Origin of the sequence: Pantoea sp. Seng (assembly GCF_009829935.1) — a bacterium.
Taxonomy (GTDB): Bacteria; Pseudomonadota; Gammaproteobacteria; order Enterobacterales; family Enterobacteriaceae; genus Pantoea; species Pantoea communis.
In genome coordinates, this window is sequence record NZ_SZZV01000011.1 from 57,672 (window position 1) to 114,591 (window position 56,920).

At 54.6% G+C, this 56,920-nt stretch carries 55 protein-coding genes, 1 tRNA gene, 1 pseudogene and 1 riboswitch (1 of these 58 running past the window's edge); of the genes and pseudogenes, 29 read left to right on the top strand and 28 right to left on the bottom strand.

From position 1 onward, the window contains the following. Positions 1–272, bottom strand: the 5' portion of a protein-coding gene (gene exbD, locus FD737_RS13055) for a TonB system transport protein ExbD (protein WP_034828432.1). The gene continues 151 nt to the left of window position 1, outside the view; only the first 272 of its 423 coding nucleotides appear in the window; its start codon is at positions 270–272; its stop codon lies beyond the left edge, outside the window. A gap of 5 nt (positions 273–277) precedes the next feature. Continuing rightward, positions 278–1,006, bottom strand: coding sequence for a tol-pal system-associated acyl-CoA thioesterase (gene exbB, locus FD737_RS13060; RefSeq protein ID WP_072017041.1), 729 nt, complete (start codon positions 1,004–1,006; stop codon positions 278–280). 353 nt (positions 1,007–1,359) lie between these two features. On the opposite strand from exbB, the gene FD737_RS13065 reads away from it, so the two are divergent. From FD737_RS13065 to FD737_RS13085, 5 genes are all read left to right on the top strand, one after another. Next, positions 1,360–2,334: a TRAP transporter substrate-binding protein gene (locus FD737_RS13065; RefSeq protein ID WP_097118131.1), complete on the top strand. Its 975-nt coding sequence runs from the start codon at positions 1,360–1,362 to the stop codon at positions 2,332–2,334. Positions 2,335–2,383: 49 nt separating this feature from the next. Beyond that, a complete protein-coding gene (locus FD737_RS13070) occupies positions 2,384–2,890 on the top strand; it encodes a TRAP transporter small permease (protein WP_097118132.1) in 507 nt (168 codons plus the stop codon). Between the two features lie 15 nt (positions 2,891–2,905). Continuing rightward, positions 2,906–4,192, top strand: coding sequence for a TRAP transporter large permease (locus tag FD737_RS13075; RefSeq protein WP_034828425.1), 1,287 nt, complete (start codon positions 2,906–2,908; stop codon positions 4,190–4,192). A gap of 133 nt (positions 4,193–4,325) precedes the next feature. Continuing rightward, a complete protein-coding gene (metC, locus tag FD737_RS13080; protein ID WP_034828423.1) occupies positions 4,326–5,516 on the top strand; it encodes a cystathionine beta-lyase in 1,191 nt (396 codons plus the stop codon). 105 nt (positions 5,517–5,621) lie between these two features. Then, entirely contained in the window at positions 5,622–6,284 is a 663-nt protein-coding gene (locus tag FD737_RS13085) for a DedA family protein (protein WP_038644709.1), read from the top strand. Between the two features lie 152 nt (positions 6,285–6,436). On the opposite strand, the gene FD737_RS13090 is transcribed toward FD737_RS13085, so the two are convergent. Next, positions 6,437–7,345 carry an AraC family transcriptional regulator gene (locus FD737_RS13090; protein ID WP_058961925.1) on the bottom strand — a complete coding sequence of 303 codons (909 nt, stop codon included), beginning with the start codon at positions 7,343–7,345 and terminating at the stop codon, positions 6,437–6,439. A 205-nt stretch (positions 7,346–7,550) separates the two neighbouring features. Here FD737_RS13090 and dkgA point away from each other — a divergent pair, with 205 nt between their 5' ends. Then, positions 7,551–8,378: a 2,5-didehydrogluconate reductase DkgA gene (gene dkgA / locus FD737_RS13095; RefSeq protein WP_034828419.1), complete on the top strand. Its 828-nt coding sequence runs from the start codon at positions 7,551–7,553 to the stop codon at positions 8,376–8,378. A 156-nt stretch (positions 8,379–8,534) separates the two neighbouring features. Here dkgA and ftsP read toward each other — a convergent pair whose 3' ends face one another. The 3 genes from ftsP to parC all read right to left on the bottom strand — a co-directional run bounded on the left by ftsP (position 8,535) and on the right by parC (position 13,121). Then, positions 8,535–9,962, bottom strand: a complete 1,428-nt coding sequence (gene ftsP / locus FD737_RS13100) for a cell division protein FtsP (RefSeq protein ID WP_034828418.1) — start codon at positions 9,960–9,962, stop codon at positions 8,535–8,537. Positions 9,963–10,071: 109 nt separating this feature from the next. After that, positions 10,072–10,809 (bottom strand): 1-acylglycerol-3-phosphate O-acyltransferase, encoded by a 738-nt coding sequence (locus tag FD737_RS13105; RefSeq protein ID WP_160833682.1) that lies wholly within the window; start codon positions 10,807–10,809, stop codon positions 10,072–10,074. Positions 10,810–10,847: 38 nt separating this feature from the next. Continuing rightward, entirely contained in the window at positions 10,848–13,121 is a 2,274-nt protein-coding gene (gene parC, locus FD737_RS13110) for a DNA topoisomerase IV subunit A (protein WP_160833683.1), read from the bottom strand. A gap of 411 nt (positions 13,122–13,532) precedes the next feature. On the opposite strand from parC, the gene FD737_RS13115 reads away from it, so the two are divergent. From FD737_RS13115 to FD737_RS13140, 6 genes are all read left to right on the top strand, one after another. Next, the gene (locus FD737_RS13115) at positions 13,533–15,095 is read left to right on the top strand and encodes a transcription antiterminator (protein WP_097118136.1); all 1,563 of its coding nucleotides are present in this window, start codon (positions 13,533–13,535) and stop codon (positions 15,093–15,095) included. 18 nt (positions 15,096–15,113) lie between these two features. Next, positions 15,114–15,584, top strand: a complete 471-nt coding sequence (locus FD737_RS13120; protein ID WP_034828413.1) for a PTS sugar transporter subunit IIA — start codon at positions 15,114–15,116, stop codon at positions 15,582–15,584. Positions 15,585–15,608: 24 nt separating this feature from the next. Continuing rightward, positions 15,609–15,923 (top strand): PTS fructose transporter subunit IIB, encoded by a 315-nt coding sequence (locus FD737_RS13125; RefSeq protein WP_034828411.1) that lies wholly within the window; start codon positions 15,609–15,611, stop codon positions 15,921–15,923. Positions 15,924–15,934: 11 nt separating this feature from the next. Further along, on the top strand, positions 15,935–17,026 hold the full coding sequence (locus FD737_RS13130; protein WP_034828408.1) for a PTS fructose transporter subunit IIC: 1,092 nt from the start codon (positions 15,935–15,937) through the stop codon (positions 17,024–17,026). A gap of 9 nt (positions 17,027–17,035) precedes the next feature. Then, entirely contained in the window at positions 17,036–17,887 is an 852-nt protein-coding gene (locus tag FD737_RS13135) for a class II fructose-bisphosphate aldolase (RefSeq protein WP_160833684.1), read from the top strand. A gap of 228 nt (positions 17,888–18,115) precedes the next feature. Continuing rightward, entirely contained in the window at positions 18,116–18,979 is an 864-nt protein-coding gene (locus FD737_RS13140; RefSeq protein ID WP_034828403.1) for a ketose-bisphosphate aldolase, read from the top strand. An 85-nt stretch (positions 18,980–19,064) separates the two neighbouring features. Here FD737_RS13140 and FD737_RS13145 read toward each other — a convergent pair whose 3' ends face one another. Further along, entirely contained in the window at positions 19,065–19,829 is a 765-nt protein-coding gene (locus tag FD737_RS13145; protein ID WP_045831819.1) for a transporter substrate-binding domain-containing protein, read from the bottom strand. Between the two features lie 163 nt (positions 19,830–19,992). On the opposite strand from FD737_RS13145, the gene FD737_RS13150 reads away from it, so the two are divergent. Further along, positions 19,993–20,574 carry an NAD(P)H-dependent oxidoreductase gene (locus FD737_RS13150; protein WP_034828398.1) on the top strand — a complete coding sequence of 194 codons (582 nt, stop codon included), beginning with the start codon at positions 19,993–19,995 and terminating at the stop codon, positions 20,572–20,574. Positions 20,575–20,605: 31 nt separating this feature from the next. Further along, positions 20,606–20,914 carry a putative quinol monooxygenase gene (locus tag FD737_RS13155; RefSeq protein ID WP_058961933.1) on the top strand — a complete coding sequence of 103 codons (309 nt, stop codon included), beginning with the start codon at positions 20,606–20,608 and terminating at the stop codon, positions 20,912–20,914. Between the two features lie 32 nt (positions 20,915–20,946). On the opposite strand, the gene FD737_RS13160 is transcribed toward FD737_RS13155, so the two are convergent. The 6 genes from FD737_RS13160 to nudF form a co-directional block, all read right to left on the bottom strand. Beyond that, on the bottom strand, positions 20,947–21,846 hold the full coding sequence (locus FD737_RS13160) for a LysR substrate-binding domain-containing protein (RefSeq protein WP_160833685.1): 900 nt from the start codon (positions 21,844–21,846) through the stop codon (positions 20,947–20,949). Between the two features lie 67 nt (positions 21,847–21,913). Beyond that, positions 21,914–23,809 (bottom strand): DNA topoisomerase IV subunit B, encoded by a 1,896-nt coding sequence (gene parE, locus FD737_RS13165; RefSeq protein WP_160833686.1) that lies wholly within the window; start codon positions 23,807–23,809, stop codon positions 21,914–21,916. Positions 23,810–23,856: 47 nt separating this feature from the next. Then, complete coding sequence (gene yqiA / locus FD737_RS13170; RefSeq protein ID WP_160833687.1) at positions 23,857–24,438, bottom strand: esterase YqiA; 582 nt, start codon at positions 24,436–24,438, stop codon at positions 23,857–23,859. A 3-nt stretch (positions 24,439–24,441) separates the two neighbouring features. Further along, positions 24,442–25,269 (bottom strand): 3',5'-cyclic-AMP phosphodiesterase, encoded by an 828-nt coding sequence (gene cpdA, locus FD737_RS13175; RefSeq protein ID WP_160833688.1) that lies wholly within the window; start codon positions 25,267–25,269, stop codon positions 24,442–24,444. 37 nt (positions 25,270–25,306) lie between these two features. After that, a complete protein-coding gene (locus FD737_RS13180; protein WP_034828381.1) occupies positions 25,307–25,732 on the bottom strand; it encodes a DUF1249 family protein in 426 nt (141 codons plus the stop codon). After that, positions 25,729–26,364 (bottom strand): ADP-ribose diphosphatase, encoded by a 636-nt coding sequence (gene nudF, locus FD737_RS13185; RefSeq protein WP_097118141.1) that lies wholly within the window; start codon positions 26,362–26,364, stop codon positions 25,729–25,731. Before nudF ends, FD737_RS13180 begins: the two co-directional genes overlap by 4 nt. 212 nt (positions 26,365–26,576) lie before the next feature. On the opposite strand from nudF, the gene tolC reads away from it, so the two are divergent. The 3 genes from tolC (at position 26,577) to FD737_RS13205 (ending at position 30,052) form a co-directional block, all read left to right on the top strand. Then, the gene (tolC, locus tag FD737_RS13195; protein WP_097118142.1) at positions 26,577–28,049 is read left to right on the top strand and encodes an outer membrane channel protein TolC; all 1,473 of its coding nucleotides are present in this window, start codon (positions 26,577–26,579) and stop codon (positions 28,047–28,049) included. Positions 28,050–28,190: 141 nt separating this feature from the next. Next, the gene (locus FD737_RS13200) at positions 28,191–28,880 is read left to right on the top strand and encodes a DUF1190 family protein (protein WP_097118143.1); all 690 of its coding nucleotides are present in this window, start codon (positions 28,191–28,193) and stop codon (positions 28,878–28,880) included. Between the two features lie 8 nt (positions 28,881–28,888). Continuing rightward, positions 28,889–30,052, top strand: coding sequence for a glutathionylspermidine synthase family protein (locus tag FD737_RS13205; protein WP_160833689.1), 1,164 nt, complete (start codon positions 28,889–28,891; stop codon positions 30,050–30,052). Positions 30,053–30,089: 37 nt separating this feature from the next. On the opposite strand, the gene ygiD is transcribed toward FD737_RS13205, so the two are convergent. Next, positions 30,090–30,875 (bottom strand): 4,5-DOPA dioxygenase extradiol, encoded by a 786-nt coding sequence (ygiD, locus tag FD737_RS13210; RefSeq protein ID WP_097118145.1) that lies wholly within the window; start codon positions 30,873–30,875, stop codon positions 30,090–30,092. Between the two features lie 220 nt (positions 30,876–31,095). After that, positions 31,096–31,752 carry a 3,4-dihydroxy-2-butanone-4-phosphate synthase gene (gene ribB / locus FD737_RS13215; RefSeq protein WP_034828370.1) on the bottom strand — a complete coding sequence of 219 codons (657 nt, stop codon included), beginning with the start codon at positions 31,750–31,752 and terminating at the stop codon, positions 31,096–31,098. 111 nt (positions 31,753–31,863) lie between these two features. After that, positions 31,864–32,013: riboswitch (FMN riboswitch) on the bottom strand. 171 nt (positions 32,014–32,184) lie between these two features. Here ribB and FD737_RS13220 point away from each other — a divergent pair. Beyond that, entirely contained in the window at positions 32,185–32,490 is a 306-nt protein-coding gene (locus FD737_RS13220; RefSeq protein ID WP_034828368.1) for an accessory factor UbiK family protein, read from the top strand. 236 nt (positions 32,491–32,726) lie between these two features. On the opposite strand, the gene hldE is transcribed toward FD737_RS13220, so the two are convergent. From hldE to FD737_RS13235, 3 genes are all read right to left on the bottom strand, one after another. Further along, positions 32,727–34,154 (bottom strand): bifunctional D-glycero-beta-D-manno-heptose-7-phosphate kinase/D-glycero-beta-D-manno-heptose 1-phosphate adenylyltransferase HldE, encoded by a 1,428-nt coding sequence (hldE, locus tag FD737_RS13225; RefSeq protein WP_097118146.1) that lies wholly within the window; start codon positions 34,152–34,154, stop codon positions 32,727–32,729. Between the two features lie 127 nt (positions 34,155–34,281). After that, entirely contained in the window at positions 34,282–37,140 is a 2,859-nt protein-coding gene (gene glnE / locus FD737_RS13230; RefSeq protein ID WP_160833690.1) for a bifunctional [glutamate--ammonia ligase]-adenylyl-L-tyrosine phosphorylase/[glutamate--ammonia-ligase] adenylyltransferase, read from the bottom strand. Between the two features lie 31 nt (positions 37,141–37,171). After that, the gene (locus FD737_RS13235; RefSeq protein WP_097118148.1) at positions 37,172–38,482 is read right to left on the bottom strand and encodes an inorganic triphosphatase; all 1,311 of its coding nucleotides are present in this window, start codon (positions 38,480–38,482) and stop codon (positions 37,172–37,174) included. A gap of 204 nt (positions 38,483–38,686) precedes the next feature. On the opposite strand from FD737_RS13235, the gene FD737_RS13240 reads away from it, so the two are divergent. Both FD737_RS13240 and FD737_RS13245 read left to right on the top strand, forming a co-directional pair. Continuing rightward, on the top strand, positions 38,687–39,310 hold the full coding sequence (locus FD737_RS13240; RefSeq protein WP_034828360.1) for a TIGR04211 family SH3 domain-containing protein: 624 nt from the start codon (positions 38,687–38,689) through the stop codon (positions 39,308–39,310). A gap of 141 nt (positions 39,311–39,451) precedes the next feature. Beyond that, positions 39,452–40,684 carry a multifunctional CCA addition/repair protein gene (locus tag FD737_RS13245; RefSeq protein WP_034828358.1) on the top strand — a complete coding sequence of 411 codons (1,233 nt, stop codon included), beginning with the start codon at positions 39,452–39,454 and terminating at the stop codon, positions 40,682–40,684. Between the two features lie 17 nt (positions 40,685–40,701). Here the strand turns inward: FD737_RS13245 and bacA are convergent, their stop codons facing one another. Continuing rightward, positions 40,702–41,520, bottom strand: coding sequence for an undecaprenyl-diphosphate phosphatase (gene bacA / locus FD737_RS13250; protein WP_058959467.1), 819 nt, complete (start codon positions 41,518–41,520; stop codon positions 40,702–40,704). Between the two features lie 191 nt (positions 41,521–41,711). After that, entirely contained in the window at positions 41,712–42,071 is a 360-nt protein-coding gene (gene folB / locus FD737_RS13255; protein ID WP_034828354.1) for a bifunctional dihydroneopterin aldolase/7,8-dihydroneopterin epimerase, read from the bottom strand. A gap of 107 nt (positions 42,072–42,178) precedes the next feature. Here folB and plsY point away from each other — a divergent pair, with 107 nt between their 5' ends. Continuing rightward, positions 42,179–42,778, top strand: a complete 600-nt coding sequence (gene plsY, locus FD737_RS13260; protein ID WP_160833691.1) for a glycerol-3-phosphate 1-O-acyltransferase PlsY — start codon at positions 42,179–42,181, stop codon at positions 42,776–42,778. A gap of 30 nt (positions 42,779–42,808) precedes the next feature. On the opposite strand, the gene tsaD is transcribed toward plsY, so the two are convergent. Beyond that, positions 42,809–43,822: a tRNA (adenosine(37)-N6)-threonylcarbamoyltransferase complex transferase subunit TsaD gene (gene tsaD / locus FD737_RS13265; protein ID WP_097118151.1), complete on the bottom strand. Its 1,014-nt coding sequence runs from the start codon at positions 43,820–43,822 to the stop codon at positions 42,809–42,811. A gap of 278 nt (positions 43,823–44,100) precedes the next feature. On the opposite strand from tsaD, the gene rpsU reads away from it, so the two are divergent. The 3 genes from rpsU (at position 44,101) to rpoD (ending at position 48,389) form a co-directional block, all read left to right on the top strand. After that, on the top strand, positions 44,101–44,316 hold the full coding sequence (rpsU, locus tag FD737_RS13270; RefSeq protein WP_001144069.1) for a 30S ribosomal protein S21: 216 nt from the start codon (positions 44,101–44,103) through the stop codon (positions 44,314–44,316). 118 nt (positions 44,317–44,434) lie between these two features. Then, a complete protein-coding gene (gene dnaG / locus FD737_RS13275; protein ID WP_160833692.1) occupies positions 44,435–46,180 on the top strand; it encodes a DNA primase in 1,746 nt (581 codons plus the stop codon). 364 nt (positions 46,181–46,544) lie between these two features. Then, on the top strand, positions 46,545–48,389 hold the full coding sequence (gene rpoD / locus FD737_RS13280; protein WP_160833693.1) for an RNA polymerase sigma factor RpoD: 1,845 nt from the start codon (positions 46,545–46,547) through the stop codon (positions 48,387–48,389). Between the two features lie 48 nt (positions 48,390–48,437). Here rpoD and FD737_RS13285 read toward each other — a convergent pair whose 3' ends face one another. The 3 genes from FD737_RS13285 to FD737_RS13295 form a co-directional block, all read right to left on the bottom strand. Further along, positions 48,438–49,196 carry a substrate-binding domain-containing protein gene (locus tag FD737_RS13285; protein WP_160833694.1) on the bottom strand — a complete coding sequence of 253 codons (759 nt, stop codon included), beginning with the start codon at positions 49,194–49,196 and terminating at the stop codon, positions 48,438–48,440. Positions 49,197–49,284: 88 nt separating this feature from the next. Further along, on the bottom strand, positions 49,285–49,800 hold the full coding sequence (gene mug / locus FD737_RS13290) for a G/U mismatch-specific DNA glycosylase (protein ID WP_160833695.1): 516 nt from the start codon (positions 49,798–49,800) through the stop codon (positions 49,285–49,287). Continuing rightward, positions 49,797–50,384 (bottom strand): TetR/AcrR family transcriptional regulator, encoded by a 588-nt coding sequence (locus tag FD737_RS13295; protein ID WP_160833696.1) that lies wholly within the window; start codon positions 50,382–50,384, stop codon positions 49,797–49,799. The genes mug and FD737_RS13295 overlap by 4 nt, the downstream gene beginning before the upstream one ends. A gap of 136 nt (positions 50,385–50,520) precedes the next feature. On the opposite strand from FD737_RS13295, the gene FD737_RS13300 reads away from it, so the two are divergent. The 3 genes from FD737_RS13300 (at position 50,521) to FD737_RS13310 (ending at position 52,386) form a co-directional block, all read left to right on the top strand. Further along, on the top strand, positions 50,521–51,303 hold the full coding sequence (locus tag FD737_RS13300; RefSeq protein WP_160833697.1) for an SDR family oxidoreductase: 783 nt from the start codon (positions 50,521–50,523) through the stop codon (positions 51,301–51,303). A gap of 203 nt (positions 51,304–51,506) precedes the next feature. Then, a tRNA-Ile gene (locus FD737_RS13305) sits at positions 51,507–51,582 on the top strand. Positions 51,583–51,912: 330 nt separating this feature from the next. After that, positions 51,913–52,386 carry a GNAT family N-acetyltransferase gene (locus FD737_RS13310; RefSeq protein WP_097118155.1) on the top strand — a complete coding sequence of 158 codons (474 nt, stop codon included), beginning with the start codon at positions 51,913–51,915 and terminating at the stop codon, positions 52,384–52,386. 141 nt (positions 52,387–52,527) lie between these two features. Here FD737_RS13310 and FD737_RS13315 read toward each other — a convergent pair whose 3' ends face one another. From FD737_RS13315 to FD737_RS13325, 3 genes are all read right to left on the bottom strand, one after another. Next, on the bottom strand, positions 52,528–53,463 hold the full coding sequence (locus FD737_RS13315) for a transposase (protein ID WP_160833698.1): 936 nt from the start codon (positions 53,461–53,463) through the stop codon (positions 52,528–52,530). A 424-nt stretch (positions 53,464–53,887) separates the two neighbouring features. Further along, complete coding sequence (locus tag FD737_RS13320; protein WP_160833699.1) at positions 53,888–54,121, bottom strand: hypothetical protein; 234 nt, start codon at positions 54,119–54,121, stop codon at positions 53,888–53,890. A 17-nt stretch (positions 54,122–54,138) separates the two neighbouring features. Beyond that, positions 54,139–54,783, bottom strand: a complete 645-nt coding sequence (locus tag FD737_RS13325) for a DNA methyltransferase (RefSeq protein ID WP_097098556.1) — start codon at positions 54,781–54,783, stop codon at positions 54,139–54,141. A 345-nt stretch (positions 54,784–55,128) separates the two neighbouring features. Here FD737_RS13325 and FD737_RS23915 point away from each other — a divergent pair. Further along, positions 55,129–55,317 (top strand): annotated as a pseudogene (locus tag FD737_RS23915) (IS110 family transposase); the annotation flags it as partial. Positions 55,318–55,690: 373 nt separating this feature from the next. On the opposite strand, the gene FD737_RS13335 reads toward FD737_RS23915, so the two are convergent. Beyond that, entirely contained in the window at positions 55,691–55,945 is a 255-nt protein-coding gene (locus tag FD737_RS13335) for a hypothetical protein (RefSeq protein WP_283216522.1), read from the bottom strand. 300 nt (positions 55,946–56,245) lie between these two features. On the opposite strand from FD737_RS13335, the gene FD737_RS13340 reads away from it, so the two are divergent. After that, positions 56,246–56,470: a hypothetical protein gene (locus FD737_RS13340; protein ID WP_237448795.1), complete on the top strand. Its 225-nt coding sequence runs from the start codon at positions 56,246–56,248 to the stop codon at positions 56,468–56,470. Positions 56,471–56,920 lie beyond the last annotated feature (450 nt).

Here is a 56,920-nt window from a genome sequence, read left to right on the forward strand (position 1 = left end):
GTCAGCGCATTCACCAGCGTCTCTTTGGTGACCGCATCGTTGCCGATATAGATCTGCTTATCTTCCTTAATAGATAGATAAACCGGTTTTTCCGGACGCGGTTGCGGTGCGCTGGTGGAGGCAGGCAGGTTAACACGCACATCCACCGTGGCTAATGGCGCGGCGACCATAAAGATGATCAGCAGAACCAGCATAACGTCGATAAACGGCGTCACGTTGATTTCATGCATTTCGCCATCGCCTACCGAGTCATCGTTTAAACGCATCGCCATAATACTTATCCTACGCGCAGTTTCTGTGCCGCCGTCGGACGGGTCGCTTCTTTCGCGGTGTCCACATTGCCGAGATCCAGATCGCGGCTCTGCAGCAGCATCACCTGCGCCGCAACATCACCCAATGAGGCTTTGTAGCTGGCAATCATGCGCGCGAAGACGTTGTAGATAACAACAGCAGGAATAGCAGCAACCAGACCAATCGCGGTCGCCAGCAACGCTTCTGCGATGCCCGGCGCCACAACAGCGAGGTTGGTGGTCTGGGTTTTAGCGATACCGATAAAGCTGTTCATGATGCCCCAAACGGTACCAAACAGACCGATGAAGGGTGCAACAGAACCGATGGTAGCGAGGAAGCCGTTACCGCGACCGGCATGACGGCTGAATGCCGCAACGCGACGATCAAGGCGGAAGCTGGTACGTTCCTTAATGCCATCAAGGTCTTCGGTACCTGCAGAGAGTTCCAGCTCATTCTGCGCATCGTTCAGCAACACCGCACTATGGCTGTTACTTTTGAAGCTTTCAGCGGCGCGGTAAGCATCATTAAGCGAACGCGCTTCGCCCAGCGCCTGCTGTTCGCGTTTCAGGCGACGTTTCGCCCCGCTCAGCTCAGCAAACTTGCCGAAGAAAATCGCCCAGGTGACAACCGAGGCCAGTAACAGGCCAATCATCACCACTTTTACCACGATATCGGCATGCTGATACATGCCCCAAACGGAGAGGTCCGTTTGCATCAAATCACTGGCTACCACGCTGCGTCTCCAACTTCTGTTGCACAGTTCACGATTGAAGCGCGGATCATAGCAAAAAAATTGACCGAAGTGATAGTAGTTCTCATTACTATTTACAAACGATTAATGCTTCAATTTCTAACAATCTATGTGGTTTTAATGGATGCGCTGGCTGATGTTTTACAAATGTGACCTAAATTGAAAATTTATTAAAACATCGTTTCAAAATGTGATGTATTTCATCCAATCAACATTTGACCACTTTTTCGCCAGCGCAATTTCACTATTCTGAGCCAGCCCTTCCCGATTGTGGTGTGCCTGACACCGCTAATGATCACTAAGCTGGAGCAATAATAATGACATCTAAAAAACGACTCACGATTGCAATCTCTTCTCTGGTTATGCTGCTGGCGAGTGGTGCTCACGCCAAAGTGTTAAAAGTCGCGGAAGTACAGCCCGCCGGTTATCCCACTGTGGTCGCGCTGCAGCATATGGGCGATAAGTTAAAAGAAGCGACGCAAGGACGATTAGAGTTGAAGGTTTACGCTGGCGGCGTGCTGGGCGATGAGGATCAAACGCTGCAGCAGGTTCAGCTCGGCGCGATTGACATGATTCGCGTCTCGCTGGCTCCTGTCACCACTATCGCCCCTGAAACCAGTGTGCTAACCCTGCCCTATGTGTTCCGCGATGAAGACCACATGCACAAGGTGCTGGATGGCGATGTCGGCAAACAGATTGTCGAAAAATTCGATAACGATCCCCGCACGCGCATGGTGTTCCTCGGCTGGACCGACGCGGGCACACGCAACATGATCACCAAAAAACCCATCACCAAACCCGAAGATTTACAGGGGATGAAAATTCGCGTGCAGAACAGTGCCATTTCACTGGCCACGCTGAAAGCGATGGGTGCCAATCCTGTGGCAATGGGCGTCAGCGAAGTGTTTAGCGCCATGCAAACCGGCGTGGTCGATGGCACAGAGAACAATCCACCGACGTTTGTCGCCCACAACTATCTTCCCGTGGCGAAGTACTACACCCTGAGCGGCCACTTTATTCAGCCGGAGATGATCCTGTTCTCTAAAGCCTCGTGGGGACGGCTTTCCGCAGAAGATCAGGCGCTGCTGAAGAAACTCGGCAAGGAAGCGCAGGATGAAGAGCGCCAGCTGTGGGCCACTTACACCGCCCAGTCAGTGGAGAAAATGAAAGCCGGCGGCGTGACATTCCAGGACACCAACCGCGATTACTTTATGAAAGCCACGCAACCGGTGCGCGACCAGTTTGGCGGCAATTATCAGGATCTGATGAAACAGATTGCGGATGTGAAATAACCCTCTCAGCGCCGCGCGACCGCGTGGCGCCTTGCTCAGGTAACGAAGCATGAATGCATATTCCCGTTTGATGGATGGGCTCTATCTGTTGTGCATGGGCATCGCGGCGGTAGCCCTGTTGATCATGGTCACGGTGATACCCATCGGTATTTTCGCGCGCTATGTGCTAAATGGTGCCCTCTCATGGCCGGAGCCGGTCGCTATCGTCTGCATGATCATCTTTACCTTTATTGGTGCGCCCGTCGGATTGCGGGCAGGCACACACATTTGTGTGTCGATGGTGACCGATCGCCTCTCTGAGGCTGGGCAAAAATGGGCACAACGGCTGTGCAACCTGCTGCTGATCGTGGTCTGTCTCATCCTGCTGCAGGCCAGCTACAGCTTGTGCGAGGCCATGTGGATTCAACCGCTGGCGGCAATGCCTGCTGTGACGTATGGCGAAATGTATCTGCCCATTCCAATCGGCGCGCTGTTTACGCTGCTGTTTGTGATCGAGCGAATACTGAATGGCGATCAAAGTCAGCGTCCGCTGGTGACGCTGGGCGGCACACACTAAATTCGGAGCACTAAAATGGATGCTTTCATTCTGGTTGGTAGTTTGGTGTTGCTGCTGTTGGTCGGCTTTCCGGTGGCGTTTGCCGTGGGGTTTGCCGCTTTTATTGGCGCCTGGTGGATTGATTTGCCACTGGAAGCCGTGGTGATTCAGATCACCAACGGGGTCAACAAATTTTCACTCCTCACCATTCCGTTCTTCATTTTGGCCGGGGCGATCATGGCCGAGGGAGGGATTGCCCGCCGCCTGGTGAACTTTGCCTATATCTTCGTCGGTTTTATCCGCGGGGGCTTGTCGTTGGTGAATATCGTGGCATCGACATTTTTTGGCGCCATTTCAGGATCGTCAGTGGCCGATACCGCCTCGATCGGGTCGGTGATGATCCCGCAAATGGAGCAAAAAGGTTATCCGCGAGATTTCGCCGCCGCCGTGACCGCCAGCGGTTCAGTGCAGGCGGTATTAACGCCGCCCAGCCATAACTCCGTGATCTACTCGCTGGCCACCGGTGGCGTCGTTACCATATCCTCGTTGTTTGTTGCGGGTATTATCCCCGGGCTGATGCTGGGATTCTGTTTGATGGTGATGTGCCTGGCGTTCGCACGCAAGCGCGGTTATCCCAAAGGCGAAGCCATTCCGTTGCGTCAGGCGGTGAAAATCTTCTTCGATGCGTTCTGGGGACTGTTTACCATCGTCATTATTTTGGGCGGTATTCTTTCCGGCATTTTTACCGCTTCGGAATCCGCTGCGATCGCCTGCCTTTGGGCGTTTTTTGTCACGATGTTTATTTATCGCGATTTCAAATGGAATCAGCTGCATATTCTGGTGTTTCGTACCATCAAAACCGTCACCATTGTGATGGTATTGATTGCCTTTGCGGCGGGCTTTGGCGCAGTGATGACCTTTATGCAACTGCCGACCATGATCACCGATGCCTTCACCAGCATCTCTGATAATAAATACGTGATTCTGATGTGCATCAACGTGTTACTGCTGGTGATCGGCACCTTGATGGACATGGCCCCTATTATTCTGATTTTAACCCCAGTCTTGCTGCCCGTTGCCACCAGTCTGGGCATCGATCCTGTGCATTTTGGCATGATTATGATGACCAACCTGGGTATCGGTCTGATCACCCCGCCGGTCGGTACCGTGTTGTTCGTTGCCAGCGCCGTCAGTAAACAGAAAATTGAGCAAGTGGTGACGGCCATGCTGCCCTTCTACGTCACGCTGTTTTTCATCCTGATGCTGATCACTTACGTGCCCGCGCTATCGCTGTGGCTGCCGCATGTCATGGGTGTGATGTAACGCGAAATCGCAGGGACGCGCTTTTGCCCGGCCAATTCATCGACTGACTCCGATAATCCGCAATCAGGGTCAACCCACTGCGGTGTTTCGTGGTAACGTGGATGTTTTGTGGTAAGTGTCAGGAAAGGCAGTGATGGCAACGAATAAAATTGATACCACGCTGGTTAGCGCGGGACGAAGCAAACGTTACACTCAGGGCTCAGTTAACAGCGTCATTCAGCGCGCATCTTCACTGGTTTTTGACACGGTTGCTGACAAAAAACGGGCGACGGCAGGTCGTGCATCGGGCGAGCTTTTTTATGGTCGCCGTGGCACCCTCACCCACTTCTCGCTGCAAGACGCCATGACCGAACTGGAAGGCGGCGCGGGTTGCGCGCTATATCCGTGCGGTGCAGCGGCAGTATCCAATGCGATTATCTCTTTTGTCGAAGCGGGCGATCACATTCTGGTGAGCGGCGCCGTGTATGAACCGACGCAAGATTTCTGCACCAAAATTCTCAGTAAGCTGAATGTCACCACCACGTTCTTTGATCACTGCATTGGCAGCGAAATCAGTGAACTGATTCAGCCGAACACGCGCGTGGTATTCCTCGAATCTCCCGCCTCCATCACCATGGAAGTTCAGGACATTCCCGCCATCGTCGCCGCCGTACGTGCGAAAGCGCCCGACGCGATCATCATGATTGATAATACCTGGGCGGCGGGCGTGTTGTTTAACGCGCTGGAGCATGGCATCGATATTTCGATTCAGGCTGGCACCAAATACATTATTGGTCACAGCGATGCGATGATTGGTACTGCCGTCGCCAATGAACGTTGCTGGCCTCAGCTGCGTGAAAATTCGTACCTGATGGGCCAGATGGTGGATGCCGATACGGCATACATGGCCAGTCGCGGCTTGCGCACGCTCGGTACGCGTTTGCGCCAGCATGAAGAGAGCGGTTTGCAGGTTGCCGAATGGCTGGCCGCTCAACCGGAAGTGGCGCGCGTTAACCATCCGGCGCTGGCGCAGAGTAAAGGTCATGAATTCTGGCAGCGCGATTTCAACGGCAGCAGCGGACTGTTTTCCTTCATCCTGCATGAAAAATTGAGCCGTGAGCAGCTGGCGAATTACCTCGATCACTTCCACCATTTCAGCATGGCTTATTCCTGGGGTGGCTATGAATCCCTGATTCTGGCCAACCAACCGGAAGAGCTGGCGGAGATTCGCCCGGCAGGCGGCGTCGATTTCGACGGTACGCTGGTGCGTTTGCATATTGGTCTTGAGCACGTTGATGACCTGCTGAACGACCTGAAAGCGGGCTTTGCGCGCTTAAAACAGTAGATATCTAAACAAAACCTAAACCATTTCGTGCCGCATCGGTGAGATCAACGTCTGCGATGCCACAGATGGTTAAAATAGAATCCTTGTGACTCGATGGGATAGCAGATGGGTGTTTTACATGAGATTGTCCACGCGCTCTGGCATCAGGATTTTGCCGCGCTGGCCAATCCGGATGTCGTGTGGATTGTCTACGGCGTGATGTTTTTAACGCTGTTTCTGGAAAACGGTTTGTTGCCTGCCTCTTTTCTGCCGGGTGACAGCCTGTTGCTGCTCGCAGGCGCCATGATTGCCAAAGGCGTGATGGATTTCGTGCCCACCATGGTGATTCTGACCACTGCCGCCAGCCTGGGTTGCTGGTTGAGTTATTTACAGGGACGATGGCTGGGCAATACGCGGATGGTCAAAAGCTGGTTGATGCATTTGCCGGCGCAATATCATCAGCGCGCCTGGAATCTGTTTAACCGCCACGGTTTGATGGCGCTGCTGGTCGGGCGTTTCCTGGCGTTTGTTCGTACCTTGCTGCCGACCATGGCGGGCATTTCCGGTTTACAGAATGGGCGCTTCCAGCTGTTTAACTGGCTGAGCGGCGCGCTGTGGGTCGGGATTGTGGTCGCCATGGGCTATGGCATCAGTCAGGTGCCGTTTATCAAGCGTCACGAAGATCAGGTGATGGCGGTGCTGATGGTGCTGCCGATGGTGTTGCTGTTTGTCGGTCTGACCGGCAGCATCGTGGTGATCTGGAAAAAACGCCGCCAGAAAACGAGCTAATCCGATACGGGTTGCCATAAATGGTAACCCTTCAATGGTTCAGTGCAGTTTCGTCGCGCGCGCATTTATGCACATTTGGCCATTCAGATGGCGTCTGACAGCAACCATTCGCTCAGGGCCATTTCGTTAAATGCACATTTATCTGCATTTTTTCAGGCGGCGTCAAACGGTAACGTTTGGCGCACGCGGCTGGCTTCCTCTCCCGGCGTCACGCCGAAATAGCGTTTAAACTCCCGCGAAAACTGCGAAGGGCTTTCATAGCCCACGCGCACCGCTGCCGCACTGGCTTTCATCCCATCCTGCAACATCATTAATCGTGCCTGATGCAGACGATAGCGCTTAAGGTATTGCAGCGGCGAGGTTTGGGTGACGGCTTTAAAGTTGTGATGAAACGCCGAAACGCTCATGTTCACTTCGGCTGCCAGCATATCGACGCTGAGGCTTTCGGCGAAATGGCTTTCGATGCGTCGCAAGGCGCGCGCAATCTGGCTGAACTGGGTCTGACGATTCACCAGCGACAGCAGCGCACCGCCAATTGGGCCGGTGAGCACATAGTAGATAATTTCCCGCACCAGCTGTGGGCCCAGCACGCGCGCATCACGCGGATGGCTCATCGCATCCAGCAAACGCTCGGCAGCGCACAGCATCTCTTCACTCATAAACGCCGAATGGATACCAGAAGTTTGCAACTGCGGCTGAAATTGTTCGTCGTCGCCAATATCCATCAACAGATCCTGCAAGCTGGCGATATCCACGCTCAGGCACATGCCGGCCAACGGCTCTTCCGGAGTGGCTTCGGTTTCGCACTCCACCGGCAGCGGTACGGTCAGCATCAAATACTTCGTGGCGTCGTAATGAAACACCGTGCTGCCGAGATAACCGGTTTTACGTCCCTGAAAAAGAATCACAATGCCGGGTTGATACATCATCGGCGTGCGCGGAAGCGTTTCGCAGGCGTAGATGAGCTTGACGTTTTCCACAGCGCACAGCGGCTTACGCGCATCATTCATTAGCGCGGTTACGCGCTGCGCCAGCTGGCGGCAAAGGGCATCGTTCGGCATGGATCACTCTCAGGCAGCAAAAAAATCAGTGTGCCGCAATGCTGCTCAAAGCTCCACCCTTCAGCAGAATCAGGCAAGATTCTGGCAGAAATGACCAGGGTAAAAGGGCGAGGTGATTGCCACAATGATCCTGCGGTTGAGTTTGTTGACTAGACTTAACCACAGCGCTTTTACGGTAAGTCACTGCGACAGATAAGGAGCAACTATGGCAGAGCAACCCATTATCAAACTGCACGACGGCAATATGATGCCGCAACTCGGACTCGGTGTCTGGCAAGCGAGTATCGAGGATGCCCGGGCGGCGATTGTCGAGGCCCTAAAAGTAGGCTATCGCTCGATTGATACCGCCGCCATCTACAAAAATGAGGAAGCCGTCGGTCAGGCACTGCAGGACACCGATGTCGCACGCGAAGACATTTTCATTACCACCAAACTGTGGAATGACGACCAGCAGAACGGTCAGCAGGCGATTGAGACCAGCCTGAAGAAGCTGCAACTGGAGAGCGTCGATCTCTATCTGATGCACTGGCCGTGCCCGGAAAAAGATCACTACGTTGAAGCCTGGAAAAAGATGATTGAGCTGCAACAGCAGGGCTTAACCAAAAGCATTGGCGTCTGTAACTTCCATGAAGCCCATCTCAAACGCCTGATCGATGAAACAGGCGTCTCGCCGGTGGTGAACCAGATTGAGCTGCACCCGATGCTGCAACAGCGCACCCTGCATGCCTGGAACGCACTGCATCAAATCCAAACCGAATCCTGGAGCCCGCTGGCGCAAGGCGGTAAAGGAGTATTCGATCAGGAGATCATCCGCGAACTGGCGAAGAAATACGGTAAGACGCCAGCGCAGATTGTGATTCGCTGGCATCTGGATAGCGGATTAGTGGTGATTCCAAAATCGGTGACGCCTGAACGTATTCGTGAAAACTTCCAGGTATTCGACTTCAGACTGGAAAAACCCGAGATCAGCGAGATCACTAAGCTGGATAAAGGAAATCGTTTGGGGCCGGATCCGGAGAGCTTTAACGGCTAAGTCGGCACCGTTTAATCGTCAGGCGGATACGGCCAATGCGTACTCGCCTGCATTGGCTTCACAACAGCCGTGCGGTCATGTGCGGGTTGCTATGAATCGTGACCCTGTCGATTTGATAATCTGTTGTAAGGTGCGCATCACTGCGCACCTTTTTTCTTATGGCACCGGATTGACCTGCAACTGCCCCGCCGTGCCGCGGTCGGCTAATTCCAGCGTCTGGCTGTAGTAGACAAACGGGAAGTGATCCGACGAACTCTGCGGGAAGCTCACCAGCAACTCCACATCACCATCCACCCACACCGTATCTTTCCAGCCGCGATCTTCGCCCATCGGCTGTGCGCCATTGACGCTTTTGATCAGGAACATCACGCCCTGAATATGCAGCGATTGCGGGCGATCGGCATGGATAATCCAGCGTTCAAAGGTGCCCTGCTGCACCGTGGTGTCGATGCGGCTCATGTCCCACAGTGCGCCATTGATGCCCGGCACACTGTCGCCAATGCGGAATTCGCGCGTGCGCACCGCCACGCCATCCAGAATCTGATCCGCTAATAAACGCATCGGCAGATTGTCGGTAACCAGCGGCAGTAAGCCGGTGGGCCGCAGGCTCAGAACCAGCGTGTTGGCGAGGATGGAGGAAGGTTCAAACAGACCACGCAGGCGATCCATCAGGCCCGCCGCAGTCCCTGCCGTAATCGAGACTTCATCGCCCTGCGACATATCCACCAGCACTTCACGGCGTTCACCGGGTGCCAGCGACAGCGTTTGCACCGCAACGGGCGCAGGCAGGAAGCCTTGATCGCTGGCAATCACGGTAAACGGACGATTATCCGAGAAGCTCAAATCAAAGCGACGCGCGTTCGAAGCATTCAACAGGCGCAGACGCACCCAACCACGCGACACCTCGACATACGGATTCTGCACGCCGTTGACCAGCAACGTATCCCCGAGGAAACCGCCGTCTGATGGTGGGTTATAAACCGGCGTGGCAAAGTTATCGAGACGCTTGTCCTGGATAATCAGCGGGAAGTCATCAACGCCATAGTGTTTGGGCAGCGGCAGCGCTTTGCTGACGTCATCTTCAATCAGCCACATGCCCGCCAGACCGTTGTAGACGTGTGGCGCCATACGATTTGGCGTATTGGCGTGATACCACAAGGTCGATGCGCCCTGACGTACCGGCAATACCGGCGCCCAGTCAACGCCGGCTGACATCATGCGCGGTGCACCGCCCATTAAGGCACCCGGCACCTGCAATCCACTTACCGTCATCGCCACCGGTTCGTTGAGACGGTTGCTGTAAATCAACTTCACGTCATCGCCGCTGTAGACGCGCACCGTGGGACCGAGGTACATGCCATTAATACCCCAGACCGGCACTTTATTGTTATTACCGCTAAATGACCAATGGCTGCGTTGCAGCGTCAAAAAGAGCGGTTGGCCACGGCGAGACTCAAGCAGTGGCGGAACAGGAAGCGGCACATCGCCCATCGGAGCCGCAGCGTAGGCGGCATAAGGCATGCTACTGGTCGCCAGCGCAACACCGGCGGAAAGCTGAATAAACTGACGTCTGCTGCAAGACATAAAACTTCAGACCTTTTGAGCGGGGCGTGAAGACGCCGTGTCCATGTTGTTCTTGTTAGTGAGTTTTTGCTGTGATGAGCACGGGGCAGCGTTTCTACCCCGTGGATGGCTAGAGTTTACCGTTTTTTTCGCGTTCGGCGACTTCGGCGTTCAATTCTTCCAGCTTAGCAGACATTAATTCGCGGCAGTGGGTGGCTAATTTGCGCACCGAGGTGGCTTCAAACTGTTTGGTATCCACTGGCGGCAGCATTTCAACAATCACCAGGCCGTTGTTCCAGCGATTAAGTTTCACTTTGCCGTGGGTATTCGACACCACCACAGGAATGATCGGCACACCTGCTGCCACTGCAGCATGAAACGCACCGGTTTTAAACGGCAGTAAACCACGGCCACGGCTGCGGGTACCTTCCGGGAACATCCAGAATGAAATCTTCTTTTTATTAAACTGCTCGACCAGTTCACCGATGGTGCCATGCGCTTTTGCGCGGTTATCACGGTCAATCAGCAAATTACCGGTCAGCCAGTAGAGTTGACCAAAGAATGGGATCCACAGCAGGCTCTTTTTGCCGACGGTGACCGTGGTCGGCTGCACGATCTTCGCCGCCGTGATCATGTCGTAATTGTTCTGATGGTTGGCAATGTAAATCGCATTGCCATAGCTCTCCGCGTCGGCGGGTTTGCGCAACTCGACTTTGACGCCAAACACCGTCGACAGGCGACCAAACATATGGCCGAACGTCGCCACATGGCGAGGATTACGCGGTGAGAACAAACACCAGATACTGCCGAAGATGCACACCAAAATCGAATAAACGATAACAATAATCGTGCGTAAAATTAGTAACATAGCTTCCTCAAGTTGGGCAATCCATTGCCTGGTCAGTCTTATTCTTCGCTACTGGCGTCACTTTTCGGGCGCGCTGGCGCGTTCACTTCCACGCTATCAATGCGCTGCAGGCCACGCGACACGCTGCCACGACGACCGCGATCGGCACGCACTTTTTGCAGATCTTCATCGCGCATAATCAGCTTACGTTTGCCGACATACAGGGTAATCGAACTGCCCGGCGGCAGAATCAGCAACCACTGCAGCTTATCCACGCCCGCAGCGGCATCCGCTGATGGAATAGAGATGATTTTATTACCTTTGCCTTTCGACATCTGTGGCAGATCGCCCACCGGGAACATCAACATACGTCCGGCCTGGGTAATCGCCAGCAGCATATCATCGCCCGAATGCACCGCCATTGGCGTCATCACTTTGGCATTGTCTGGCAACGTTAGCAGCGCTTTACCGGCGCGGTTGCGCGAAATCAAATCGGCAAAGGTACAGATAAAGCCGTAACCCGCATCGGAGGCCATCAACAGTTTTTGGTCGTCCGCTTCCATTAGCACCTGTTCAAACGCAGCACCTGGCGGTGGCGTCAGTTTGCCGGTTAGCGGCTCGCCCTGCCCGCGCGCCGACGGCAACGAGGTTGGATCCAGCGTATAACTACGGCCGGTGGAGTCGATAAAGGCCACTGGCTGGTTACTCTTACCGCGTGCGGCGGCGAGGTAACTGTCACCTGCTTTGTAACTGAGACCGGTTGGATCGATATCGTGGCCTTTGGCGCTGCGCACCCAGCCCATCTGCGACAGCACAATCGTCACCGGCTCGGCACTCACCAGCTCGGTTTCGCTCAGCGCTTTAGCTTCTTCACGCTCATGCAGCGGTGAACGGCGATCGTCACCGTAGGTCTGGCTATCTGCCAGCAATTCTTTCTTCAGCAGATTGCTCATCTTGCGTTCGGACGCCAGAATCGCCTGCAGTTGATCGCGCTCTTTCTCCAGCTCCGCCTGCTCACCACGAATCTTCATCTCTTCCAGTTTGGCGAGATGGCGCAGTTTCAGTTCCAGAATGGATTCGGCTTGCGTATCGCTGAGTTCAAAGCGTGACATCAGCACTTGCTTAGGCTCGTCCTCGGTACGGATGATGTGAATCACTTCATCAATGTTGAGGAACGCCACCAGCAAACCTTCGAGGATATGCAGGCGGCGCAGCACGCGCTCTAAACGATAGTTCAGGCGGCGCGTCACGGTATCGCGACGGTACACCAGCCATTCAGACAGGATCTCCAGCAGGTTTTTCACCGCCGGACGGTTATCCAGCCCAATCATATTCAGGTTAACGCGATAGCTCTTTTCCAGATCGGTGGTGGCAAACAGATGATTCATCACCTGCTCCACATCCACACGATTCGAGCGTGGCACAATCACCAGACGCGTTGGGTTCTCGTGGTTGGATTCATCACGCAGATCTTCCACCATCGGCAGCTTTTTATTGCGCATCTGGTTAGCGATCTGCTCCAGCACGCGCGCACCGGAAACCTGGTGCGGCAGTGCAGTGATCACCACATCGCCATCTTCTTTCTTCCACACCGCGCGCTGACGGATCGAACCGCGCCCGCTTTGGTAGATTTTACGGATCTCGCTGCGCGGCGTGATGATCTCGGCTTCGGTCGGATAATCCGGGCCCTGCACAATATCCAGCAACTCATCCAGCGTGGTGTTGGGTTTGTCGATCAGCTTCACCGCCGCTTCCGCCAATTCACGCAGGTTGTGCGGTGGGATATCGGTGGCCATGCCCACGGCGATACCGGTGGTGCCGTTCAGCAGGATATTCGGCAGACGTGCCGGCAACATCTTCGGCTCCTGCATGGTGCCGTCAAAGTTCGGGATGTAATCGACCGTGCCTTGTCCTAACTCACCCAGCAAAATCTCGGCATATTTGGAGAGGCGTGACTCGGTGTAACGCATCGCGGCGAAGGATTTGGGATCGTCCGGCGCACCCCAGTTGCCCTGACCATCCACCAGCGGGTAGCGATAGGAGAACGGCTGTGCCATCAACACCATCGCTTCATAACAGGCGCTGTCGCCATGCGGATGGTATTTACCTAATACGTCACCGACGGTACGGGCAGATTTTTTGAATTTGGCGCTGGCATTGAGGCCCAGTTCCGACATCGCGTATACAATTCGGCGCTGCACCGGCTTGAGGCCATCGCCGATATACGGCAGTGCGCGGTCCATGATCACGTACATGGAGTAGTTCAGGTACGCGTTTTCCGTAAATTTGTGCAGGGCAAGACGCTCTGCACCATCCTGCGTCAATTCGCTCATTAAGCTCGCATCCTCACTTCGTGGCCCGCAACGGCGGGGCATCCGGCGCTCATTTGGCGAGGATAGTACCTTATTCGTGCGAGTTAGTCACAGGGAAGCCAATGACCGCAGGCAGAATCGTATGGCATTAAATAACGTGATATCGGTTGGAAAATGAAAAAGGAATGAGATCAATATCACAATCAATATTCCCATTAATATGTGAGCAGGATCGCAATTAATTATTAACAATTTCAGGTGTATTAAAGCTGTCCGTAATCATGGACAACATTTAGTATTGTTGCTTACACCGTCCTTTCCTAAATTTATACTCCATAAGACATCAATATTGCGCTCCTGATTTCTGGCATGAAGAAATAGATAACGAGGAAATAATCTTAAAAACGCTTTGCCAAAATAAAGGGTGACCGAATGCAAATACTGACTTCGCGACAACACCGTTTAGTCAAACTGCTGTTGCAACATGCTGCACCTCAGCCGATCAGAGAATTAGCCCTACAGTTGGGCGTGTCAGAAAAGACGATTCAGCGCGACTTGCAGTGGCTGGAAAGCTGGCTTGGTAGCTGGTCACTGACGCTGGAGAAAACCCCAGGCCGCGGCGTGCGTTTGCGGGTTGATGATATCCAGCAGCGCCTGCAACTGGAGCAGCAACTCAACGGCGATGAAAGCAGTGCCGATGCGCTGGGGCAAAACAGCCGCCGAGTAAAAATTGCCTCGCAGTTGCTGAGTGACGCCCCGCGTGCGACCTCTATCAGTAAGCTGTCGGAACGCTATTTTATCAGCCACGCCTCGATTGTGAATGACCTGAAAGTGATTGAAGAGTGGCTACAGCCGTTGGGTTTGACGCTGCAACGTGGGCCAGGTGGCACCCATATCGAAGGTAACGAACAGGCGCTGCGTCAGGCAATGGTCTCCCTGATCAATGATGTGATGCAGCAAAACGTTGCCGGTACGCCGCTGTTGCCGCGTCTCGATCCCGGCAGCCAGCAGGCACTGGTGCATTATTTTGGCGATGAGGATGTGGCTTTTGTGCAGACGCTGCTGCAACAGATGGAGCAGCAACTCAGTTACCCGCTGGGCGATGCCTGGTATCTGAATCTCTGCACCCATATTCTGATCATGATGCACCGGATGGCGCAGGGGAATGCGCTGGCACTGGCAACTCTGGCCACAATGCAGGATCTCGATCAGCGCATTTTACTGATTGCCCAGCAAATGGTGACGCAGATTGAACAGCGGATGTGCTGTGCCCTGCCCGCCGATGAAGTGGGTTTTATTTATCAATATATCGTGTCATCCGGCATTGTGGTGGAAGAGCGCGGCGATAATGCGCCGATGCATAATCAATTCTGCACCGCAGAGTCCGTAAAAATAACCTGTGAATTAATTGATCGTTTCGCAGCCTTTATTCAGCAAGATTTAGCGCAGGACCGATTATTATTTGACGGCTTACTGGTGCATATAAAGCCACTATTAAATCGACTCAAATATCATATTCATATTCGCAATCCGCTGCTGGAGGATATTCAGCAGGAAATGAAAGGCATATTTTCGTTAACGCACCAGGCGATGCAATTAACCGCTCGCACTTATGGGCTTTCGCCAGTGGCTGACGACGAAATCGGTTATCTCTGCGTGCATTTCCAGGCCGCGCTGGAGCGGCAAATTGCCCATAAACGCATCCTGGTGGTGTGTTCCAGCGGCGTGGGGACGTCGCATCTGCTTAAGAGCCGCATCCTGCGGGCGTTCCCTGACTGGGAAATTGCGGGTGTGGTCTCTGCCAGCAATCACGCCGCGTTTTGTCAGAACCAGACAGTGGATTTAGTGATCACCACTATCCATCTCAACGCCGGGCCAATCCCAGCAGTGTATGTGAGTGCATTTTTTAACGATGACGATATCCGGCGGGTCACTGACGCCATGATTGGCAGCCAGCTGCCGGACGGCGCGCACTGCGCGTTGGCTGAACATTAATTGAATGAGGTAAAACCCATGGACATTTCCCGCATTCTGACGCCACGCCGCGTTAACCTGGCGCTCACCGCCACCACCAAAGAAGAAGTGATTAACGAACTAACCGATCTGCTGTATCAGGACGGCGCCATCACCGATCGTGCAGCCTTTATTGAAGATGTCTGGCTGCGTGAAGCTGAGGGCTCAACCGGGTTCGAAAACCACGTTGCCATTCCGCACGGCAAGTCTTCCGCCGTCCAACACACCACATTAGCCATTGGTCGTACCCAACAGGATATCCCCTGGGAAACGCTCGATGGCAGCCAGGTGCGCTGCATCATCCTGTTCGCGGTGCGACTGGAAGATCAGAACACCACCCATATTCGCCTGTTGTCGCAGGTGGCCAGCGCGCTGGCCGATGATGAGGTGATAGCCCAACTGCTGGTGGAAAACGACCCCAGCAATATCATCCGGCTGTTTAGCCAGTACGCCGAAACCGATCTCTGTTAATCCCCTAACTTTTTGAGGTGACACATGAATATCGTCTGTGTAGCGGCCTGCACGGCAGGCATCGCGCATACCTATATTGCGCGTGAAAAACTGATCAAAGGCGCTCATGCACTGGGCCACACCATCCACGTTGAAACCCAGGGCACCATCGGCACTGAAACCGCGTTGACGCGTGAAGACATCGCTGCCGCTGACGTGGTGATCCTCGCCATTGATGTGAAGATCAACGGTGAAGAACGCTTTCAGGGCAAACCCATCGTACGAGTGAAAACCGAAGTGGTGATCAAGTCACCGGTGAAATTCCTCGAAAAAGTGGCGGATTCACTGGCGCGTGCCTGAGGAGATCCATCATGAACGACAACAAACGTCAGTACGGACAAGAGATCAAAGGCCATCTGCTCACCGGGATATCCTGGATGATCCCGCTGATCGTCGCCGCCGGGATCTGTATCGCGCTCGGCCAGGTGATTGGCGGGCCGGATGTCGGCAAGCAAACCGGCACTATCGCCTGGATGTTGAATCAGATCGGCGGTTGGGGCATGGGCTTGATCGTGCCGCTGATCAGCGCGGCCATCGCCTACTCCATCGCCGATCGTCCCGGCTTTGCGCCCGGTTTGATCGTCGGTTTTATCTGCGGGCAGATCGGCACCGGTTTTATCGGCGGTATGCTCGGCGGCTTCCTGGTGGGTTACACGGTATTGCTGTTGCGCCGCACCATTAAGCTGCCGCAGTCAATGCAGGGGTTGATGCCGATTATGGTGCTGCCGGTGTTGAGCACCATCATCGCCGGTCTGTTGATGATGACCTTTATTGGCCAGCCGATTGTCTGGCTGCAGAAGGCGCTGATTCATCTGCTGGAATCGATGCAGGGCGGATCGAAGTTTGTGCTGGGTGCGGTGCTGGGTGCGATGGCGACTTTTGACTTCGGCGGCCCCATCAACAAAACCATGTCGCTGTTCGCCGACGGCATGCTGGTCGACGGGATTTATGGCCCGGAAGCAGTGAAGTTTGTCGGCTCAATGATTCCGCCGTTTGGCATCACGCTGTCGTATCTGCTGACGCGCCATAAGTACACCAAAGCGGAGAAAGAGGCGCTGAAAGCCGCCTTCCCGATGGGTATCTGCATGATCACCGAAGGGGTGATTCCGATTGCGGCGCGTGACCTGCTGCGTGTGGTCGGCAGCTGCGTGGTGGCCTCTGCCATCGCCGGTGGGCTGATTATGGTATGGGGCGTGGAAGCACCGGTGCCGCACGGCGGCATGTTTGTGGTGCCGCTGTTCACCAAACCGCTGATGTTCTGTCTGGCGCTGGGCATCGGCACCGTGGTGTGTGGCGTGATGCTGTCGCTGATGAAGAAGCCAGTGACGCAGGCAGATGAAGAGTTCGATGACGTGGAAGCCCCTGGCGTCCGCGACGAAGAGATCAAATTCACACTGGAATAAGGAGCCACCATGTTTGCCATGATGAATGACCTGATTCAGGCCGCCGCTAAGCAGCAGTATGCCGTGCTGGCGATAAACTGCTTCAACCTTGAGACCGCGCGGGCGGCGATTCAGGCCGCCGAACAGCAGCGTGCACCGCTGATATTGAATGTCTATCAGGGTCACAGCACGCACTTCCCACCCGCCGTGGCCGTGCCGCTGGTGCAGGCGCTGGCGAAAGACGCCACGGTACCGGTTGCCCTTGCGCTGGACCACGGCAAGGCCTTTCCGCTGATTGGTCAGGCGTTTCGCGCCGGCTTTACCGGCCTGATGATCGATGCCTCTGCCGATCCGCTGGCCGAAAATATTCGCCAGACCGCAGCGGTAGTGAAGATGGCGCACACCGCTGGCGTTTGCGTCGAAGGCGAGCTGGGGCATATCGCCGATGCGCCGACCTACGAGTTAGCCGATGCCTCCGTAAAGATGACGCAGGTTGATGACGTGCTGCCGTTTATTGAGCAAACCGATATCGATTTGCTGGCGATTTCGGTGGGCACTGCGCACGGGCTCTATCCAGCGGGCATGAAGCCGAAGATTGATTTCCAGCGCTTGCAGGAGCTGCATGCGGTCTCAACACGCCCATTGGCACTGCATGGTGGTTCGGGCACACCCGCCGAGGATATTCGCCGCGTTAGTCAGCATGGTGTGGCGAAGATTAACGTCGGTGCCGCAGTGTTTGATGCCGGTAAAAACGCGGTTGAGCAGGCGCTGAAACAGCATCCGCACGCGGAACTGGCCGATCTGCTTGGGCTGATGGAATCCGCCTGCCGTGAAGTGGTGATTGAGTATCTGAGCTGGTCGGGATCGGCTGGCAAAGCGTAGTGCTCGGGCGCGCTCACCCTAAATGCATAGCGCTGAAACGAACGCACGTGATTTGACGCATTTATACGCACCTGAAAAGCCGCTTCGTTCATCGTGATTTAAAGCAGCGGCAAGATACCGCGCGATAAGTCGTGCAGCAACAGGATGCAGAAGCATTTCCCTTTTTATCCATCATCGGGTCGGCGCACGCGTCGGCTCTGGTAAAACTCACGTTGAGGAAATATTAACATGTTGATTTCAATGAAAGAGATGTTGGCACCGACTCGTGAACACCGCTACGCCATCGGCGCATTTAACGTAGCAGACAGCTGCTTTATCCGTGCCGTGGTGGAGGAAGCCGAAGCCACTAACACCCCGGCGATCATCTCGATTCACCCGAGTGAGCTGGAGTTTGTGACCGATGAATTCTTTGGCTATGTGCGGGAACGCACGCTGAAGAGCAAAGTGCCCTTCACCATTCACCTCGACCACGGTGCATCGATTGCGCAGGTGCTGCGCGCCATCCAATGTGGATTTACGTCAGTGATGATTGATGGATCACTGCTGCCGTACGAAGAGAACGTGGCGCTGACCAAAGAGGTGGTGAAGCTGGCGCATTCGGTGGGCGTGTCGGTAGAAGGTGAACTCGGCACCATTGGCGATACCGGCACCACCGTGGAAGGTGGCGTTAGCAAAGTGATCTATACCGAACCGGCGCAGGCAGAAGATTTTATCCAGCGCACCGGCGTCGATACTCTGGCAGTGGCAATTGGCACCGCGCACGGTATCTATCCAAAAGATATGAAGCCGGAACTGCAGATGCATATTCTGAAGGATATTGCCCAACGCACCGATATTCCGCTGGTGCTGCACGGGGGGTCTGCTAACCCAGATGCGGAGATTGCTGAGGCGGTGACCCTCGGCGTGGGCAAAATCAATATTTCCAGCGATATGAAGTACGCCTACTTCGCTAAACTGCGCGAAATTCTGGCGCGTGAAACCTGGTGGGATCCCAATGTGATTTATCCGGAAGCGATTACCGCCGCCAAAGCAGTGATTCGCTACAAGATGAATCTGTTTGGTGGATTGGGTAAAGCGAGTTTATATCGCTGAGTACCCGAATGGGGCCACGTTGCCCCTTTTAAGCCACGCAATAATCGCGCCGCTCCAGTAGCGGCGCGATGCATCAGGCATGAGTTTACTTAATCACACCCAGCCACTGCGAGGCGATCTGCGCATATTCGCCGGTGGCGGTGCTAAGATGCAGCCACTGATCGACATACAGTTTCCAGCTCATATCATCACGCGGAATCATGTAGGCTTTTTCACCATACTGCATCGGCTTATCCGGATTGATGGCGCACAGCGTCGGGTAGTGCTTCATCTGGAACAATGCTTCGGACGCATCCGTAATCATCACATCGGCTTTCTTATCCACCAGCTGCTGGAAAATACCTACGTTATCGGCCAGTTGCAGCGTCGACTGCGGTAAGTGGCTGTGCACAAAGGCTTCATTGGTGCCGCCAGCGGGTTCAATCACCCGCACGCTCGGCTTGTTGATCTGCGCGACGGTTTGGTATTTGTCTTTATCATCACAGCGCACCAGCGGGATTTTGCCATCCACACCCAGCGGCTCGGCAAACCAGGCAATCTGCTGGCGTTTTAAGGTAACGGACACGCCACCCAGCGCGATATCACACTGCTTCGCCACGAAATCGTCACTCATGGTTTTCCAGGTGGTTGGCACCCACTGCACTTTGGCACCCAGACTTGCCGCCAGTGACTGCGCCATGCTGATATCCAGGCCTTCATATTGCCCATCGCTGCGCAGATAGCTGTAAGGCTTGTAGTCGCCCGTGGTACAGACTTTTAGGGTTTTACTGCTACGAATCTCGTCGAGGTGGGATTGCGCCGACGCAGCGCCACTCACCAGAAGTAATGCACTCAGTATCGCGGTTTTCATGGTTTCTTCTTTTTTATGTTGATGTTGGTTTGCGCGCGGATTGTTGCATAGCCCTGCGCATTGTTGCTTTATTAGCAAAAGTCTTGTGATCAATCACGCATTTTTTCGCTTCGCCTGCGCGCGTACAGTGTGCGTCATCAACGGGAAACGGAGCGAATCATCCATGAGCAATATTTTAATCATCGACGGCGGTAAAACTTTTGCCCACTCGAAAGGCGAACTGAATCACACCCTCACTGACGTGGCAGCCAGCCAGCTGCGCGATCTGGGCCATAACGTGGTGGTCACCCTTGCAGACAGCGATTACAACGTGGCAGAAGAAGTGCAGAAATATCTCGACAGCGATGTGGTGATTTATCAGATGCCTGGCTGGTGGATGGGCGAGCCGTGGACGGTGAAAAAATACATTGATGACGTGTTCACCGAAGGCCACGGTTCACTGTATGCCAGTGATGGTCGTACGCGCAGCGATGCGGGCAAAAAGTACGGTTCAGGCGGTCTGATTCAGGGCAAAAAATACATGCTATCGCTGACGTGGAACGCACCGCTGGAAGCGTTTAATGATCCTGAGCAGTTCTTCGAAGGCGTGGGCGTGGATGGTCTCTATCTGCACTTCCACAAAGCCAACCAGTTCCTTGGCATGGAAGGTTTACCGACCTTTATCTGTAACGATGTGATCAAGATGCCGGACGTGCCGCGCGATATCGAACGTTATCGGACTCATCTCAGCCAGATCTTTGCTTAACTGTAAGCACACCGGGAAAAGAGGAAGCGCTATGTTAACCGTCGTTGCAGAAATTTGCGTCAAGCCAGGCCGCCGTCATGTGGTGCTGGATGCCATCAATAAATTGATCCCCACCGTGCTGGAAGAAGAGGGTTGCCATCAGTATGACGCGCTGGTTGACCATCAGGCGCAGGTGCCGTGGAAGCAGAATTCCCCAGATTCCATTTTCATGCTGGAGCAGTGGGAATCGCTGCGCCATCTTGAGCAGCATCAGCAAATGCCGCATATGGATGCGCATCGCGCCACGATTAAAGACGATGTGGTGGATGTGAAGATCCTGGTATTAGAGCCGGTTCGTTAATCGTCTAAGCCTCTGCCTGTGCAGGGGCTTTTTTATAGCAGGCGATCTTGTTCTATCTTCTCGCGCAGAAAATCGAGAAAACAGGTAATGCGCGAGGTCAGAGATTGATTACGGTAATACACGGCGTGAATCGGCAGGCGCCATTCGCGCGTTTCCTGCTCCAGCACCTGCACTAAATCGCCCCGCTCGCGATCTTTACGGCTGACAAAATCAGACAGGCGCGCAATGCCCTGTCCTGCTAACGCCAGCTGACGCAACGTCTCGCCACTGGAAGCCGACAGCGTGGGCTTAATCTGCAAAAACTCACCCTCACTTTGCCAAACAGGCCAGACATTGTGTGCATCCAACTGACTGAAGCCGAGCAGCTGATGAGCTGCTAACGCCTCAACTGATTCCGGGCTGCCATACTGCTGCAGGTAAGCCGGGCTCGCCACTAAACGCGTGGCGCTGCTGCCCAGCACGCGGGCACGCAGCGTAGAATCACGCAACTCCCCGACGCGAATCGCGATATCGGTCTGCTGCTCCAGCAAATCGATCATGATGTCGTCGGTATTCAACTCCAGCTGAATCAGCGGGTAACGCTGTCGAAATTCCGCCACCAGCGGCACGATCACGTGCAGCATAAAGGGGGCGTTGGCATTGATGCGCAATCTGCCTGAAGGAATGTCTCGGCGCTGGGCGATCTGCTCTTCTGCCAGTTCTACCGACGAAAGGATCTGGCGCGCATGATCGAGGAAGATCAAGCCTTCCTCGGTAAGCGCGAGACGCCGCGTGGTGCGGTGCATTAGCGTGGTTTGTAATTTGCTTTCCAGCCGACTCAACGCCCGGCTGATACCAGAACTGGTTTGATCGAGCTGCTCGGCCGCCGCTGTGATTGAGCCGGTATCCACCACCGCCACCCAAGCGCGTAGCTCTTCCAGTGTGATTTTCACGTTCCTTTCCCCGGTAAAAATGTTTGGCTTGCCCAAATAACAAGGGACGCCACAGCGTCCCTTGTTATCAAGCTTCCAGGTCGGCGAGGTCGCCTTTTTCCTGTAGCCAGTTACGGCGATCTTCAGAACGCTTTTTCGCCAGCAGCATGTCCATCACGCGCAGCGTCTGCTCGACATCATCATCGCTGACTGTCAGCTGCACCAGTCGACGGGTGTTCGGGTCGAGCGTGGTTTCACGCAGCTGCAGCGGGTTCATCTCACCCAGACCTTTGAAGCGCTGTACGTTCGGTTTGCCTTTCTTGCGCTTCAGCTGCTCCAGCACGCCCTCTTTCTCGTCTTCATCCAACGCGTAAAAGACTTCTTTGCCGAGATCGATGCGATACAGCGGTGGCATGGCGACATAAACATGGCCATGTTGCACCAGCGAGCGGAAGTGCTTCACAAACAGCGCACACAACAAGGTGGCGATGTGTAAGCCATCGGAGTCCGCATCCGCAAGGATACAGATCTTGCCGTAACGCAGCTGGCTCAGATCTTCACTGTCGGGATCGATACCGATCGCCACAGAAATATCATGAACTTCCTGCGAGGCCAGCACTTCGTCCGATGAGACTTCCCAGGTGTTCAGGATCTTACCTTTAAGCGGCATGATCGCCTGATAATCACGATCGCGCGCCTGCTTGGCCGATCCACCTGCGGAGTCCCCTTCCACCAGGAAGAGTTCGGTGCGATTCAGATCCTGTGCACTACAGTCTGCCAGTTTGCCCGGCAGTGCGGGTCCGCTGGTGAGCTTTTTACGCACCACTTTCTTGGCCGCGCGCATACGACGCTGAGCACTGGAGATCGCCAGTTCGGCCAGCATTTCGGCGGCTTGCACGTTCTGGTTCAACCACAAGCTGAAAGCATCTTTCACGATAGCCGAGACAAATGCCGCGCACTGACGCGAAGAGAGACGCTCTTTGGTTTGACCGGCGAACTGTGGATCCTGCATTTTGACCGACAGCACGTAGGCGCAGCGATCCCAAATATCTTCCGCAGACAGTTTTACGCCGCGTGGCAGGATATTGCGGAACTCGCAGAACTCACGCATCGCATCCAGCAAGCCCTGACGCAGACCGTTGACGTGCGTCCCGCCTTGCATAGTGGGAATCAGGTTGACGTAGCTTTCGGTCAGCAGTTCGCCGCCTTCTGGCAGCCATAGTAACGCCCAATCCACCGCTTCCACATCACCCGCGAAGCTGCCGACAAAGGGTTTTTCCGGCAAGGTAGGGAGGCCGTTGACTGCTTCTGATAAGTAATCAGAGAGGCCGCCATGATAGAGCCATGTCTGCTCGGTATCATTGACCTTGTCTTTGAACACGATCTCCACGCCCGGACAGAGCACCGCTTTGGCTTTCAACACATGCGTCAGGCGCGACACCGAGAAGCGTGGACTGTCGAAGAAACTCTCATCCGGCCAGAAATGCACGCGCGTGCCAGTGTTACGTTTGCCGACCGTGCCGGTCACCGTCAGATCCTGCACTTTATCGCCATTTTCGAAGGCAATATCGTAGATCTCGCCATTGCGGCGCACGGTGACTTCTACGCGTTTTGACAGGGCGTTGACCACCGAAATCCCCACGCCGTGCAAGCCGCCGGAGAACTGGTAGTTTTTGTTGGAGAATTTACCGCCCGCATGCAGACGGCAAAGAATCAGCTCAACCGCTGGCACACCCTCTTCCGGATGGATATCTACCGGCATGCCGCGACCGTCATCGATCACTTCCAGCGACTGATCCGCATGCAGGATCACTTCCACGCGTTTGGCGTGACCCGCCAGCGCCTCATCGACACTGTTATCGATCACTTCCTGGCCCAGATGGTTTGGGCGCGTGGTATCGGTGTACATCCCCGGACGACGACGCACCGGTTCAAGGCCGGTTAAGACCTCAATGGCATCGGCATTATAACTTGATTGGCTCATCGTAACTGTCTGATTAGCAATAGGAATAGGGGTCCATCTCGCAGCAATCAGGGAGCATTTAATCCCAGAAAATCAATGATCTGCGCAAAATGGCGTTCGAATCCGATATAAGCATGATTGCCACCCTCTTCGACCGTTTGGCGGCACGCGCTGTAGTATTCCAGCGCCTGGCGGTAATCGAGTACTTCATCGCCGGTCTGTTGCAGCAGCCAGAGTAAATCGGGCGCTTCGAGAGGGTCAATCTGCATGACTTTCAGATCGTAAATGTGGCGTGACTCTAACACATATTGCTGGCCGGTGTAGGGATTACGGTTCTCACCGAGATAATCCACCAGCAGCTCAAATGGGCGCACCGCTGGATTGACCACCACTGCAGGCAGCATAAAGCATTGCGAGAGCCAAGTCGCGAAGTAGCCCCCGAGCGACGATCCCACCAGGCCGAGCGGTTCACCGGCATACTGCATCACCAGTTCTTCCAGCATGCTGGCGGCTTCGGCGGGGAACGTGGGCAGCTGCGGCACCAGAACATTAATCTGCGGATGATGTTGCGCTACCCACTGCTGCAGTTGTGTGGCTTTGGCCGATTGCGGAGAGCTGTTGAATCCGTGCAGATAGATCAGCACCGCCATCGCTTAGTAGCCCTCGGAATCGAGATCGGGACGGAACAGATCGCTTTGCAGACGATTCACTTCGGTTTCCAGTACGCCATCTGCCTTCAGGGTTAACCAGCGCCAACCTGGCGCGACGTTATCGATGGTGAAGTTGGTGCAATGCGGTTTGAACTGCACGCAGGTCGAAGGAGAAGCCAGCACGCGACGACCATGCCAGTCGAGATCTAATTCCTGATGAATGTGGCCACACACCAGATTACGCGCACGCGGGAAGTGTTGCAGCACCGCTTCTAATTGATGGGGATTGCGCAAGCTATGCTGATCCAGCCAGGTACAGCCGGAAGCGAGCGGATGATGGTGCAGCAGCACCAGCGTATGGCGCTCAGGATGCTGGCGCAGCGCCTTGTCGAGCCACTCGAGTTGGTATTCGCTTAACATGCCATGCGGCACACCAAAGACCTGACTATCCAGCAGCACCAACTGCCAGTGCTCACCCAACAGCACATGTTTATCGGAAGCGATTCCGGCATCGGCAAGTGTATTGACCATCGCGGGCTGAAAATCGTGATTCCCCGGCAGCCAGACACACGGCTTTGGCAGGCGTGAAATGCCCGCTACAAAGTGTTGATAAGCTTCGACGGTGTGATCCTGGGCGAGATCGCCGGTGGCGATAATCAAATCATAATCGCGCTGTTGTGCCATGATGGCGTCCAGCACCGCATCAAAACTCGACCAGGTATTTACCCCAAGCAGCGATTGATGTTTTCCTGCAAAAAGATGGGTGTCCGTGATTTGTAAAATCCTGATATCGGCCCCATTTGCCGCAGGAAGAGTAAGCAGGCTATCCAAAGCGTTTCCTTTCTCTCCACGCCATAGTTGTATGCTATCAGCAGACCGGCACTGCTACAGCACCGTGCGCCAGACAATAGCGCAACCAATCTGCAAGAAACTGGTTAATCTGATGTTTTTCATCGCGCTGATGCAGTTTTTTATTAGGATAATCATAGCGCGCTTTGAAGCGATAGATCTGCTGAGTGGAACACACTTCAGCGACCATCGCATCATGGTACAGCCGAACGGACATGGATGGCAGGCTCCAGTAACTTACTGCCGGGGCCACCTGGCGAATCTCCACCAGCGTGGTATAACGCGTCGACTCTTGAATAGTCAGCTGATAACGGGCGCCGCTCACCTGATAGATCACCGACGCGCCTGCCTCGTCATCACGCGGCAGCAGGCGACGCAGTTGGGCGAAATTGGTTTCGCACAATCGCATCATTTCGGGAAAGTCAGGGGTATAGCGCTGTTTCATTTTAGCTTCCACTCTTGTCGTAGTTTTTCATGGTGCAACGCCAGCCATTGCAGGGCGATGACAGATGCCGCGTTATCAATAATCCCCTCTTCCACCCAGCGATAAGCCTGTTCGCGGCTCACCACATGGACAAGAATATCCTCATTCTCTTCCTCCAGCCCGTGATTTCCCTCTGCCAGGCTGGCATCCACTTCGCCCACCAGCACCGACAAACGTTCAGACGTTCCGCCTGGGCTGGCTAAGTAATTCACTATCGGTTTCACACGCCCGACCTTGAGGCCTGCTTCTTCTACGGCTTCGCGACGCGCCACATCTTCCGGCGTTTCACCGGGTTCAATGATACCGGCCACCATTTCCAGCAGCCAGGGCGTTGGGCTGGAATCATAAGCCGGGATGCGAATCTGTTCGATTAGCACCACTTCGTCGCGTAAGGGATCATAGGGTAGCAGCACGGCGGCGTGTCCGCGCTCAAAAACTTCGCGTACTACCTCACCGCTCATCTCGCCATTAAAGCGGCGATGGCGGAAACGGTAGCTAATAATGGAAAAAAAACCATCGTAGCGTGTATCGCGTGCAATAATTTCTACATCGTTTTTTGTGAAAGTCACAGGGGATTTTTTTTCACCCGCCATTATCTGGTTCCTTATGCAGATTGGGATGGAGCGAAGAAAAGCCAACCCTTGTGCTCCGTCCGAGTGGTTCTTTCTGAATTATTTACGTAAATTAGGGGAAGAAGGCACGTTCAGCCAACTTATCTCTGACGCCGCCTCTGTAGAATCGGCGATTATTTTTTGGCTTACCTGCAGCACTACCAGTGCAATTTGCTGCAACAAAAGGAATGCAAATGAAAAAACTGCTCCCACTTTTTATTGGGTTGAGCCTGGGCGGATTTAGCCTTGCCAGCCAGGCAGAGAACCTGTTGCAGGTTTACCAGCAGGCGCGCCTTAGCAACCCGGATCTGCGTGCTTCTGCCGCTGACCGTGATGCAGCCTTTGAGAAAATTAACGAAGCGCGTAGCCCTTTACTTCCACAGTTAGGCCTGGGTGCAGATTATACCTATAACAACGGTTACCGTGACAGCAGCGGTCTTCATTCCAACACGACCAGCGCTTCTCTGCAATTAACACAAACCATTTTCGATATGTCGAAATGGCGTGCGCTGTCACTGCAGGAAAAAACCGCCGGGATTCAGGATGTCACCTATCAGGTTGCACAGCAGGATCTGATTCTGAATACCGCAACGGCGTATTTCAACGTGTTGAAGGCGATTGATACCCTTTCTTACACGGAAGCGCAGAAACAGTCGATCTACCGCGAATTGGATCAAACCACCCAGCGCTTCAACGTTGGCCTGGTAGCGATCACTGACGTGCAGAACGCCCGTGCCCAGTACGACAGCGTGCTGGCCAACGAAGTGACCGCGCGTAACAACCTTGATAATGCAGTGGAATCGCTGCGTCAAATCACCGGTATGGATTATCTGGCACTGGCTTCACTGAATATCGATCGTTTCAAAACCGCACGTCCTGATGCCGTTGCGACCCTGCTGAAACAAGCGGAAAGCCGTAACCTCAACCTGTTATCTGCACGTCTGAGCCAGGATTTAGCGCGCGAGCAGATTCGCTCTGCGGAAACAGGCCATATGCCAACGCTGGATCTGACTGCCTCAACCGGTATGTCTAACAGCAAATATGGCGGCAGCCGTGCGAACCAGAGTTCAGGCACCACCGATTCCATCACGGGTTCCAACCAGGTTGGCCTGAGCTTCTCCCTGCCGCTGTATAGCGGTGGTTCAGTGACCTCGCAGGTGAAACAGGCGCAGTACAACTTTGTTGCCGCCAGCGAACAGCTGGAAGGCGCACATCGTAGTGCGATCCAGACCGTGCGTTCTTCGTTCAACAACGTTAACGCGTCGATCAGCAGCATTGATGCTTACAAGCAGGCCGTTGTCTCTGCTCAAAGCTCATTGGATGCAATGGAAGCCGGTTATCAGGTGGGTACCCGTACCATCGTTGATGTGCTGGATGCGACCACAACCCTGTTCAACTCTAAACAGCAACTTTCTGATGCGCGTTACAGCTACCTGATTAACCAGCTGAACATCAAATATGCGCTGGGTACGTTGAATGAGCAGGACCTGCAGCAGCTGAACAGCACGCTGGGCAAGGAAATCACCACCGCACCTGAAGTGGTGGCACCGGAAAACAGCCAGCAGGCTTCACGTGTCGATAATGGTCCGAAAACTTCGGCACCTTCAGCCGCCGCGAAAGCGCGCCCGGCTGCCGCGCACAGCAGCGGAAATCCTTTCGGTAATTAATCCCTTAAGGGGCCGCTTGCGGCCCCTTTCGCATTCAAACGTATAACAACGTAAAGATCCCCCAGCCATCCGGCTTCTCGCTTCATTTTCCACCACTCATCACCTATCCTAAGCCCCACCTTTGGGCACAGGATGAAAATAATGAAACGGACTAAACATATTCGTCATGCCGCTTTTCGTAAAAGCTGGCAGGCACGCCATTTAACGCCAGTGGCACTCGCGGTTACCGCAGTGTTTATGCTGGCTGGCTGCGAACAGAGCGATGAGACAGTATCGCTGTACCAAAACGCGGATGATTGTGCGAAAGCTAACCCTAGCCAGAGCGCGCAATGTACCACTGCGTATAACAATGCGAAGAAAGAAGCCGAACGCACCGCACCGAAATACGCCACGCGCGAAGATTGCGTCGCAGAGTTCGGTGAGAATCAGTGCCAGCAAACACCTGCCCAGGCCGGTGTCGGTAGCACCAACAATGCCGAAGCGCAGCAGAGCGGTAGCTTCTGGATGCCGCTGATGGCCGGTTACATGATGGGTCGCATGATGGGCGGCGGCGCGGGCTTTGCGCAGCAACCCTTGTTCTCACCGAAAACCCCGAATAGCCCGGCTAACGGTCAGTTTGTCGATGCTTCCGGCAAAAACTATGGTGCAGCGACCTCAGGCCGCAGCATGAACGTGCCGAAAACCGCCATGGCACCTAAGCCAGCGACCACCTCCACCATCACGCGTGGTGGCTTCGGTGAGAGCGTTGCGAAACAAAACACCCTGCAGCGCAGCAATGCCACCAGCACCAATCGCAGCAGCACTGGCAGCAGCCGCTCGATGGGAGGCTAAGCCGTAGTATGCAACGTATTGCTATCAGCGAACGCCCGGACTGGCGCGAAAAAGCCAACGAATACGGCTTCCAGTTTCATACCATGTATGGCGAACCTTACTGGTGTGAAGACGCTTACTACCAGTTCACCCTGGCACAGGTTGAGCAATTAGAAGATACCACCGCCGAACTGCATCAGATGTGCCTGCAGGCGGTGGAAAAAGTGGTGAACAGTGATGAACTGCTCACCCGCTTCTGCATTCCCAAACACACCTGGGACTTCGTACGAGACTCGTGGAAGCTGCGTCAGCCGTCGCTCTATTCCCGCCTGGATTTAGCCTGGGACGGTAAAGGCGATGCCAAGCTGCTGGAGAATAACGCCGACACGCCGACCTCTCTGTATGAAGCCGCCTTTTTCCAGTGGATCTGGCTGGAAGATCAAGTCAATGCGGGCAACCTGCCACAAGGCAGTGACCAGTTTAATAGCCTGCAGGAAAAGTTGATTGAGCGCTTTGCCGCGTTGCATCAGGAGCACGGTTTTAACTGGCTGCACTTTGCCTGCTGCCGTGACACCGAAGAAGATCGTGCCACAGTACAGTACATGCAGGATTGCGCCACCGAAGCCGGCCTGCCGAATGAATTCCTGTATATCGATGAAATTGGGTTGGGTGAAAGAGGCCAGTTTACCGATCAGCATGATCAGGTGATCAGCAACCTGTTTAAGCTTTATCCGTGGGAATTTATGCTGCGTGAAGTGTTCTCCACCAAGCTGGCAGATGCCGGTGTGCGTTGGTTAGAACCGGCGTGGAAAAGCATTATCTCGAATAAAGCGCTGCTGCCGCTGCTGTGGGAAATGTTTCCTGACCATCCCAATCTGCTGCCCGCCTACTTTGCCGACGACAAAAATGCCCCGCAGATGGACAAGTACGTGGTGAAACCGCTGTTTTCACGTGAAGGCGCCAATATTCGCATCATTGAAAACGGCCAGGAGATCGCCCGTGCTGAAGGTCCGTACGGCGAAGAGGGAATGATCATCCAGCAATTCCATCCGTTGCCGAAGTTCGGCGACAGCTACACCTTGATCGGTAGCTGGCTGATTGACGATCAACCTGCTGGTATCGGCATTCGTGAAGATCGCGCGCTGATCACTCAGGATCTGTCACGCTTCTACCCGCATACTTTTATCGAATAAATGCTGTGCCGCCCGTCAGACACGGGCGGCCAGTGCATTAGCTGACCTGCACCGAAAGCATACTGATAGCGCCCATCTCCATCCCTTCCACCGGAATGCTGATCGACTCCTCAGCTGCACGCGCGCCGAGGATATACAGCAACGGCAGATAGTGTTCTGGCGTTGGGTTGGACATCTCTGCACCTTCGTGCTGCAAATAATTCACCAACGGATGATCTGCTGCTTCACCGGCAAAGCTCAAATTCTCACGCACAAATTCATTGAAGCTTTCAGCCCACGGATAGCTTGTGGCGGCACCCTGCCAGCGCAGCATCCGCAGGTTATGCACCACGTTACCGCTGGCGACGATCATCACGCCTTCGTCACGCAGCGACGCCAGTTTGCGACCTAATTCGAAGTGCCATTGCGCCGATTGCGTCCCATCGATACTTAACTGCACCACCGGGATATCGGCTTGCGGATACATTTTTGCCAGCACGCCCCATGAGCCGTGATCAAATCCCCATTCCTGGTCGGCATGGACGTCAATCGGTGCCAGCAGTTCGATCACTTGCTGTGCCAGCTCTGGCGAGCCTGGAGCCGGATAACGCACATCAAACAGCGCCTGCGGGAAGCCACCAAAATCATGGATGGTGCGAGGATTATGCATGGCCGTTACCGCCGTACCGCGTGTGTACCAGTGTGCCGACACCGCGAGAATGGCGCGCGGACGTGGCAATGTTGCACCCAGATGCTGCCATGCGCGGGTATAGGTATTGTCTTCCAGTACGTTCATCGGGCTGCCGTGACCTAAAAACAGGGCGGGCATACGGTTGTGGCTCATGATGGTTCCTCTGACGAAAGTGTCGCTTTATTAGCCGCTACGATACGCGCTTTCGTGCCGGGATTAACGCTGATAACTGTGATGATCTCTATCAGAGAATTTGAATAAGAATTTGCGTAGTGGTTGGGCGGTGAAGATGAGGATTAAAGGTGCACTTTCGCGCGAAAAAAAATCCGCAGCCTGTAAAAACCGCGGATCTTTTGATGACGATAACTGAGGCTTAACTTGCCTGGCGCGTTTCACGCTCGCGGCGATAAGCCACCAGATCTTCAATCGTTACGACCGGCATATCGTGCTGTTTGGCAAACACAATCGCTTCTGGCGCATGCGCCATGCTGCCGTCGTCATTGGTCAATTCACACAGCACACCGGCGGGTTTGAAGCCTGCTAATGTCACCAAATCGATGGTGGCTTCAGTGTGACCACCACGCGTCAGCACACCGCCTTCGCGCGCGCGCAGCGGGAAAACATGGCCTGGACGGTTGAGATCGCTCGGCTTCGCGCCATCTGCCACAGCGGCACGAATGGTGGTGACGCGGTCAGCGGCAGAAACACCGGTGGTGACACCTTCCGCTGCTTCAATGGTGACGGTAAAGCCGGTGCCATAAGAGCTGGTGTTGGTTTCTACCATCATCGGCAGATCCAACTGCTGGCGGCGTTCTTCAGTAATGCACAAGCAGACAATGCCGCTGCCGTGGCGAATGGTTAATGCCATTTGCTCTACGGTCATGGTTTCGGCGGCAAAGATCATGTCACCTTCGTTTTCACGATTTTCATCGTCGAGCACCATCACACCGCGACCGTTGCGCAGCGCATCGATGGCGCGTTCTACACGCTGTTCCGGCGTGCCAAATTCAGAAAGAAGCGTCTGATTCATGGTAAAAAACCTTATAAAAAATATATGAGTTACCAGAACCAGGGCGTGCTTAGGAGTGCGCAAATAATACACATGGCAAAAACGTGACGCGGGCCTAAGCCCGGCTGATGTCGTTACCCTCTCCCATCCGGACTCTAACCGTCGGCCCCGGAATTACACCGGATCTGCTGACCTTTCACTTTCCAGTGAAAGCGCTCGCGGGCTTTCAGCCGAAGCTGATTTACCGCCGGTGGGGAATTTCGCCCCGCCCTGAGAATAAGCGAGGTCACTATAACGCCAATCATCTGGACGGGCAATCGACAAAAGCGCAAATGCTTTTGCATTTACTGCGATGCGGAATTCAGGTTTAACCTTTTCGTTTCAGGCATTACACTTAACCTTTGTTGAGTCGGAACACGTGCTGTTATCAGCCACCGCAACCAGGAAATCATCATGATCGACACGAAAAAAATTGAACAACTGGCTCGCCAGGTCCATGAAGCCATGCCAAAAGGGATTCGCGACTTTGGCGACGATGTCGAAAAGAAAATTCGTCAGGTGCTGCAGGCGCAGTTAACCCGCATGGATTTGGTGAATCGTGAAGAGTTTGATGTGCAGACGCAGGTACTGCTGCGCACGCGTGAGAAGCTGGCGGCACTGGAACAGCGCCTGGCGAAACTGGAAAGTGAGAGCCCTGCTGCACCGGCACCTGCGGTGGTGACACCGGACCCGGCGGGTAAGATCGACACTCCGCAGTAATTCGCTGACTCGGCGGCGTATATTGCTCGAAAACACTCGCTGAGCTTACATTGCTCGCAGACAACAACAGGCGGCCATTGGGCCGCCTGTTTAGTCAGAATACGCTTGCTTCTTCGCTCGCCGTTAGTGATAGCGAATCATCTGGAATCTTAGTGCTCGCGTGAGTGGCTGCGAATCATTGAAAACCCCAGTGCTCGCTTTTGATGACAGCGAATCTTCTGGGATCTCAATGCTCATCATGAGTGGCTGCGAATCGTCTTGATGATGTTAGTGGTGGAGATACCGTCTTCAAAGTTCAGCACGCGCACGTCACCGCCGTTGGCCCAAACCTCTTTACTGCCCGCGATATCTTCCGGCTTATAATCGCCGCCCTTCACCAGCAGATCCGGTAACACACCCGCGATCAAACGCTGTGGCGTATCTTCTTCAAACAGCACCACCCAATCCACTGCTTCCAGCGCACCGAGCACGATCATGCGGTTTTCCTGCGGGTTAACCGGACGGGTTTCACCTTTCAGACGTTTGGTAGAAGCATCGCTGTTCACCGCCACAATCAGGCGATCGCCCAGCTTACGAGCGTTGGCCAGATAAGAAACGTGGCCCGCATGCAGGATGTCGAACACGCCGTTAGTCATCACCACTTTTTCACCGCGCTGACGCGCCAGCGCCACAGCCGCTTTTAGTTCAGCTTCGGTCATCACACCAAATCCGCTATCCGGACGGGCGTGAATCGCATTTTCCAGCTCAACGGTGCTCACGGTGGACGTACCGAGTTTACCGACCACCACGCCGGCTGCCGCATTGGCGAGGAAACAGGCTTCTTCCAGGCTATCGCCTGCTGCCAGCACGGCGGCCAGCACGCCAATCACCGTATCGCCTGCGCCGGTGACGTCATACACTTCCTGCGCTTGCGTTGGTAAATGCACTGGCGCTTTGCCTGGTTGCAGCAGCGTCATGCCGTTCTCAGAACGGGTGACCAGCAGCGCAGAGAGATCATAATCAGCGATCAGCTGCATGCCGCGGCTGACAATCTCTTCTACGGTTTTGCATTTACCCACTACGGCTTCGAATTCAGACAGGTTAGGCGTCAGCAGAGTCGCGCCACGATAGCGCTCGAAATCCGTGCCTTTCGGGTCGATCAACACCGGCACGTTGGCTTCACGCGCCAGCTGAATCATGGTTTGCACGCTGCTCAACGCGCCTTTGGCGTAATCTGACAGCACTAACGCACCCGCTTGCGCCAGCGATTGGCGCATACGATCGTGAATAGGCTGCGGATCAACCTGCTCGAAACCTTCTTCAAAATCGAGGCGAATCAGCTGCTGATTACGCGAAAGCACGCGCAGTTTGGTAATGGTCGGATGGCTTTTCACCGCGACAAAATCACAATCGACTTTGACCTTTTCCAGCGTCTCACTCAGCACACGTGCCGCATCGTCTTCACCCGTCAGGCCAATCAAACGCGAGCCAGCACCCAGTGCAGCAATGTTCATTGCCACGTTGGCCGCGCCGCCTGGACGCTCTTCGATGGTATCGACTTTCACCACCGGTACCGGGGCTTCAGGCGAGATACGGCTGGTTGGGCCATACCAGTAGCGATCTAACATGACATCGCCAACAACCAGCACAGCGGCTTTGCCAAAAGCGGGCAGTGTTACTTTCATTCCAAAGACTCCAGACTACGGTCAAAATTATGCGCGGATAATAACATACCCCGATGAGACTTCGAGCCACAGGTGCGTGGGCTGCGCGCCTTCCTGTAGGCCGGGTCACTAAGGGCGAAGCGTTATTTTACGCTTCCGCGCTATCAGATTCGGTGGCAGCCAGCCAGCGTTGCCAACTGCGATGCACGGCAGCCCGCTCAGTAGCAAAAGATTCCGGTGCGACGTGCCCCGGCAGCTCCTGCAATGCGAGATGGTGCAATGCATCACGCAGCGTGACATACGCGTGAGTCAGCGCCTGCGCTTCTTCTGCATCCATGATCTCCTGACGCGCCATCAGCTCAAAAATACGCACATTGTCTGACCAGCGCGTCAACGCAGGCTGCTCTGCCGCGTAGCCTAAGACAAGATATTGCGCGATGAATTCAATATCGGTGATGCCGCCTTCATCAGTTTTGATCTCCCAGCGTCCTTTGTGTTTGTTGCTGAGGTGGGCACGCATTTTCTCGCGCATTTCACGCACTTCTTTTTGCAGTGCAGGACGCCCACGCGGCAGGCAAAGAATGCCGCGACGGATGTCATTGAAGCGATCGCAGAGCGACGTCTCGCCAAAAACAATACGCGCACGCACCAGCGCCTGATGTTCCCAGGTCCAGGCTTCATTACGCTGATAATCATCGAAGGCGGCAAAGGTACTCACCAGCATGCCCGCCGCGCCAGAAGGACGCAGGCGTGCATCGACTTCATACAAAATGCCGGAGGAGGTGCGCGTGCTGAACAGATGCATCACGCGCTGCGCCAGCCGCAGGTAGAATTGGCGGCCATCAATCACGCGCTCGCCATCGGTTTCCGCATCATCCGGACAATCATGCAGGAACACTAAATCCAGATCCGAGCTGTAACCCAGCTCCCAGCCACCCAATTTGCCATAGCCAACCACAGCAAAACCGCGCTCGCTGTCGCTGGTGAGGTGAGAAGGACGACCATAGCGCTGCACCATCATTTGCCACGCTTGCTGCACCACCGATTCGATAATGGCTTCCGCTAGCCAGGTTAAGTGATCGCTCACTTTCATCACCGGCAGCGTTTCAGCGATATCGGCAGCGGCAATGCGCAGATGCTGCGCCTGCTTGAACTGTCGCAGCGCTTCCAGCTGCTGTTCTTCATCATCGGTAGGAATGCGCAGCAGATACTGGCGCAATTCATCGCGATACGCATCGGTGGCTGTCGGCTGGTACAGCGTGGCGGGATCGAGCAGTTCATCCAGCAACAGCGGATAACGTGCCAGCTGGCTGGCGACCATCGGCGAGGCGGCACACAGGCGGATCAGATGACGAAGTGCGCCGTGGTATTCCGTCAGCAGCTCCAGATAAGTGCTGCGGGTTAACACACCGAGCAGTAGCGGCGTCAGGCGACCCAGTACCACATCGGCATCTTCGCGTGGACAGACTTCACTCAACAGGCGCGGCATCAGTTGATCAAGCGCTAAACGCCCACGCGGCCCGATGGTGCGACGGCTGACATCCTGGCGGAAACTGTTGAGCGATTCGTACAGCGCATGACGTTGCGCTTCGTTCAGCTGCGGCACAGCAGGAATGAGATCGCTCTCCTCCAGCGTGTCCTGCCACAAACCAGCAAATTCAGCCAGCTGCGGTTGATCGTCAACGTCTGGCGCATCATCACCAATCAGTTCATCAAAGATACTGCGCACGCCTGCCATCTGCTGCTCAAGCTGCACCATCAGCGCATCCCAGTCCGCCGCGCCCATCGCCCAGGCTAAACGCTGGCGATCGAGTGGGTTTTCCGGCAGCGTTTGCGTTTGCTCATCGTTGATGCTTTGCAGCAGATTTTCCAGACGACGCAGGAACAGATAGGCCTCACGCAAATGTTCCACCTGCGCCGTACTCAGCAAAGCCAGTTCACCGATGGCCTGCAGCGTTGGCAGCAGGGAACGGAGCTGAAGTGAGCGCTCACGTCCACCACGAATGAGCTGGAACACCTGCACGATAAATTCGGTTTCGCGAATGCCACCCGCGCCGAGTTTGATGTTGTCTTTAAGGCCACGACGGCGCACTTCACGGGCAATCATGCCTTTCATGTTGCGCAGCGACTGAATCACACTGAAATCGATGTAGCGGCGATAGACGAACGGACGCAGCATCTGCTGCAACTCCTGGCTCCAGTGGCCCTGGTCGTCGCCCATCAGGCGCGCTTTGACCATCGCATAACGCTCCCAGTCGCGGCCCTGCTCCTGGTAATAATCTTCCAACGCAGCAAAGCTCAGCACCAGCGGACCGCTGTCACCAAACGGGCGCAGGCGCATATCCACGCGATAGACGAAACCATCCACGGTAGGCTGATCCAGCACTTTAATCAGGCGCTGGCCCATGCGGGTAAAGAATTGAGCGTTATCGAGTTCGCGACGGCCACCTTGCGTCACGCCGTTTTCCGGCCAGGCAAAGATCAGGTCGATATCGGAAGAGAAGTTGAGTTCGCCGCCGCCCAGCTTGCCCATGCCAAGGATCAGCATGGGCTGCGCTTCACCGGCTTCATTGCACGGCGTGCCAAAATCGCGGCTGCAATCCTGCCACACCCAATCACGAGCGGCAGCGATGAGGATCTCCGCCAGCGTGCTGAGTTGCGTCAGGCTCTGTTCGGTACTGGCGTGTTGCAGCGCCTGCATCCACGCTATGCGCACCAACATATGGCGGCGGAACAGGCGCAGTTCGCGCATCAGGGAAGTTTCATTTTCCACGCCCGCCAGCGCCTGATTTAGCCAGGCACTGTAGTGTTGCCACTCATCTGGTAGAGGCGGTTGCTGCTGGAGCTGTTGCCACCACTCCGGATGCTGCTGCAGGTTATCAACGATAAAGTCACTAAAGGTCAGCGCGCCCGCCTGCTCTGCCGTAAAGGCGGAAGGCGGCATATTCAGGCGCTCGGCCACGATAGCTAACTGCGCCTGCATCAGCGCCGGTAACGGTAACAACATCTTCCCTCCCTGATTCGATTGTGCGTCCGACTTAGCGTTTCACTCCGCTATTCAGCCAGAACGGCGATGGCCGAATGGCCAGATTAACCAGTTGAATCAACCCGCGCTCCTGCTGGATGCGAATCGCATGCTGCAGCTCCTGCCAGCCTGCCAGCCAGACATTCACCTCTTCCGCTGGATAAGCCCCTGCCAGCAGATGCACCGCTAAAAGCTGGCGATTCAGGCGCGTGGATTTGTCCTGAAATTCGTTAAACAGCTGCACGTCGACAAAGGTCTCACGCAGATCGGCAGCAATACGGCTGAGCATGATATCGCTGAAGCGTTTGAACGAACCTTGCAGCTTGCTTTTGCTCTTATCATCCAGCCAGTTCTGCCATTGTGATTCCACCAGCCAGTGAGTAAGTGCTAACTGGGCATCAACAGAGACCGTAGAAAAACAGGCGGTTTCCGCATCAATTTCTGCATCTGCTAACAGCTCATCGAGACGCGTCAGCTTCTGACGCAGATCGCTGCTCGCCTTGCGCGGCACCAGCGCACCAAATAGCGAGAACGCCTGTCGCAGGGTTTCCAGCGCATCCATCACCGCTTCTTTGGCATCGGCATTTCCACGCAGCCACACTTCTTCATGGTACTGCCACTGGTTAAGACCGGCGGTCATCGCGTTGATCATGCCCTGCTCTACCGTTGCTTTAGCGCCGATTTTTTGTAGCGCTAATGCACGCAGCGGACGGGCAGGATTGCCCTGAGCCAGCTGATAACCGCGCGCGGCTTTGCTCAAGCTGCCCAGGCGCAGGCCGCCTGCGGTGATCAAGGCTTCAGCGAACTTCAGCATGTCGGCGCGCTGGCCGCTTTTCAGCTCCAGCTCCACTTCGTACAGCGGCTCGCTCAATTCACCTGCGGCAACGTCTCCGCGATCAAACGCCACTTCAATTTCGCTCTCACCAAACTGCACCAGCCAGGCTTCACGCTGGAAATGGGTGCTGAACAGCGGTTGCAGGCGCTGCTGTAATGCCGCCACATCGGTGCCTTCTGGCCAGATTTCAGCCGGCAGCTGGGCGATATCCAGCGTTGGCTCGGTGAGGTCGACGTTATATTCCGGGCGCTGATGCAGACCGCCCACGGTTTTGCCGGCGGCCTTCAGCGTCATCTCATAACGCTGATCGACACCGCGGATGCGCAGGCCCATATCCCAACGACGTAGCTGATTGTCATCGGTCTCAAAATAGATGTTGGTCAGCTCGCGTGCGGCGAAGTGCTGATGTGGCCACGCGGCAAGGGTTTCACCGAGTTTTTCGGCGGCTTGTGGTGTGGCAATGAACTTTAATTCGATTTCGATGGTCATAATTTTTTATTCAATACGCTGCTGGCACTTACGAGTTTAATCTGGCGAAGAGTAATGCACCGGAAGCCCGCTGTCTCCGCTTTCTTGTGCTTTTACGACCCTTTTCGCACCAGATTGAGACCAGGATAGTTCTCATTCAGATTTTTGAGAAGCGTCTCCAGACTGTGCCGGTAATTTTACGCCATTAAGAAAAAACGACATCGAATGAAAAAAATCACACTTGCTGCCCTTTCTTTGCTGGCATTTAGCGCCATCGCCCCCGTTCATGCTGCTGACGAAAAGCGTTATATCTCCGATGAATTATCTACTTGGGTACGCAGCGGCCCGGGCGATCAATATCGCCTGATTGGCAAGCTGAATGCCGGAGAGGAAGTCACCCTGTTGCAGGTCAACAACGATTCCCAATATGGCCAGATTCGTGATGCCGAAGGGAAAACCAACTGGATCCCACTGTCCCAGTTGAGTGCCGAACCGAGCCTGCGCACTCGCGTGCCGCAGCTGGAGCAACAGGTCAAAGATCTCACCGCTAAGCTGGCGAATATCGACAACAGCTGGAATCAGCGTACTTCTGAAATGCAGAGTAAAGTGGCGAACAGCGACGGCACCATTGACGGCCTGAAAGCGGAAAATCAAAAGCTGAAAAATGAGCTGATTGTCGCGCAGAAAAAAGTCAGCGCCGCGAACGTCCAGTTGGATGACAAACAGCGCACCATCATCATGCAGTGGTTTATGTATGGCGGCGGCGTGTTAGGTGTTGGCTTACTGCTTGGTTTGGTGCTGCCGCACATGGTGCCGCGCCGCAAGAAAAACGATCGCTGGATGAACTAAAACCGCCACGCCGATTTGTTCTTTTCTTCAAGGGGATCGTAAGATGCCCCTTTTGGCGTGCCCGATATTTAGCCAAAGTATGCAACAATAACGCAACATGCGTGCACGGCGCGCAGAATACATTGCCTCTGGAGTGGTTGAGTGAAGACGTTTCTGGTCGGTGGCGCGGTGCGTGATGCCTTACTGCGTTTGCCGGTAAAAGATAGAGATTGGGTGGTGGTCGGTGCCACACCTGAAGCGATGCTGGCACAAGGTTATCAGCAGGTGGGCCGGGATTTTCCGGTTTTTTTGCACCCACGCAGTCGTGAAGAGTATGCACTGGCGCGTACCGAACGCAAAAATGGCAAAGGCTACACCGGTTTTGTCACACAATTCGCCCCAGACGTGACGCTGGAGCAGGATTTGCAACGCCGCGATCTCACCATCAATGCCATTGCGCAGGCCGACGACGGCAGCTTAATCGACCCTTATCGCGGACAGCAGGATTTGGCGAAACGCACCCTGCGCCATGTCTCATCCGCTTTTAACGAAGATCCACTGCGCGTGCTGCGCGTGGCGCGTTTCGCTGCCCGTTTTGCCCACCTCAATTTCCGTGTCGCGGATGAAACGCAGGCCTTAATGCGTGAGATGGCGGAGAGCGGCGAATTAGCTGACCTCACGGCCGAACGCGTGTGGAAAGAGACCGAGAAGGCGCTGCTGACCCGCAATCCGCAGGTCTATTTTCAGGTATTGCGTGACTGCGGCGCATTGCAGGTGCTGTTCCCGGAGCTGGATAACCTGTACGGCATTCCGGCGCCGATCAAATGGCATCCCGAAATTGATACCGGCGTGCACGCGTTAATGACGCTGACGATGTCTGCCGCACTGTCAGAGGAATTGGATGTGCGCTTTGCCACGCTGTTCCACGATGTCGGTAAAGCACTGACGCCGCCGGAAAAATGGCCGAGCCATCATGGCCACGGTTTAGCCGGTGTGCCGATTGTCGAAGCGCTGTGCCAGCGGCTGCGCGTGCCCAATCAGGTGCGCGATCTGGCACTGGTGGTCACGGAATTCCACGATATCGTCCACACCATTGAACGCCAGTCAGCGGAATCACTGGTTGCCCTGTTCGATCGCATTGATGCATGGCGCAAGCCCGATCGCGTAGAGAAGATGGCACTGACCAGCGAAGCCGATGCGCGTGGTCGCACCGGAATGGAAAGCATGGCCTATCCACAAGGCGATTATCTGCGTCAGGCGTTTGCGCTGGCTCAGGCGGTACCAACGAAGGATGTGGTTGCAGCAGGTTTCAAAGGACCAGCCGTGCGGGAAGAGTTGACGCGTCGTCGGGTGATGGCAGTGCAGGATGGGTTGATCAACGTGCGGCCAGCATAACCGGCCGCACGCCGCGCTTACATGAAGATGGCGTAAACCGCCGCCGCCACGATAAAGCGATAGATAGCGAACGAAACAAACGAGATACGCTTAATCAGTTCCAGGAACACTTTGATCGCCAGCAGAGCAACGATAAAGGCGGTCACGAAGCCGACGGCGAACATTGGGAAATCCTGCATGGTCAGGAAGCCCATGCTCTTGTAGAGATCCAATCCGGTGGCACCAATCATCATCGGCACCGCAAGGATGAATGAGAACTCTGATGCAGCATAACGGCTCACGCCCATCAGCATACCGCCAGAAATGGTGGCACCCGAGCGCGAGAAGCCCGGCCACAGCGCCAGACACTGGAAGCAACCAATCATAAACGCCTGGCGGTAAGTGATATCATCGATACCTACCGCTTTAGGCTGTTTAGGTTTGAAGTACTCAGCCACCAACAGCAACACGCCGCCGACGACCAGTGCGTACATCACGTTAATCGGATTAAACAGGCTTTTGATTTGATCGTGCAGCAGCAAGCCAATCACCACCGCCGGAACCATACCTAACAAAATGTGAATCAGGGTCAGTTTCCCGGTTCCAGTGCCTTCATGCGGCTCTTTACCGAAGTGAATACCAATCAGTCCGAACAGGCGACGCCAGAACATCACCACTACCGCTAAAATTGAACCCAGCTGAATGACGACTTCAAAGGTTTCAGCTTTATCGCCCTCGAAGCCCAACAGATGGCCAACGATGATCATATGGCCCGTAGAAGAGACCGGCAGGAATTCCGTGAGGCCTTCCACAACCCCCAGGATTGCAGCAACCCAAAGCTGGTGAATATCTGCCATCAAAATTTTTCCTCTATCCGTTTTAAACAGTAAAAAGGCGGCCGCAAGGTGCTACCGCCTAAAATTATGCCTGCGCCACGCTGAAGGAAACCTTAAGAAAATCGGCAACTTCGCGTCCGTTAGCGCAACGGCCTCAAGTGAGACACACCATAATTTGGTTTGGTTTCATTGTGATGGCAATCACGGATGATTTATTTAGGAATAGTCCCGCGCTCGATACGCACGCCAACGGTCGCTGCCTGGGCCACCGCGCCAGGTTTCCCGACCTTGATGCGCACACCGGGCGTTTTGAAACGATTCATCAACAGATCGGCAATTTCTTCCGCCACGCGTTCGACCAGGGCAAAGCGCTGGCCCTGCAGATGATTGAGGATAACCTCGGTGACATCGGCGTAGCTCAGACAGTCGTTCACATCGTCACTCACCGCAGCACGACGGTTGTCCCACGCCATTTCGACATCGAGCACCAGCTTCTGCTGCATGCCCTGTTCCCAGTCGTAAACGCCAATGGTGGTGAACACGGTGAGTTGTTCTATAAATACGATATCCATGATGTCAGTCTCTGTTTTTGGCTAAGCCGGATACCACTTCCGGCGGATTATGCGTATTATCCACGCTTATCGAGAACAAAACGACCCAAAAGGAACGGTACGAGGCTATGAGTGCTATCGCGCTTGGTATGATTATTTTCGCGTATCTTTGCGGCTCGATTTCCAGTGCGATCCTGGTTTGTAAACTCGCGCGTTTACCCGATCCGCGTACCGCCGGCTCCGGCAACCCTGGTGCGACCAACGTGTTGCGCATTGGTGGTAAAGCGGCTGAGGCTGCGGTACTGATCTTCGACGTGGCAAAAGGGATGATTCCGGTGTGGATCGCCTATCTGCTGCACGTCACGCCGATGTATCTCGGCTTAACCGCGATTGCCGCCTGTCTCGGCCATATCTATCCGGTGTTTTTCCGTTTTCGTGGTGGTAAAGGCGTGGCAACCGCATTCGGTGCGATCGCGCCCATTGGCTGGGATTTGACGGGATTGATGACCGGCACCTGGCTGCTGACGGTGCTGCTGAGCGGCTACTCCTCGCTGGGTGCGATTGTCAGTGCGCTGATTGCCCCGTTCTACGTGTGGTGGTTCAAACCGCAGTTTACCTTCCCGGTTTCGATGCTCTCCTGTTTGATTCTGTTGCGTCATCACGACAACATCCAGCGCCTGTGGCGCGGGCAGGAAAATAAGATCTGGAAGCGGAAAAAGAAGAAATAAAAAAACCGGCGCGATGCCGGTTTTTTCGTTTTAGATGGCGGGCAATTCGGCCAGTGGCCAACGAGGCCGGACACTGACGCCCAATCCACCGCGTGTGCCGCCTTTCAGCCGCACCATGCCAGCGTAGGCAATCATCGCGCCGTTATCAGTACAGAACTCCGGGCGTGCATAAAACACCTCGCCACCGCGCTTTTGCATCATCTCGGCCATACGCTCACGCAGCGTACGGTTGGCGCTGACACCACCGGCAATCACCAGGCGTTTAAAGCCGGTCTGCTCCAGCGCGCGTTTGCATTTGATCATCAGCGTATCCACCACTGCATCCTCAAACGCACGAGCGATATCGGCACGCGCCTGCTCATCTCCGTTATGTTCACGAATGGTGTTGGCGGCGAAGGTTTTCAGACCCGAGAAGCTGAAATCCAGCCCTGGGCGATCGGTCATCGGGCGCGGGAATTTGAAGCGACCCGGCGTGCCCTGCTGCGCCATGCGTGACAGCATCGGCCCGCCCGGATAATCCAGACCGAGCAGTTTGGCGGTTTTATCGAAAGCTTCGCCAGCCGCATCGTCAATCGATTCACCCAGCAAAGTGTATTCACCAATACCCGTGACGCTGATCAACTGCGTGTGACCACCCGAAACCAGCAATGCCACAAACGGGAATTCCGGTGGATTGTCTTCCAGCATCGGCGCCAGCAGATGGCCTTCCATATGATGCACAGGCACCGCAGGCACATTCCACGCAAACGCCAGTGCACGGCCGACAGTCGCCCCGACTAATAGCGCACCAACCAAACCTGGACCGGCGGTATAGGCCACGGCATCAATGTCTTTTGCGGCTAATCCGGCTTCTTTCAGCGCAGCCTGAATCAGCGGAACGGTTTTACGCACGTGGTCACGTGAGGCCAGTTCGGGCACCACACCACCGTAATCAGCGTGCAGTTTGACCTGGCTATATAATTGATTCGCCAACAGACCGGACGCATCGTCATAAATCGCGATGCCGGTTTCATCGCAGGACGTTTCAATACCCAGAACTCGCATAGCTTTTATCACCCTCTTCTTGCGGCGCGCAGTGTAGCACAGGCGAATCACACGCTGGACGACTTTGCCAGGAAAAAGTGTTTTTCTGTCGCACAAAGAGTGCGCTATACTCCACGGCCTGAAAAAACCGGCAGCCGCGATGGCATATGTCTCTGTTGGTTCTAAATTGTTCATGGTGCTTTACAACTCGGCTACGGCTGGAGTAAAATGCTGCACCATTTTAAAAGTGCTGGCGCCGCAGTCAGCAGCAAAACCGAATTTATCGAGGTAAGAGTTACATGCCGGTAATTAAAGTACGTGAAAACGAGCCTTTCGACGTAGCACTGCGTCGCTTCAAGCGTTCTTGCGAGAAAGCAGGTGTTCTGGCGGAAGTTCGTCGTCGTGAGTTTTATGAAAAACCAACGACTGAGCGTAAGCGCGCTAAAGCGTCTGCTGTTAAGCGTCACGCCAAGAAACTGGCTCGCGAAAACGCACGCCGCACTCGTCTGTACTAATTTCTTTCGGAAGTTCGCTTCCGCCGCGTGTTAAACGCAGACAGAGTCAAGTAAGAGGCCGTGCTTTCCGAAAGGAAGCGCGGCTTGTTGCCGTTTATGAGCTGAAAAACCGGGGCTTATGGCTGGACGAATTCCACGCGTATTTATCAATGACTTACTTGCCCGCACGGATATCGTGGATCTTATCGATGCCCGCGTTAAGCTGAAAAAGCAGGGTAAGAACTATCACGCGTGCTGTCCTTTTCATAACGAGAAAACCCCCTCTTTCACCGTAAGCGGTGAGAAGCAGTTTTATTACTGCTTCGGCTGTGGCGCCAAGGGTAACGCCATCGACTTCCTGATGAATCACGATCGTCTGGATTTCGTTGAAAGCGTTGAGGAGCTGGCCACGCAACACGGCTTAGAAGTGCCGTATGAAGCGGGCAACGGCCCCAGCCCGATGGAACGTCATCAGCGTCAAAGTCTGTATCAGCTGCTGGAAGGCCTCGACGGTTTCTATCAGCAAAGCCTGCGTAACCCGCAAGCGACATCTGCACAAAATTATCTCGCCACACGCGGTCTCAGCCAGCAAGTGATCGATCACTTCGCGATTGGTTATGCGCCAGCAGGCTGGGATAACGTGCTGAAACGTTTTGGTCAGCAGAAAGAGGACCGCGAATCCTTGATGGAAGCGGGCATGCTGGTCAGTAACGATTCCGGCCGCACTTATGATCGTTTCCGCGATCGCGTGATGTTCCCGATTCGCGATAAGCGTGGGCGCGTCATTGGCTTTGGTGGACGTGTACTGGGCAACGATACGCCGAAGTACCTTAACTCGCCGGAAACACCGATTTTCCATAAAGGCCGTCAGCTATATGGCCTGTATGAAGCGCAAAAGAATCATCCGCAGCCAGCGCGTTTACTGGTTGTAGAAGGCTATATGGACGTGGTGGCGCTGGCGCAATTTGGCATTGATTATGCCGTTGCCTCGCTGGGCACCTCGACCACCGCTGAGCACATTCAGCTGCTGTTCCGCTCTACCGACACGGTGATTTGCTGTTACGACGGTGACCGCGCGGGGCGCGAAGCCGCATGGCGTGCACTGGAAACCGCATTGCCTTACATGAATGACGGTCGTCAGCTACGCTTTATGTTTTTGCCAGATGGCGAGGACCCGGACACGCTGGTGCGTAAAGAAGGCAAAGAGGCGTTTGAAGCGCGGATGGAGCAGGCTTTACCGCTCTCCACGTTTTTATTCGACAGCCTGATGCCGCAGGTCGATCTGAGCACGCGTGACGGTAAAACCAAGCTGGCAACGCTGGCGCTGCCGTTGATTAGCCAGATCCCCGGTGAAACTTTACGCATTTATATGCGTCAGAATCTGGGTAATAAACTCGGCATTCTGGACGATAACCAGTTAGACAAGCTGATGCCAAAGCAGGCAGAAAGCGGCACTGCGCCAACGGCTCCCCCGTTGAAGCGCACCACCATGCGCGTGTTGATTGCGTTACTGGTGCAGAATCCGCAATTTGCCGCCATCGTTCCTACGCTGGACGGGCTTGAGCAGTCAAAAATGGCGGGTTTGCCGCTGTTTGTGGAGATAGTCAGTCGTTGTACGGAGAATCCTGGCCTGACGACCGGACAGCTACTAGAGTTATATCGCGGGACAGAATTTAGCCAGCCCCTTGAAACGCTGGCCACCTGGAACCACATGATAGTGGATGAAGAAGCAGAAGCCGTGTTCCAGGATTCACTGGCGAGTCTTTATGACTCAGCCCTTGAACAGCGCCTTGAAGCGCTTATCGCACGCGACCGTACCGAAGGCCTGAGCGCCGCCGAACGCCGCGAATTCTGGGCTTTAAGCCAGGCATTAGCGAAAAAATAAGATTATTACCGGGTCAGAACTGTGAAGGCTGTGAAAGCACACATTCTGACTTGGGTGTACGGTTTTCGCTTTTTTAAGCACACCGTACGAGGGCCGTCGGCGTCGAAGCCAGTTTCGTTACCGCCAGCGCGCAGCAACCGGAGCGTACTGAAGTACGTGAGGATTGCGAGCACTGCCGGGGACGAAAATGGCGAGTAAGCCAGGCCCGCTAAGAAAGAACTCAAGCGGCTTAAGTGCCGATATATGAAGGGTCGATACCCTGGCCGCGTTGAAGGCAGCGGCAAAAGAACAACGCCTTCACTGTTATAGTTGGCTCGCTGCCGACCGACACCAATCTAATTAACAGAAGTGTGGATACCGTCTTATGGAGCAAAACCCGCAGTCACAGCTTAAGCTGCTTGTCACCCGTGGTAAGGAGCAGGGCTATCTGACCTATGCTGAGGTCAATGACCATCTGCCGGAAGATATCGTCGACTCCGATCAGATCGAAGACATCATCCAGATGATTAACGACATGGGTATTCAGGTTGTTGAAGAAGCACCTGATGCCGATGATCTGATGCTGAATGAGAACAGTACTGATACTGACGAAGATGCCGCAGAAGCTGCCGCGCAGGTACTCTCTAGCGTTGAATCTGAAATTGGCCGTACTACTGACCCTGTGCGTATGTATATGCGCGAAATGGGTACCGTTGAGCTGCTGACGCGCGAAGGCGAAATCGACATCGCTAAGCGTATCGAAGACGGTATCAACCAGGTTCAGTGCTCAGTTGCCGAATACCCGGAAGCCATCACCTATCTGCTCGATCAGTACGATCGTGTGGAAGCGGGCGAATCTCGCCTGTCTGACCTGATCACCGGCTTTGTTGACCCGAACGCGGAAGAAGATATCGCGCCAACTGCCACTCACGTGGGTTCTGAACTGTCTGAAGAAGACCGTAACGACGACGATGAAGAAGACGAAGATGGCGACGACGACAGCTCTGACGATGATAACTCCATCGATCCAGAACTGGCGCGTGAGAAGTTCAACGATCTGCGCACCCAGTACGAAACTACCCGTACCGTGATCAAAGCCAAAGGCCGCAGCCACGCTGATGCCGTTGCAGAAATCAATAACCTGTCTGAAGTGTTCAAACAGTTCCGCCTGGTACCGAAGCAATTCGACTACCTGGTGAACAGTATGCGCGTCATGATGGAGCGCGTGCGTACGCAAGAGCGCCTGATCATGAAGCTGTGTATTGAAATCTGCAAAATGCCGAAGAAGAACTTCATCACCCTGTTCACCGGCAATGAAACCAGCCCAAGCTGGTTCAAAGCGGCGCTGGCCATGAATAAATCCTGGTCAGAGAAACTGCTTGAAGTTGAAGATGATGTGACGCGTTCACTGCAGAAATTGCAGCAGATTGAAGAAGAGACCGGCCTGACCATCGAGCAGGTTAAAGACATCAACCGTCGCATGTCGATCGGCGAAGCCAAAGCGCGTCGTGCGAAGAAAGAGATGGTTGAAGCGAACTTGCGTCTGGTTATTTCTATCGCGAAGAAATACACCAACCGTGGCCTGCAGTTCCTCGATCTGATTCAGGAAGGTAACATCGGCCTGATGAAAGCGGTTGATAAGTTTGAATACCGTCGTGGTTATAAGTTCTCAACTTATGCGACCTGGTGGATTCGTCAGGCTATCACCCGTTCTATCGCCGACCAGGCACGTACCATCCGTATTCCGGTGCATATGATTGAGACCATCAACAAGCTCAACCGTATTTCGCGTCAGATGCTGCAAGAGATGGGCCGTGAGCCAACGCCGGAAGAGCTGGCTGAGCGTATGCTGATGCCAGAAGATAAGATTCGCAAAGTGCTGAAAATTGCTAAAGAGCCGATCTCTATGGAGACGCCGATTGGTGATGATGAAGATTCACATCTGGGCGATTTTATCGAAGACACCACGCTGGAGCTGCCGCTGGATTCTGCTACCTCAGAAAGCCTGCGTTCAGCCACCCACGACGTGCTGGCGGGTCTGACTGCACGTGAAGCGAAAGTCCTGCGTATGCGTTTCGGTATCGATATGAACACTGACCACACGCTGGAAGAGGTTGGCAAACAGTTTGACGTTACCCGTGAGCGTATTCGTCAGATCGAAGCCAAGGCGCTGCGTAAGCTGCGTCACCCAAGCCGCTCCGAAGTGCTGCGTAGCTTCCTTGACGATTAATCCTCGTTAAGACGAAAAACCCCGGCTTGCCGGGGTTTTTTATTGCCTTCAAAACGGCGTCAGCCCTTTTTCCTGCATCATTTTGCGCGCGTTATCGCTCTGCAGATACTTCACAAACTGCGCCGCTGCCTGCTTCTGCTGGGTGCTACGCGTAATCACCGCGCCGTACAGCGTGTCCTGCTGCACTGCTGGCGGAATCAGCCCGACAATGGTAATCCCCTTCACCGCCTGCAGCTCACTGTTCTGCTGGAAGCCCAGCTCCGCTTTCCCTTGTGCCACCGCTTCACCCACTGGTGTGGCAGGGATCACAGACACTTTGCTGGCGGTCTTCGGCCCCAACTCCAGCTTGCTCAGCATCTTGCCTTGAATATATTTGCCGCTGGCACTGTCTGATATCGCGATGCTGGAGGCTTCCGTGAGGACCTGTTTGAATTTCGCTACCGTGCTGATATCCGGCGGCGTCATGCCCTGCTTCACCGCCATCGCGATATAAGAGTGCGCCAGCACCTGATGGCTGCTGCTATCCACAAATTTGGCCTGCTCCAGCGGTTTGATGGCGTAATCGACCATCACCAGCACATCGGCATTATCCTGACGTTTCAGACGATTAGGGATCGCCTGTGGCGTATCGCCCATCGATGGCGCCGCTTCCAGCTGCAGGGTATTGCCGGTTTGCTGCTGATAATCTTGCTTCAGGCTCTCAATCACCGGATACATGCCACCGGAGCTAAATACTTTCAGCGTCTCTGCCTGTGCCGTCTGTTGCGCCATCACCAGCAGCGCCGCTAACGCGATTGTGCGTTTCATCTTCCCTCTCTTTATTTGCCATAAAGATTTGGGTTTAGTCAGAAACCGCAAATTGAACAACTTTAGGGCCGCGTTAAGCGGAGCACGCTCACGCGTTATTCTGTAACCAATCATGAAGTTGGCGATAAGCTGTTGCCATCTCCTCTATCGTCGCGCGGTTCAACCCGCTGGGATTGGGCAGCACCCACAAACGCGTTTCGCCCAAGGTTTGCGGCTGCTCGCCCCACTCCACTTTGCGTTGTCGGAACGCTTTCTGGAACGCATCTTTACCCAGCACCGCCAGCGCACGCGGCTGATAGCGTAAGATCTTCTCCTGCAAACGCGCCCCGCCATCGCGCAGCTCATTACCCGCCAACTCATTGGCCTGAATGGTGGGACGCTCAACCAGCATAGTGATGCCACAACCGGTTTCCAGCAGCCGCTGCTCCTGTTCCGGTTTCAGCAATTCGCGGGTAAAACCGGCCTGATGGATCACTTTCCAGAAGCGATTGCCGGGATGGGCAAAGTGAAAGCCGGTGTGCGCCGAAGACTTACCCGGATTGATGCCGCAAAACAGCACCTGCAAATCCGGTGCAATGATGTCCTGAATATCGTGCTCGCTCATGCACTCTCCAATCCTGCGCGCTGTTTCACCGAGCTACGGCTAACCGCCAGCATATTGCGCGCTTCCTCATCATCCGGACAGGCGCGCGCCAGCGCCACCGCACCGACCATTTCGGCCAGCATACTCGCGGCGACATCATCAGCCTGCGGATGGTGCATTTCGATGAGTGCCTGCGCCAGCCGTTGCTGCACCGCCTCGCGACGTTGCGAGAACAGCGTGCGTGTTTCAATCGGCAGATGGGCAATCTCACTCACCAGCGCAGGCATCGGGCAGCCTTCTCCCGGCGTGTTGCGATGATGCTCAGAAAGATAGTTGTCGATCAGTTGGGTCAATCGCTCGGCTGGATCTTCGAGTTGGGTGATGGCGGCAAAGCGCTGTGCCGAATCGGCAAACATCTCGGCAATCACCGCTTCAACCAGCGCTTCCCGCGAATCAAAGTGCGCGTAGAAGCCGCCGTGAGTTAATCCCGCGCGCTTCATCAGCGCCGCTACACCAATGCCTTCAGTGCCGCATTCACGCATCACCACTGCTGCCTCATCCAGTATGCGCTGCCGCGTGCGCGCCTTGTGGCTCAGCTTTTCCATCTCTCACCATCCTGCTCATCGTTAATGGCAATCAGTGTAATTATTACGATCATCATATTCCAGCTTGACGAAAAATATGATGATCGTCATATTAAGTTTCATCAGATATGACAACCATCATTTACAGGAACCGACCATGACACAACAACTGGCTTTGATTACCGGCGCATCCAGCGGCATTGGTGCAACTTACGCGAAACAGCTGGCCGCGCGCGGCAGCAATTTGATTCTGGTGGCGCGTGATGAATCGCGTCTTAACCAACTGGCGCAGTCGCTACGTGACGCGCACGGCGTGGAAGTGAGTGTGCTGGCGGCCGATCTGACGCGCACTGAAGATTTGCAACGCGTGGCGCAAACCCTTGCGGACAACGAGCGGATTACGATGCTGGTGAACAATGCCGGGATGGCAGTTGAAGGCGAGTTCGTCGCGGGTGATATCTCGCAAATACAAACCATGCTGACGTTAAACATTGTGGCGCTGACGCAGTTGGCACATGCAGCCGCGCAAGCATTCCACCGTCGTGGTACGGGAACGATTGTGAATATCGCTTCAGTGTTGGCGCTGGTGAATGAAATGGCGAATGGTGCGTACAACGCCAGTAAGGCCTTTGTGCTCTCGCTGACGCGCAATATGCAGCGTGAGCTGGCGGAGAGTGGCGTGCGTATTCAGGCGGTATTGCCGGGCTTAACCCGTACCGAGATCTTCGAGCGCTCAGGGAAATCGGTTGATGACCTTCCGCCAGAAAGCGTGATGGAGGTTGAGGATTTAGTCGCGGCGGCGCTGCACGGAATGGATAGTGGCGAGCTGATCACCATTCCTTCGGTGGAAGATTTGGGACTATGGCAGAGCATGGAGAGTGCTCGCTTCGCCATCCTGCCGTTTATCTCGTTGAATAAGCCGGCTTCGCGTTATTTGTGAGATGTGAGTGGTGATTGAGATGAGGTGGAAGGATAGCCTTGTCTCAAAAACCTGCTGAGGTTGTGGGCTGATTGAGCGATCTTAGGGAGTGGGAAGGGATTTTTGCTTGGAGATCAAGGAGTCAGAGATTGTTCTAATTTTCACCAACCGATTGGTGAACGCTGGATCACCCCTCCGAGATACTTGATAATCCCCGCTCCGCTGGCCCCTTAGCTCAGTGGTTAGAGCAGGCGACTCATAATCGCTTGGTCGCTGGTTCAAACCCAGCAGGGGCCACCAAATTATCAACGACTTACCTCAGAAGCTACAGTTAAGCCGGTTTTCCAGGATACTCATAGGATACCGGTCATAAGTAGTTCAAAGTAGTAATCCCCTCACCCCACATTTAGCTAATCTCGTCACTCTAAGCTGTTTCAGCCCTAAAGCTACGTAGTAATCAGGTCACCTGTAGTATAAAGCTGCTCAGCAGTGCAACGTCTGCTTTGAGCGGAAAACAGACGTAATGTCTCATTGAAAAAGGGCGCAGGATTATATTTTCGAAGAAGTCCTAAATGGTGCGATTTTCCATCAAGTGTTAAGGTCAGGCTTCCCGGAAATTCATAAACAGGAATGAACGTGAACATTTCAGAGATACATGAGTGGCATAAGAATAACTACTTGGTGAGTACAGACCGGAAGAAACTGGATGTGCAGGCTATCCATCTCTATCTTACGAGGTCAACATGGGCAAAAGGGATTGATCTGGATCTCGTCAGTGCATCAGTAGAAAACAGCCTTAATTTCGGTGTTTATCACGATGAAACCCAAATTGGTTTCGCGCGATTAATAACAGATTACGCTACGTTCGCTTACCTTTGTGATGTATATATCCTTGAGGAATACCAAGGAGAAGGGCTGGGAAGGTGGGTGATGCAGTGCATACATCATCATCCAGTTTTTGAGCGGCTTCGCAGGATCATGTTGTTTACAACCACAGCACCTTGGCTCTATGAAAAATTTGGGTACGAACCTGTTAATCGGGAAAACTATGCATGGAGCATCACACGGCCTGATATTTATACCCATGTAAAAAAGACTGGCTGACCTGTGGTCATATTCATCTCTGAGCTGGCGTATACACTCCTGAGTTTGCAATGTCCGCTTGGCACAAAACGGACCATTACCTCGTTCAGATTTAGTCCGGAGGCGTATCATATTTTTCACATTGGGCCATAAACTAATCCTTCAGCTATATGCCCAATCCTTTTGATCACGGAACATAGCATTCAGAATCGTAATAAATTTTCTGATACAGGCTGTTATAGCCACTTTTTTGGGTTTTCCATGTGCAACAAGCGACGTGTAGAAACTTTTAATCTGGGGGTTATATCTTACCGCTGAAAGCATTGCCATATAGAGTGTTGCGCGTAGACCGGACCTGCAGCCCCAGATAGCCCTTTTACCGCGGAGCTGCCCGCTATCCCTGTCATAGGGGCATACGCCAACCAGGGCTGAAATCTGCCTGCGATTAAGATGTCCCAGCTCCGGAAGCTGACTCAGGATCGCAGCCTGAGTTACCGGCCCGATACCTTTAACTGTTTCAAGCATTTTTCGTTTTGGAGAGAATGCAGCATTCTGATTCAGCTGGTCTTTTATTTCCTTATCAAGGGCATCGATCTGCACATTCAGGCACGCAATATGCTCCGCGATGTCCTTCTCAATCCAGGCGCCGCTTTTTTCCTGCAGCCTGGTGATTTCCATGACACGATTCTGCACCAGCTGACGCCGCCGCGTCAGGAGCATTGCCATATCCTGAAGTACTTTATCCCTGACAGGTCTGAACTCCGGTTTCATACGACGACCATATTCGCAGATTATCCTGGCATCAATGGGGTCGCTTTTTGCCACCTTGCCCATCGCCCAGGCAAAATTCTTTATCTGTAGGGGATTAATGACGGCAACAGGCAGACCCGCTGAAATCAGCATTGATTCAGCCAGAGAGTGATACCGGCTTGTGGCCTCCATGATAACGCCAGATATGTGAAGTCCTTCGAATTCCTTCAGCAGTTGCACGATGCCTGAGGCGGAGTTCTCCAGATGTATCAGTCGCTCTCTGGTGTCGATCCAGACATCTAAAGCGACCTTTGAAACGTCAATACCAACGGTTGTTTTATCGCTCATTTCAGTTCTCCCTGCCTTGCAGATACGGGCTTTAAGTGCGCCAGGCAATTGTTCGGGCTAATGCTGAAAAAGATGCTGCGCGGGATGGCTCCCCCTCGGGCTTTCAGCCCATGGAGACGATCGTGCTGCAGCATCTTGGGAACCAGATGAGTATAAAATCATCTACACCCCTCTATAAACATACAAGGAGACGAGCCTGTGCATCTTGAACACGCAGCGGCCGGGCTAAAGTGAAGTCACGGCACCGGCCGCAGACCGCACGGATTTTTATTCTCCCACCGCAGGCGGCATCAATGAGGCGCGCAGCAACATCCATAATGTCTTGTCCACATCCCGGGTGCATATCCGCCCCGGAACCCTGTGGATAAAACTGGCCCTGCCGTGCGCCGGCAGGGATGCAGAGTGGCGCTCATTTTCTAATCAGTTACGCCCTCAGATGTTTCTTTATCACGGCCGCGCGCCGGTACAGTTCAACCAGGTCATTATCGATCCCCTCAATCAGCAGGCCGGCCATGCGCTGCTCGCGGCTGGCGCCCTGCCAGAGCTGGCGTGCAATCATGTCGCGCAGGCGCAGATGAAATTCGTACAGCGACTCTTCCAGGTCGGCCACGTCATCGGCCAGCGCGTCGTTATCAGGGTGCATAGTGTGATCGTTCATCGTGTTCTCTCCGTTCATCAGGCCGCACGGGCGTCGCGGTGGGCATACAGGCGGCGCAGGCCGGCGGCGTGGTACTGTTCCATCAGCTCGATACCAATCCAGCGGCGTCCGCAAGCCTGGGCGGCCACGCAGGTCGAACCGGAACCAGCAAACGGGTCCAGAACAATGGCGCCGGGCTGCGTGAAGGTCTCAATCAGCGGCCGGAGGGCGCTGACCGGCTTTTCGGTCGGGTGATGGCGGTTGCCGGTGTACTCCCACGGCATCACGTCCGGCAGCGGCTTTGCCGGCAGCGCCGGGCGCCCTTTGGCCAGCACGTAGGCGCTTTCATGCTGGTAGCCGACGAAGGCCGATTTTGAGGCGTAAGGCTTGGTGAAGACGATGTGGCCCACCACGCGGAACCCGGCCGCCTTCCATGCCTGCATAAAAATGTCTATCCGGTTCCAGCCGTAGAAGCTCACCGCCAGGCTGTTGTCTTTCAGCACCCGGAACATTTCGTTGCTTGCCGGCTGCACCCACTCGCTGTTCACGTCGTTGGCAATCGAGCGACCGGAACGGTCCTTAAAGCCGACGAGATATGGCGGGTCCGTCAGAATGAAATCAATGCTCTTATCCGGAAAGCCGCCCATAACCTGTACGCTGTCGCCGTGCATGAATCGAGACATAGTGATGCTCCTGTGTAAGAAGGGGGCACCGGTAGTGGTGCCGTGACCTCCACACAGACGGGCGAACAGCGGAGCAAACAGGGGCGGATGCGCAAGCCGCACGCGCCGCCGGAGCGGACTGAATGTCCCGCGCACGGCGGGGAACGGGTGAGCACTCCGGCGACAGCTTCCCTTATATGTCGGTAAATATCTAAACTGACTTTGCAGGTCTGGCGAGGTCCGTGCAGCAGGTGAAGCTTCCGGGGCGCAAGAGCCCGTAAACAAGCGAGTGCGCACGGACTGAGCCACTCATCATTAGCCCGGACAGTTGTCTGAACCTAAATTCGTATCGTAATGAGGGGCACCATGAGTCAGCCGGATTTGCAGTGCATTGGTATTGATGTGGCTAAGGCCACGCTGGACGTGGCCTCTACAGAGGAGATTATTCCTTTCACCGTCAGTAATCACACTGCAGGTTTTGAGGTAATTACTAACAAAATCAGCGGACTAAATATTTCTTTGATTCTGATGGAGGCCACCGGAGGCATGGAGGCGGAGCGCAGCGACAACCTTTTTCATTCCTGCAGTGATGCCGCCATGACCGGCGACATCAGAGGATCGGCAGCTGCATACCGGGCAGCGCTATGCCCCTTTCTTCTCGAGCAAGACAGCATCGATGGCATCTCGAGATGCCACCAGTTAAATCCCTCGTTTGCATCATGATGGTCTTCGGCATACTCCATGGCCGCCGCAATCTCATCCGGCGTCATATCCGGGTTAATGCCGAGAAAGTCCTCTGCCAGCCAGAAGGTGCCGCAGCACAGCTCGTCATCGCCGACTGCGGCCAGCCGCGCCCTGAATTCCCGTACGGTCATTGCTCTCATTACCTGCCCGGCGGGTTGTCCCGCCGCCTCCGGTTTTCTGATGATCAGGCAGGGTCTGTTTCAACACGTGCGGCAGGGATGGTGTCGGCACAGTGGCGCAGCAAATACCAGCTGAGACTCGTATCCGCATCGAGCGAGGCGTCGGCCAGCGCGATTGTGGCCAGCACCTCGTCGGGCGTCAGCTCTGGTGCCACGTCTTCGAAATCATCAGCTACCCACAGGTGCACCACGCAGGGTGTATCGGGTTCAAAGCGCAGCAGCTGTTGGGCCAGCTGGCCAGTGGTGAGAAGTTGATTCACGATTACTCCGGTCTACAGGTTGCACGGCATCAGCGCCGTGACGTCACGGCAGCCGGGCTATGGCGCAGGACGCAGGGTCGAAGGACGAAACCGCACGCGCCGCCTGAGCGGACTGAATGTCCCGCGAAGGGCGGGGAACGGGTGAGTCGTGAGGCAAAGCCTGCCTTGCGGACGAAGCGGCCCGGCTAAGGTGAAGTCACGGCGTAGCCCGACAGACGGAGGAAGATTGCATGCATTTTTTGTATGTTTTAATCCGAATATGACTGCGCTCATGAAAATCGGGCGGCAGCCGAAGATATGATGTACACAACAGACAACTGCGAGTCACTACTCATGGCCAGAGCCCTGCCCCCGACCTATCTTCCCGTTTCCCCTTCCTGCCTGACAGAAAAGCTCCGTGAAATTGCGGACATGCTGGAAGTCCGCAGCCCGTTTATCCGCGCGGCAGAACGGCACTGCGCCACGGGAAGCCGCGGCGAGCCTTTAACGATTATCCGCATCGAGATTCAGGAGCAACCTGAGTAAGTCAGATATTTACGGTTAAAGTAAGGCGGATGACTGGCTCTGGCAACTCCATGCGCAGGGCCATATCAGTGCGGCACCTTCCAGGGCTTAAATTATTTTATGCACCGGGCACTTAAATATAAACTCGTACGACTCGCCTCTACCGATTAACTGAATGTCAGGTGACATCGGATATACAGGACGCCAGGTCCGGGAAGCGCCGCTTCGAACAAAAAGATTTATATTTAAGCACAGCGCCAGTGTGAAAGTGGCAGCATATTTTCGCTTCGGCAATCAGTCAGTCATTGGAGACGGAAAAAATAAATGAGAGAGTTAATGAACATATTCTCTGCAGGAAGCTCGTTATTGAGAAAAACCATTGCGTAGATCCTCTGGCTTTACTGCACCTGAACAGGATTTAGCAGTCTGCCTACGGGTGCGCCCTTTCGGAATCGGATGCGCATTACATGC

Bases quoted from the DNA above. Each gene is read 5' to 3' on its own strand.
- exbB (WP_072017041.1), bottom strand. From the start codon at position 1,006: ATGCAAACGGACCTCTCCGTTTGGGGCATGTATCAGCATGCCGATATC.
- FD737_RS13065 (WP_097118131.1), top strand. From the start codon at position 1,360: ATGACATCTAAAAAACGACTCACGATTGCAATCTCTTCTCTGGTTATG.
- FD737_RS13070 (WP_097118132.1), top strand. From the start codon at position 2,384: ATGAATGCATATTCCCGTTTGATGGATGGGCTCTATCTGTTGTGCATG.
- FD737_RS13075 (WP_034828425.1), top strand. From the start codon at position 2,906: ATGGATGCTTTCATTCTGGTTGGTAGTTTGGTGTTGCTGCTGTTGGTC.
- metC (WP_034828423.1), top strand. From the start codon at position 4,326: ATGGCAACGAATAAAATTGATACCACGCTGGTTAGCGCGGGACGAAGC.
- FD737_RS13085 (WP_038644709.1), top strand. From the start codon at position 5,622: ATGGGTGTTTTACATGAGATTGTCCACGCGCTCTGGCATCAGGATTTT.
- FD737_RS13090 (WP_058961925.1), bottom strand. From the start codon at position 7,345: ATGCCGAACGATGCCCTTTGCCGCCAGCTGGCGCAGCGCGTAACCGCG.
- dkgA (WP_034828419.1), top strand. From the start codon at position 7,551: ATGGCAGAGCAACCCATTATCAAACTGCACGACGGCAATATGATGCCG.
- ftsP (WP_034828418.1), bottom strand. From the start codon at position 9,962: ATGTCTTGCAGCAGACGTCAGTTTATTCAGCTTTCCGCCGGTGTTGCG.
- FD737_RS13105 (WP_160833682.1), bottom strand. From the start codon at position 10,809: ATGTTACTAATTTTACGCACGATTATTGTTATCGTTTATTCGATTTTG.
- parC (WP_160833683.1), bottom strand. From the start codon at position 13,121: ATGAGCGAATTGACGCAGGATGGTGCAGAGCGTCTTGCCCTGCACAAA.
- FD737_RS13115 (WP_097118136.1), top strand. From the start codon at position 13,533: ATGCAAATACTGACTTCGCGACAACACCGTTTAGTCAAACTGCTGTTG.
- FD737_RS13120 (WP_034828413.1), top strand. From the start codon at position 15,114: ATGGACATTTCCCGCATTCTGACGCCACGCCGCGTTAACCTGGCGCTC.
- FD737_RS13125 (WP_034828411.1), top strand. From the start codon at position 15,609: ATGAATATCGTCTGTGTAGCGGCCTGCACGGCAGGCATCGCGCATACC.
- FD737_RS13130 (WP_034828408.1), top strand. From the start codon at position 15,935: ATGAACGACAACAAACGTCAGTACGGACAAGAGATCAAAGGCCATCTG.
- FD737_RS13135 (WP_160833684.1), top strand. From the start codon at position 17,036: ATGTTTGCCATGATGAATGACCTGATTCAGGCCGCCGCTAAGCAGCAG.
- FD737_RS13140 (WP_034828403.1), top strand. From the start codon at position 18,116: ATGTTGATTTCAATGAAAGAGATGTTGGCACCGACTCGTGAACACCGC.
- FD737_RS13145 (WP_045831819.1), bottom strand. From the start codon at position 19,829: ATGAAAACCGCGATACTGAGTGCATTACTTCTGGTGAGTGGCGCTGCG.
- FD737_RS13150 (WP_034828398.1), top strand. From the start codon at position 19,993: ATGAGCAATATTTTAATCATCGACGGCGGTAAAACTTTTGCCCACTCG.
- FD737_RS13155 (WP_058961933.1), top strand. From the start codon at position 20,606: ATGTTAACCGTCGTTGCAGAAATTTGCGTCAAGCCAGGCCGCCGTCAT.
- parE (WP_160833686.1), bottom strand. From the start codon at position 23,809: ATGAGCCAATCAAGTTATAATGCCGATGCCATTGAGGTCTTAACCGGC.
- yqiA (WP_160833687.1), bottom strand. From the start codon at position 24,438: ATGGCGGTGCTGATCTATCTGCACGGATTCAACAGCTCTCCGCAATCG.
- FD737_RS13180 (WP_034828381.1), bottom strand. From the start codon at position 25,732: ATGAAACAGCGCTATACCCCTGACTTTCCCGAAATGATGCGATTGTGC.
- nudF (WP_097118141.1), bottom strand. From the start codon at position 26,364: ATGGCGGGTGAAAAAAAATCCCCTGTGACTTTCACAAAAAACGATGTA.
- tolC (WP_097118142.1), top strand. From the start codon at position 26,577: ATGAAAAAACTGCTCCCACTTTTTATTGGGTTGAGCCTGGGCGGATTT.
- FD737_RS13200 (WP_097118143.1), top strand. From the start codon at position 28,191: ATGAAACGGACTAAACATATTCGTCATGCCGCTTTTCGTAAAAGCTGG.
- FD737_RS13205 (WP_160833689.1), top strand. From the start codon at position 28,889: ATGCAACGTATTGCTATCAGCGAACGCCCGGACTGGCGCGAAAAAGCC.
- ygiD (WP_097118145.1), bottom strand. From the start codon at position 30,875: ATGAGCCACAACCGTATGCCCGCCCTGTTTTTAGGTCACGGCAGCCCG.
- ribB (WP_034828370.1), bottom strand. From the start codon at position 31,752: ATGAATCAGACGCTTCTTTCTGAATTTGGCACGCCGGAACAGCGTGTA.
- FD737_RS13220 (WP_034828368.1), top strand. From the start codon at position 32,185: ATGATCGACACGAAAAAAATTGAACAACTGGCTCGCCAGGTCCATGAA.
- hldE (WP_097118146.1), bottom strand. From the start codon at position 34,154: ATGAAAGTAACACTGCCCGCTTTTGGCAAAGCCGCTGTGCTGGTTGTT.
- glnE (WP_160833690.1), bottom strand. From the start codon at position 37,140: ATGTTGTTACCGTTACCGGCGCTGATGCAGGCGCAGTTAGCTATCGTG.
- FD737_RS13235 (WP_097118148.1), bottom strand. From the start codon at position 38,482: ATGACCATCGAAATCGAATTAAAGTTCATTGCCACACCACAAGCCGCC.
- FD737_RS13240 (WP_034828360.1), top strand. From the start codon at position 38,687: ATGAAAAAAATCACACTTGCTGCCCTTTCTTTGCTGGCATTTAGCGCC.
- bacA (WP_058959467.1), bottom strand. From the start codon at position 41,520: ATGGCAGATATTCACCAGCTTTGGGTTGCTGCAATCCTGGGGGTTGTG.
- folB (WP_034828354.1), bottom strand. From the start codon at position 42,071: ATGGATATCGTATTTATAGAACAACTCACCGTGTTCACCACCATTGGC.
- plsY (WP_160833691.1), top strand. From the start codon at position 42,179: ATGAGTGCTATCGCGCTTGGTATGATTATTTTCGCGTATCTTTGCGGC.
- tsaD (WP_097118151.1), bottom strand. From the start codon at position 43,822: ATGCGAGTTCTGGGTATTGAAACGTCCTGCGATGAAACCGGCATCGCG.
- rpsU (WP_001144069.1), top strand. From the start codon at position 44,101: ATGCCGGTAATTAAAGTACGTGAAAACGAGCCTTTCGACGTAGCACTG.
- dnaG (WP_160833692.1), top strand. From the start codon at position 44,435: ATGGCTGGACGAATTCCACGCGTATTTATCAATGACTTACTTGCCCGC.
- rpoD (WP_160833693.1), top strand. From the start codon at position 46,545: ATGGAGCAAAACCCGCAGTCACAGCTTAAGCTGCTTGTCACCCGTGGT.
- FD737_RS13285 (WP_160833694.1), bottom strand. From the start codon at position 49,196: ATGAAACGCACAATCGCGTTAGCGGCGCTGCTGGTGATGGCGCAACAG.
- mug (WP_160833695.1), bottom strand. From the start codon at position 49,800: ATGAGCGAGCACGATATTCAGGACATCATTGCACCGGATTTGCAGGTG.
- FD737_RS13295 (WP_160833696.1), bottom strand. From the start codon at position 50,384: ATGGAAAAGCTGAGCCACAAGGCGCGCACGCGGCAGCGCATACTGGAT.
- FD737_RS13300 (WP_160833697.1), top strand. From the start codon at position 50,521: ATGACACAACAACTGGCTTTGATTACCGGCGCATCCAGCGGCATTGGT.
- FD737_RS13310 (WP_097118155.1), top strand. From the start codon at position 51,913: ATGAACGTGAACATTTCAGAGATACATGAGTGGCATAAGAATAACTAC.
- FD737_RS13315 (WP_160833698.1), bottom strand. From the start codon at position 53,463: ATGAGCGATAAAACAACCGTTGGTATTGACGTTTCAAAGGTCGCTTTA.
- FD737_RS13320 (WP_160833699.1), bottom strand. From the start codon at position 54,121: ATGAACGATCACACTATGCACCCTGATAACGACGCGCTGGCCGATGAC.
- FD737_RS13325 (WP_097098556.1), bottom strand. From the start codon at position 54,783: ATGTCTCGATTCATGCACGGCGACAGCGTACAGGTTATGGGCGGCTTT.
- FD737_RS13340 (WP_237448795.1), top strand. From the start codon at position 56,246: ATGTACACAACAGACAACTGCGAGTCACTACTCATGGCCAGAGCCCTG.